The sequence below is a fragment of the Pseudomonas sp. WS 5412 genome (genome assembly GCF_012985615.1).
Taxonomy (GTDB): domain Bacteria; phylum Pseudomonadota; class Gammaproteobacteria; order Pseudomonadales; family Pseudomonadaceae; genus Aquipseudomonas; species Aquipseudomonas shahriarae.
Genome location: NZ_JAARMB010000020.1, coordinates 56,591 through 114,261, shown reverse-complemented (window position 1 = coordinate 114,261; position 57,671 = coordinate 56,591). Strand labels below are relative to the sequence as shown.

53 protein-coding genes (2 of these 53 running past the window's edge) are annotated in these 57,671 nt (G+C 61.5%); 31 read left to right on the top strand and 22 right to left on the bottom strand.

The annotated features are described in order from the left end of the window. The 9 genes from HBR94_RS22825 to HBR94_RS22785 all read right to left on the bottom strand — a co-directional run. Positions 1–357: the 5' end (the start) of a carbohydrate porin gene (locus HBR94_RS22825; protein WP_057439963.1), read on the bottom strand. It extends 990 nt beyond the left edge of the window; only the first 357 of its 1,347 coding nucleotides appear in the window; its start codon is at positions 355–357; its stop codon lies off the left edge, out of view. A gap of 178 nt (positions 358–535) precedes the next feature. Further along, positions 536–1,693, bottom strand: a complete 1,158-nt coding sequence (ugpC, locus tag HBR94_RS22820; protein WP_115128805.1) for a sn-glycerol-3-phosphate ABC transporter ATP-binding protein UgpC — start codon at positions 1,691–1,693, stop codon at positions 536–538. A gap of 2 nt (positions 1,694–1,695) precedes the next feature. Continuing rightward, on the bottom strand, positions 1,696–2,538 hold the full coding sequence (locus tag HBR94_RS22815; protein ID WP_057439965.1) for a carbohydrate ABC transporter permease: 843 nt from the start codon (positions 2,536–2,538) through the stop codon (positions 1,696–1,698). Next, positions 2,531–3,439 carry a sugar ABC transporter permease gene (locus HBR94_RS22810; RefSeq protein WP_029296391.1) on the bottom strand — a complete coding sequence of 303 codons (909 nt, stop codon included), beginning with the start codon at positions 3,437–3,439 and terminating at the stop codon, positions 2,531–2,533. The genes HBR94_RS22815 and HBR94_RS22810 overlap by 8 nt, the downstream gene beginning before the upstream one ends. A gap of 169 nt (positions 3,440–3,608) precedes the next feature. After that, entirely contained in the window at positions 3,609–4,895 is a 1,287-nt protein-coding gene (locus HBR94_RS22805; protein ID WP_057439967.1) for an ABC transporter substrate-binding protein, read from the bottom strand. Positions 4,896–5,001: 106 nt separating this feature from the next. Further along, positions 5,002–6,261 carry an AGE family epimerase/isomerase gene (locus HBR94_RS22800; protein ID WP_170045583.1) on the bottom strand — a complete coding sequence of 420 codons (1,260 nt, stop codon included), beginning with the start codon at positions 6,259–6,261 and terminating at the stop codon, positions 5,002–5,004. 141 nt (positions 6,262–6,402) lie between these two features. Then, positions 6,403–7,245 (bottom strand): hypothetical protein, encoded by an 843-nt coding sequence (locus HBR94_RS22795; RefSeq protein WP_057439969.1) that lies wholly within the window; start codon positions 7,243–7,245, stop codon positions 6,403–6,405. Between the two features lie 111 nt (positions 7,246–7,356). Further along, positions 7,357–8,355 (bottom strand): NAD-dependent epimerase/dehydratase family protein, encoded by a 999-nt coding sequence (locus HBR94_RS22790; RefSeq protein WP_170045582.1) that lies wholly within the window; start codon positions 8,353–8,355, stop codon positions 7,357–7,359. Between the two features lie 53 nt (positions 8,356–8,408). Continuing rightward, entirely contained in the window at positions 8,409–9,302 is an 894-nt protein-coding gene (locus HBR94_RS22785; RefSeq protein ID WP_170045581.1) for a LysR family transcriptional regulator ArgP, read from the bottom strand. Between the two features lie 102 nt (positions 9,303–9,404). Between HBR94_RS22785 and HBR94_RS22780 the strand changes: the two genes are divergently transcribed. The 7 genes from HBR94_RS22780 (at position 9,405) to HBR94_RS22750 (ending at position 17,040) form a co-directional block, all read left to right on the top strand. Beyond that, the gene (locus HBR94_RS22780) at positions 9,405–9,803 is read left to right on the top strand and encodes an ACT domain-containing protein (RefSeq protein WP_170045580.1); all 399 of its coding nucleotides are present in this window, start codon (positions 9,405–9,407) and stop codon (positions 9,801–9,803) included. 5 nt (positions 9,804–9,808) lie between these two features. Next, entirely contained in the window at positions 9,809–10,408 is a 600-nt protein-coding gene (locus HBR94_RS22775; protein WP_170045579.1) for a LysE/ArgO family amino acid transporter, read from the top strand. 178 nt (positions 10,409–10,586) lie between these two features. Continuing rightward, the gene (locus HBR94_RS22770; RefSeq protein WP_003212997.1) at positions 10,587–11,183 is read left to right on the top strand and encodes a Fe-Mn family superoxide dismutase; all 597 of its coding nucleotides are present in this window, start codon (positions 10,587–10,589) and stop codon (positions 11,181–11,183) included. Between the two features lie 157 nt (positions 11,184–11,340). Further along, entirely contained in the window at positions 11,341–11,529 is a 189-nt protein-coding gene (locus HBR94_RS22765) for a hypothetical protein (protein WP_057439976.1), read from the top strand. 217 nt (positions 11,530–11,746) lie between these two features. Beyond that, a complete protein-coding gene (locus HBR94_RS22760; protein WP_170045578.1) occupies positions 11,747–13,798 on the top strand; it encodes a GGDEF domain-containing phosphodiesterase in 2,052 nt (683 codons plus the stop codon). A gap of 160 nt (positions 13,799–13,958) precedes the next feature. After that, entirely contained in the window at positions 13,959–15,302 is a 1,344-nt protein-coding gene (locus HBR94_RS22755; protein WP_057439978.1) for an imelysin family protein, read from the top strand. Positions 15,303–15,585: 283 nt separating this feature from the next. Further along, positions 15,586–17,040, top strand: a complete 1,455-nt coding sequence (locus HBR94_RS22750; RefSeq protein WP_057439979.1) for a TrkH family potassium uptake protein — start codon at positions 15,586–15,588, stop codon at positions 17,038–17,040. On the opposite strand, the gene HBR94_RS22745 is transcribed toward HBR94_RS22750, so the two are convergent. Beyond that, complete coding sequence (locus HBR94_RS22745) at positions 16,997–18,058, bottom strand: AraC family transcriptional regulator (protein ID WP_115128811.1); 1,062 nt, start codon at positions 18,056–18,058, stop codon at positions 16,997–16,999. The genes HBR94_RS22750 and HBR94_RS22745 overlap by 44 nt on opposite strands. A 172-nt stretch (positions 18,059–18,230) precedes the next feature. On the opposite strand from HBR94_RS22745, the gene HBR94_RS22740 reads away from it, so the two are divergent. The 5 genes from HBR94_RS22740 to HBR94_RS22725 all read left to right on the top strand — a co-directional run bounded on the left by HBR94_RS22740 (position 18,231) and on the right by HBR94_RS22725 (position 21,166). Continuing rightward, positions 18,231–18,542, top strand: coding sequence for a DUF962 domain-containing protein (locus HBR94_RS22740; protein ID WP_057439981.1), 312 nt, complete (start codon positions 18,231–18,233; stop codon positions 18,540–18,542). Positions 18,543–18,569: 27 nt separating this feature from the next. Continuing rightward, the gene (locus tag HBR94_RS22735) at positions 18,570–19,160 is read left to right on the top strand and encodes a phosphohydrolase (protein WP_170045577.1); all 591 of its coding nucleotides are present in this window, start codon (positions 18,570–18,572) and stop codon (positions 19,158–19,160) included. 151 nt (positions 19,161–19,311) lie between these two features. Then, complete coding sequence (locus tag HBR94_RS28770) at positions 19,312–19,440, top strand: hypothetical protein (protein WP_258558642.1); 129 nt, start codon at positions 19,312–19,314, stop codon at positions 19,438–19,440. 74 nt (positions 19,441–19,514) lie between these two features. Beyond that, the gene (locus tag HBR94_RS22730) at positions 19,515–19,697 is read left to right on the top strand and encodes a hypothetical protein (RefSeq protein WP_057439983.1); all 183 of its coding nucleotides are present in this window, start codon (positions 19,515–19,517) and stop codon (positions 19,695–19,697) included. Between the two features lie 269 nt (positions 19,698–19,966). Next, on the top strand, positions 19,967–21,166 hold the full coding sequence (locus HBR94_RS22725; protein ID WP_057960499.1) for an MFS transporter: 1,200 nt from the start codon (positions 19,967–19,969) through the stop codon (positions 21,164–21,166). Here the strand turns inward: HBR94_RS22725 and arfB are convergent. The 8 genes from arfB to HBR94_RS22685 all read right to left on the bottom strand — a co-directional run bounded on the left by arfB (position 21,163) and on the right by HBR94_RS22685 (position 28,654). Beyond that, positions 21,163–21,576 (bottom strand): alternative ribosome rescue aminoacyl-tRNA hydrolase ArfB, encoded by a 414-nt coding sequence (gene arfB / locus HBR94_RS22720; RefSeq protein ID WP_057439984.1) that lies wholly within the window; start codon positions 21,574–21,576, stop codon positions 21,163–21,165. The genes HBR94_RS22725 and arfB overlap by 4 nt on opposite strands. A 57-nt stretch (positions 21,577–21,633) precedes the next feature. After that, positions 21,634–23,055: an amino acid permease gene (locus HBR94_RS22715; protein WP_057439985.1), complete on the bottom strand. Its 1,422-nt coding sequence runs from the start codon at positions 23,053–23,055 to the stop codon at positions 21,634–21,636. Positions 23,056–23,691: 636 nt separating this feature from the next. Further along, positions 23,692–24,930 (bottom strand): 23S rRNA pseudouridine(2605) synthase RluB, encoded by a 1,239-nt coding sequence (gene rluB, locus HBR94_RS22710; RefSeq protein WP_170045576.1) that lies wholly within the window; start codon positions 24,928–24,930, stop codon positions 23,692–23,694. A gap of 143 nt (positions 24,931–25,073) precedes the next feature. Next, complete coding sequence (locus HBR94_RS22705; RefSeq protein WP_057439987.1) at positions 25,074–25,265, bottom strand: DUF1289 domain-containing protein; 192 nt, start codon at positions 25,263–25,265, stop codon at positions 25,074–25,076. A gap of 130 nt (positions 25,266–25,395) precedes the next feature. Further along, on the bottom strand, positions 25,396–26,316 hold the full coding sequence (gene scpB / locus HBR94_RS22700; RefSeq protein WP_120733994.1) for an SMC-Scp complex subunit ScpB: 921 nt from the start codon (positions 26,314–26,316) through the stop codon (positions 25,396–25,398). Between the two features lie 12 nt (positions 26,317–26,328). Beyond that, a complete protein-coding gene (locus tag HBR94_RS22695; RefSeq protein WP_169851199.1) occupies positions 26,329–27,027 on the bottom strand; it encodes a ScpA family protein in 699 nt (232 codons plus the stop codon). Positions 27,028–27,147: 120 nt separating this feature from the next. Further along, a complete protein-coding gene (locus HBR94_RS22690) occupies positions 27,148–27,777 on the bottom strand; it encodes an L-threonylcarbamoyladenylate synthase (protein ID WP_057439989.1) in 630 nt (209 codons plus the stop codon). Positions 27,778–27,790: 13 nt separating this feature from the next. After that, complete coding sequence (locus tag HBR94_RS22685; RefSeq protein ID WP_057960503.1) at positions 27,791–28,654, bottom strand: PHP domain-containing protein; 864 nt, start codon at positions 28,652–28,654, stop codon at positions 27,791–27,793. 87 nt (positions 28,655–28,741) lie between these two features. On the opposite strand from HBR94_RS22685, the gene HBR94_RS22680 reads away from it, so the two are divergent. From HBR94_RS22680 to HBR94_RS22650, 7 genes are all read left to right on the top strand, one after another. Beyond that, a complete protein-coding gene (locus tag HBR94_RS22680) occupies positions 28,742–29,338 on the top strand; it encodes a septation protein A (RefSeq protein ID WP_057960504.1) in 597 nt (198 codons plus the stop codon). A gap of 1 nt (position 29,339) precedes the next feature. Continuing rightward, on the top strand, positions 29,340–29,639 hold the full coding sequence (locus tag HBR94_RS22675; protein WP_115128815.1) for a YciI family protein: 300 nt from the start codon (positions 29,340–29,342) through the stop codon (positions 29,637–29,639). Positions 29,640–29,745: 106 nt separating this feature from the next. Further along, entirely contained in the window at positions 29,746–30,153 is a 408-nt protein-coding gene (locus HBR94_RS22670; protein WP_057439993.1) for a hypothetical protein, read from the top strand. Positions 30,154–30,160: 7 nt separating this feature from the next. Further along, complete coding sequence (locus tag HBR94_RS22665) at positions 30,161–30,838, top strand: response regulator transcription factor (RefSeq protein WP_057960506.1); 678 nt, start codon at positions 30,161–30,163, stop codon at positions 30,836–30,838. Positions 30,839–30,997: 159 nt separating this feature from the next. Beyond that, entirely contained in the window at positions 30,998–31,459 is a 462-nt protein-coding gene (locus HBR94_RS22660; RefSeq protein ID WP_170045575.1) for an LTXXQ domain protein, read from the top strand. Positions 31,460–31,523: 64 nt separating this feature from the next. Further along, positions 31,524–32,867: a HAMP domain-containing sensor histidine kinase gene (locus HBR94_RS22655; RefSeq protein ID WP_170045574.1), complete on the top strand. Its 1,344-nt coding sequence runs from the start codon at positions 31,524–31,526 to the stop codon at positions 32,865–32,867. A 40-nt stretch (positions 32,868–32,907) separates the two neighbouring features. Further along, positions 32,908–34,257, top strand: coding sequence for a CoA transferase (locus HBR94_RS22650; protein ID WP_170045573.1), 1,350 nt, complete (start codon positions 32,908–32,910; stop codon positions 34,255–34,257). Between the two features lie 120 nt (positions 34,258–34,377). Here the strand turns inward: HBR94_RS22650 and arcD (HBR94_RS22645) are convergent, their stop codons facing one another. Next, positions 34,378–35,805, bottom strand: coding sequence for an arginine-ornithine antiporter (arcD, locus tag HBR94_RS22645; RefSeq protein ID WP_057439996.1), 1,428 nt, complete (start codon positions 35,803–35,805; stop codon positions 34,378–34,380). A 441-nt stretch (positions 35,806–36,246) separates the two neighbouring features. Here arcD (HBR94_RS22645) and arcD (HBR94_RS22640) point away from each other — a divergent pair, with 441 nt between their 5' ends. From arcD (HBR94_RS22640) to HBR94_RS22615, 6 genes are all read left to right on the top strand, one after another. Beyond that, positions 36,247–37,674 (top strand): arginine-ornithine antiporter, encoded by a 1,428-nt coding sequence (gene arcD / locus HBR94_RS22640; RefSeq protein ID WP_057439997.1) that lies wholly within the window; start codon positions 36,247–36,249, stop codon positions 37,672–37,674. A 34-nt stretch (positions 37,675–37,708) separates the two neighbouring features. After that, entirely contained in the window at positions 37,709–38,965 is a 1,257-nt protein-coding gene (gene arcA, locus HBR94_RS22635) for an arginine deiminase (protein WP_115128819.1), read from the top strand. A gap of 70 nt (positions 38,966–39,035) precedes the next feature. Continuing rightward, the gene (locus tag HBR94_RS22630; protein WP_029296316.1) at positions 39,036–40,046 is read left to right on the top strand and encodes an ornithine carbamoyltransferase; all 1,011 of its coding nucleotides are present in this window, start codon (positions 39,036–39,038) and stop codon (positions 40,044–40,046) included. A 194-nt stretch (positions 40,047–40,240) separates the two neighbouring features. Beyond that, positions 40,241–41,170: a carbamate kinase gene (arcC, locus tag HBR94_RS22625; RefSeq protein ID WP_170045572.1), complete on the top strand. Its 930-nt coding sequence runs from the start codon at positions 40,241–40,243 to the stop codon at positions 41,168–41,170. Positions 41,171–41,231: 61 nt separating this feature from the next. After that, entirely contained in the window at positions 41,232–41,594 is a 363-nt protein-coding gene (locus HBR94_RS22620; RefSeq protein ID WP_057440000.1) for a DUF5064 family protein, read from the top strand. A 199-nt stretch (positions 41,595–41,793) separates the two neighbouring features. Beyond that, positions 41,794–43,302, top strand: a complete 1,509-nt coding sequence (locus HBR94_RS22615; RefSeq protein ID WP_170045571.1) for a sigma-54-dependent transcriptional regulator — start codon at positions 41,794–41,796, stop codon at positions 43,300–43,302. Here HBR94_RS22615 and HBR94_RS22610 read toward each other — a convergent pair whose 3' ends face one another. Continuing rightward, entirely contained in the window at positions 43,303–47,982 is a 4,680-nt protein-coding gene (locus HBR94_RS22610) for a hypothetical protein (RefSeq protein ID WP_170045570.1), read from the bottom strand. A gap of 334 nt (positions 47,983–48,316) precedes the next feature. Here HBR94_RS22610 and gcvH point away from each other — a divergent pair, with 334 nt between their 5' ends. The 6 genes from gcvH (at position 48,317) to HBR94_RS22580 (ending at position 55,471) form a co-directional block, all read left to right on the top strand. Further along, positions 48,317–48,700: a glycine cleavage system protein GcvH gene (gene gcvH / locus HBR94_RS22605; protein WP_057440003.1), complete on the top strand. Its 384-nt coding sequence runs from the start codon at positions 48,317–48,319 to the stop codon at positions 48,698–48,700. A gap of 10 nt (positions 48,701–48,710) precedes the next feature. Further along, the gene (gene gcvP, locus HBR94_RS22600) at positions 48,711–51,560 is read left to right on the top strand and encodes an aminomethyl-transferring glycine dehydrogenase (RefSeq protein WP_170045569.1); all 2,850 of its coding nucleotides are present in this window, start codon (positions 48,711–48,713) and stop codon (positions 51,558–51,560) included. Between the two features lie 184 nt (positions 51,561–51,744). Next, positions 51,745–53,121, top strand: a complete 1,377-nt coding sequence (locus tag HBR94_RS22595) for an L-serine ammonia-lyase (protein WP_057960516.1) — start codon at positions 51,745–51,747, stop codon at positions 53,119–53,121. A gap of 39 nt (positions 53,122–53,160) precedes the next feature. Further along, a complete protein-coding gene (gcvT, locus tag HBR94_RS22590; RefSeq protein ID WP_170045568.1) occupies positions 53,161–54,285 on the top strand; it encodes a glycine cleavage system aminomethyltransferase GcvT in 1,125 nt (374 codons plus the stop codon). A gap of 388 nt (positions 54,286–54,673) precedes the next feature. Then, positions 54,674–54,886: a cold-shock protein gene (locus HBR94_RS22585; protein ID WP_029241865.1), complete on the top strand. Its 213-nt coding sequence runs from the start codon at positions 54,674–54,676 to the stop codon at positions 54,884–54,886. A gap of 96 nt (positions 54,887–54,982) precedes the next feature. Beyond that, the gene (locus tag HBR94_RS22580) at positions 54,983–55,471 is read left to right on the top strand and encodes an RDD family protein (protein WP_029300279.1); all 489 of its coding nucleotides are present in this window, start codon (positions 54,983–54,985) and stop codon (positions 55,469–55,471) included. A 135-nt stretch (positions 55,472–55,606) separates the two neighbouring features. Here HBR94_RS22580 and nadA read toward each other — a convergent pair whose 3' ends face one another. Both nadA and HBR94_RS22570 read right to left on the bottom strand, forming a co-directional pair. Continuing rightward, complete coding sequence (nadA, locus tag HBR94_RS22575) at positions 55,607–56,665, bottom strand: quinolinate synthase NadA (RefSeq protein WP_029300280.1); 1,059 nt, start codon at positions 56,663–56,665, stop codon at positions 55,607–55,609. 220 nt (positions 56,666–56,885) lie between these two features. After that, on the bottom strand, positions 56,886–57,671 hold the 3' portion of the coding sequence (locus tag HBR94_RS22570; protein WP_057440005.1) for a LysR family transcriptional regulator. The gene runs 105 nt beyond the window's last position; the window shows 786 of its 891 coding nt (coding positions 106–891); the start codon falls outside the window, past its right edge; its stop codon occupies positions 56,886–56,888.

Here is a 57,671-nt window from a genome sequence, read left to right as displayed (position 1 = left end):
GTCATTGGAGATGTTGCGGCCATTACGGCTGGTCATCTGGATCTTGGCCTGGGTGTTGTCCCAGCCCCAGAGTTTTTGCAGGTCCAGCGCTACGCCGAGGCCGAACTGGTCAGCATAACGACCGGTCTTGTCATCGTTGTAGCCGCCGTGGGCGTTGTAGCCCGCTTCCCCAACGTAGTCGGCCTTGATGTCGATACCCCGCTCGATCAGCTTGGTCCGCTCGCCGCCCCAATCGCCGGTCATCCACTTGGAATCGGCACTGAAGGCCTCGTCTGCCATCGCATTGGCGGACAAAACCAGCGCTGCCGCTGCTGACAGCTGGCAGATCAAGCGAGTGTTGTTGTGTTGCTTTTTCATCCCTACATCCTCGTCTTTATTGTTATTAACTGTTTTTATCTAACGCGGTTTACAGCTATTTCCGAAACATCCACATCGAATGTGTGGGAGCGGGCTTGCTCGCGATGGCATCACTGCGGTGTGCCTGGTAGACCGAGCGGCCTGTATCGCGGGCAAGCCCGCTCCCACATTTTGATTTTCAGCGGCCTTTAAATTGGGTGACGTTGTCGGCGTGTGGCACTGGCACTGACGCGGCGGTGCCCAGGCGTTCGCCGGTCTTGGCGTCGAACAGCAGCACCTTGGCCGGATCGAACTGCAAGGTCAGGCTCTCGCCCACTTGCGGCGCCACATCCGGCGCCAGGCGGCAGCAGACCTTGGTGTCATTGAGCTGCACGAACACCAGGGTGTCCGGGCCTGTGGGCTCGGTCACCTGGACTTCGGCACGAATGCTCGGCAAGCCATTGCCCTCGCCGCTGGCCAGGACAATTTGCTCCGGGCGCAGGCCGAGGATCACATCGCGGTCTTCAAGGCCCGCATCGTTCATGCCCAGTGGCAATTCGCAACGCGCCTGGCCGCTGTCGAGCAGGGCCAGCAGGCGGCCCTCCTTGCGTTGCAGGCGCAGGGGGATGAAGTTCATCGGCGGCGAGCCGATAAAGCTCGCCACAAACAGGTTGGCCGGATCGTTGTAGATGTCTTTCGGCGTGCCGAACTGCTGGATGATCCCGTCCTTCATCACCGCCACTTTGTCGCCCAGGGTCATCGCTTCGATCTGGTCGTGGGTCACGTAGACCGTGGTGGTTTTCAGGCGCTGGTGCATCAGTTTCATTTCGGTGCGCATCTCGACCCGCAGCTTGGCGTCGAGGTTGGACAGTGGCTCGTCAAACAGGTAGATCTTCGGCCGCCGCGCCAGCGCCCGGCCCATGGCCACACGTTGTTGCTGGCCGCCCGAGAGCTGGCCCGGCTTGCGATTGAGCAGGTGCTCGATCTGCAGCAGCTTGGCCACCCGCGCCACTTCCTCGTCGATGGCGGCCTGGCTCATCTTGCGGATTTTCAGGCCGAACTCGATGTTCTCGCGCACGCTCATGGTCGGGTACAGGGCGTAGGACTGAAACACCATGGCGATGTCCCGGTCCTTGGGGCTCATGCCGCTGACGTCCTGGTCACCGATCATGATCGCGCCGCCGCTGATGTTTTCCAGGCCGGCGATGCAGTTCATCAGGGTCGACTTGCCGCAGCCCGAGGGCCCGACAAGAATCAGGAACTCACCGTCCTTGATCGACAGTTCGATGTTCTTCAGGGTGTCCGGCAGGCCGGCACCATAGGTCTTGTTTACGTTGCGAAGTTCGAGCGTAGCCATGATTACCCCTTGACCGCGCCAGCCGTGAGGCCGCGCACGAAATACTTGCCTGCGACCACATAGACCAGCAGGGTCGGCAGCCCGGCGATCATCGCCGCCGCCATATCAACGTTATATTCCTTGGCCCCGGTGCTGGTGTTGACCAGGTTGTTCAGCGCCACCGTGATGGGCTGCGAATCACCGCTGGAGAACACCACGCCAAACAGGAAGTCGTTCCAGATCTGGGTGAACTGCCAGATCAGGCAGACCATGATGATCGGGGTCGACATCGGCAGAATGATCCGACGGAAGATGGTGAAGAATCCTGCGCCATCCAGGCGCGCAGCCTTGACCAGCGCATCCGGAATGCTCACGTAGTAGTTACGGAAGAACAGCGTGGTGAATGCCAGGCCGTAGACCACGTGCACGAACACCAGGCCGGTGGTGGTGCTGGCCAGGCCCATTTTGCCGAGGGTGAACGAGGCCGGCAGCAAGACGGTCTGGAACGGCAGGAAGCAGCCGAACAACAACAGGCCGAAGAACAACTGCGAACCGCGAAAACGCCACATCGACAGCACGTAGCCGTTCAACGCGCCGATGGTGGTGGAGATCAGCACCGCCGGGATGGTGATCATGAACGAGTTCCAGAAGTACCCGTTTACCGTGGCCCAGGCCTTGACCCAGCCGATCCCGGTAATCACCGTCGGCCAGCTCAGCAGGTTGCCGGTGCTGATGTCTTCCGGGGTCTTGAAGCTGGTCAGCAGCATCACCACCAGCGGCACCAGGTACAGCACCACGGCGAGGATCAGCACCGCATGGATCGCCAGGCGGCTGAAGCTGATGGAAGGTTTGGCGAGACTAGTCATGGCGCTTGGTCCTCAGCTCGGAGTACAGGTAAGGCACGATGATCGCGAGGATCGCGCCGAGCATCAGGATCGCACTGGCCGAGCCCATGCCCATCTGGCCGCGACTGAAGGTGAAGGAATACATGAACATCGCCGGCAGGTCGGACGAGTAGCCAGGGCCACCGGCCGTCATTGCCGCCACCAGGTCAAAGCTCTTGATGGCGATGTGCGCAAGGATCATCACCGCGCTGAAGAACACCGGGCGCAGGCTGGGCAGCACCACGCTCCAGTAGATACGCGGCAGGCTCGCGCCGTCGATCTGTGCGGCACGGATGATCGACTGATCAACCCCACGCAGGCCGGCGAGGAACATCGCCATGATAAAGCCCGAGGCTTGCCATACCGCCGCAATCACCAGGCAATACACCACGCGGTCCGGGTCGATCAGCCAGTCCAGCCGGAAGCCTTCCCAGCCCCAGTCGCGCAGCAGTTTGTCCAGGCCCATGCCAGGGTTGAGCAGCCATTTCCAGGCAGTACCGGTGACGATCATCGAGAGCGCCATCGGGTACAGGTAGATGGTGCGGATAAAGCCTTCGCGGCGGATGCGCTGGTCGAGAAAGACCGCCAGCAGCACGCCGATCACCAGGGTGATGCCGATAAACATGCCGCCGAACAGCGCCAGGTTTTTGCTCGCCACCCACCAGCGGTCGTTGTCGAACAACCGTGCGTATTGCGCCAGGCCCACCCATTTGTAGGTGGGCAGGAAGGTGGAGTTGGTGAACGACAGCACGAACGTCCACAGGATGTAGCCATAGAAGCCCACCAGGACGATGAACATGCTCGGGGCCAGCACCAGTTTGGGGAGCCAGCGCTGCAATGCATCGAACGGCGAGGCCTTGCTGAACACAGCAACAGAACTCATGGGGAAATCCAGGGCAGGGAGTAAGGGACTAATGGATAACCTTGTGGGGGCCGGCTTTAGGTGGGGGCTGGTTTGCCTGCGATGGCATCACCTGGGTGTCACTGCTACACCGAGGCGCCTGCATCGCGGGCAAGCCCGCTCCCACACTGAAACCGATTGCCCCTAGGGGTTACTTGGCAGACTTGATCGCCGCACCAAGTTTCTTGGCGGTGTCGGCCGGGTCGGCTTTCGGGTCGTTGATGAAGTTGGTCACCACATCAAAGAACGCGCCCTGTACCGCCAGCGTGGTCGCCATGTTGTGCGCCATGCTCGGTTGCAGGCCGCCGGACTTGGCATCCACCAGGAAGTCCTTGGCCGCCGTCTGGGCGCAGCTGTCGAAGCCGTATTTGGCCATGTCGCCGAGCATGTCGTTGCGCACCGGGATCGAGCCCTTGTTGATGCTGAAGACCTTCTGGAAGTTCTCACCCAGCACGACCTTGGCGATATCTTGCTGACCGGCCGAGGTGCCGGCATCTTTCTGCTTGAACACCGCCAGGGAGTCGATGTTGTAGGTGAAGGCCTTGTCGGTGCCCGGGAAGGCTACGCACTCGTAGTCCTTGCCGGCGATTTTCTTGGCGGCTGTCCACTCGCTCTTGGCCCAGTCACCCATGATCTGCATGCCGGCCTTGCCGTTGATGACTTTGGCGGCTTCCAGGTTCCAGTCCTGGCCCTTGCCGTCGGCGTCCATATAGGTCGCGACCTTTTTCAGCTCGGTCAACGCCTTGACCATGTCCGGGCCGGTCAGGGTCGCGTTGTCGAGGTCGACCAGGGCTTTCTTGTAGCCGTCCACGCCCATGACCGAGAGCACCACGGCTTCGAACACCGTGCTGTCCTGCCAAGGCTGGCCACCGTGGGCGAGCGCAATGAAGCCGGCAGCCTTGAGCTTGTCACCGGCGGCATAGAATTCTTCAAGGGTCGTAGGGTTTTTGCTGATGCCGGCTTTCTTGAAGACTTCAGGGTTGATCCACAGCCAGTTGACGCGGTGGATATTCACCGGCACGGCCACGTAATCACCTTCGTACTTCACCGTGTCGGAGACTTTCTTGTCGAGCAGTTCGTCCCACTTCTCGGCCTTGGCCACGTCCTTCAGGACGTCGGTGTCGAGCAGCCCGGTGGACGCCCATTCCTGGATGTCGGGGCCTTTGATCTGGGCTACGCCTGGCGGGTTGCCGGCGACCGCGCGGCTTTTCAGCACGGTCATGGCCGTGGCACCGCCGCCGCCTGCGACGGCCCCGTCTTTCCAGGTAAAACCGTCTTTCTCAACTTGGGCCTTCAGGACATCCACCGCCGCCTTCTCACCGCCCGAGGTCCACCAATGCACAACTTCAACCGTCCCTTTGGAGTCGGCGGCAAATGCACTGAGGGGAAACAACGAGGCAATGGAAATAGCAACGGCGAGGCGATTAATCGCGTTCATCTGAGTACCTTTTTCTTGTTGTTATGCATGCAAGTCTGGAGCTTGCGCTGCATAGGATTCTAAACAGGGATTTTTGCCAGGCACGTAACAAAGGGACGGGCAAATGTCACCACTTGGTGACATAGCAACCGGCCCCCAGCGCACTGGCCATGCTTGGGGATAACGGCAGGCCCGGCAGCAATACGGCCTGCCAGGCATGGTACAGGTCCGGCTTGCCCCCCCAGATCTTGCTGGCGGGCAGGTTTTGCGGATCGAGTTCGTGGTGCCAACTGCCCAAGACCCGGTCGATCAGGTGGGTTTCACAGAACTCCCAGAAGCGCCGGTACCAGACCTCGTAATGCCACTCGCCGGTGCGCTTGAGCAGGGCCTGGGCGGCCGCGCTGGCTTCGGCGTGGGTCCAATGCAGACGCTCGCGCACCACCGGGCGGTAGTGCCAGTCCAGGGTGTAGACCAGGCCCGGGCCACCGTCCACCGACCAGCCATACTCGCAGGCGCTGGCGAACAAAGCCTTGGCATCCTCCAGCAACCACGCTGGCGTGACGAGCCCCGCCTGCTGGCGTGCGGCTTCAAGGTGCAACACCAGGCGCGCCCATTCAAAGCCGTGCCCGGGAGTAATGCCGTAGGGGCGAAAGCCGTCGGCCGGGTTGTCTTCGTTGTAACGGTGCAGGGGTTGCCAATAGCGGTCGAAATGCTCGATCACCATAAATTCATTGGCGGCGGCGTGCCGATGGATCACCCGTTCGACAATACGCAGCGCCCGCCCCAGCCAGCGCGTGTCGCCGGTGACATCGGCCAGGGCCAGAAAGGCTTCGGTGGCGTGCATATTGCTGTTGGCGCCGCGATAGGCTTCTTCACCGCTCCAGTCCCGGGCGAAGGATTCAAGCATTGCGCCCTCCTCCTCGCACCAGAAATGCTGGTCGATGATCTGCATGGCATCCGTCAACAGAGCTTGCGCCCCAGGGGCACCCGCCACCACGGCGGAACTGGCGGCCAGGGCGACAAAGGCGTGCAGGTAGGCGGCCTTGCCCGTATTGCCATCACCCGCGCCGGCGACGGCAAACCAGCCGCCATGCTCGGCATCCCGCAACGGGCCGCCAAGGCTGGCCACACCGTGCTCCACCAGCTCGGCATAGCCCGGCAGCCCTTGGGCGTGAGCCATGGCGAAGCTGTGGGTCATGCGGGCGGTGTTCATGGTTTCGGCGTGGGCATCGACGGGCAGACGGCCCTGTACATCGAGGTTGCCGAAGCCTTCAGGCAGCCGCGAGGCCTTGGCAAAACCCAGCAGGCGCTGGCCTTCGGCGGCGAGCCAGGCGTGATGGGCAGGGGCGTTCAGCCAACTGCTGGCAGGCAGTGGTTGCATGATCATGGGTGGCCCTTTTTGTTTTTGTGGGATGACCGCAGTCTAAACAAGGGTCGGGAGAGGGCATGTAACGAAAGAGCGAGGAAATGTCACCGATTGGTGACATTGGCAAGAGCCGGCAAGCCGGCCCCAAAAGTAACAATGGCGTCACTGGCCCAGAGGCGTGACCTTGGCCGGCGCACTCACCTCCCGTTGCAGGTTCTGCATCTGGGTTTGCAAGGTGGTGATGTTGCGGGTGGTCTGGATACGGAACACGTCGAACTCTTTATTCGACGGCCCTTCGGTGGCGGCGCGGTTGTCCAGTTCGCTCTTGACCACCAGCAGGTCCTGTTCCAGGCGTGCAATGGCCGTGGCCGGATTGCCCTGCTTCTTCAAGGCGGCCACCTCCGTGCCCAGTTCCTTGACGTCGGCATTCAATTTGGCGGCTTCGGCCTGTGCGGCCTTGAGGGCGGTCAATTCATTGACCAGGCTCAGCACCTGGGCCTGCAACTGGGTATTGGCGGTGGCCAGGTCCGTGGTGCTGGCACTCATCTGCGCCAGGCGCTTGTCCAGGTCGGTGGCCTGGCCCGCCACGCCCAACTGTTGCTTGCCCTGCTCCAGCAATTGGCTTTCCAACTGCTTGATCTGCAACTTGAGCGCTTCGCTACCGGTATTGACGATGGCCTCACTGGCCACCACCTTGCCGGAAATGTCCTGCAAGCGGCCGGCGGCTTCTTCGCTGATGCGCGCAAAGCTTTCCTGGGTGGCCACCAGTTGCTGCCCCATCAGGGAGATCTGCTGGAAACTCCACCAGGCCAGGCCCACGAAGGCGAACAGCAGCGCGCCGACCAGGGCCCACAACGGCCCGGTACTGGCACTCTTGACCTTGACCACCGGCGCCGGGCGCGAGCGGATGGAGGTGGCAGCTGTCGGCACAAAATCATCGTCATCGCCAACGTCGGCCCGCAGGCTCGGCACATTGTCGAAGTCGTCTTTAGTATCGTTACGCATGAATCAACCTTGAGATAGCCACATAAAAAACCAAGCGGCGGGAGTATAAACCCCTGGCCCGTCGCCTTGGTCGAGCGGCAACCGAAAAATCGGTTCCCGGTGTTGCGAAGGCTACTGGGAGCCCGGTTCCTGGACTTTCCACCAGTGGCAAAATTCGTCGAGCGCTGTCCACAGGCTGACCCTGGGTTGGTAATCGAGGTAGTGCTGCGCGCGGCTGATGTCCAGGGTGAAATCCTTGTTCATCACCTGCATGCCCAGGCGTGACAGTGACGGCTCCGGACGCCCCGGCCACATCGCGCAGAAGGCTTCATTGAGCGCCGCGACGCTATAGGACAAGCCGTAGGAACGGTAACGCGTGACCTGGGGCATTTCCATCTGGCGCATCACGTAGTTGATCACGTCCCACACCGGCACCGGCGCGCCATTGCTGATGTTATAGGCCTTGCCCAACGCCGAGCCGGTGGCCAGCAGGCTGCTGAGCAGGGCCTCGTTGAGGTTGTGCACACTGGTGAAATCAACCTTGTTCAGGCCGTCGCCGACGATGGCCAGGCGGTTTTTGCGCTGCATTTTCAACAGTCGCGGGAAGATGCTCATATCCCCGGCCCCGGTGACAAAGCGCGGGCGCAGGGCCAGCACTTCTAGGCCGAACTCCTGGGCACCGAAGACTTTTTGCTCGGCCAGGTACTTGGTGGCCGCATAGGGATGCTTGAAGCGCTTGGGCACTTGCTCTTCGGTCAGCCCCAGGTGATCGCGGCCATCGAAATAGATCGACGGAGACGACAAGTGCACCAGGCGCCCGACCCGCTGTTTCAGGCAGGCTTCGACCACGTTTTCGGTCACCTGCACATTGCCCTGGTAAAAGTCCTGGTAACGCCCCCACAACCCTACGGCACCGGCACAATGCACGACGGCTTCGACGTCGCGGCACAGGTTGCGCACCAGATCCGGATCATTCAGATCACCTTGGATAAACTCGGCGCCGCGCCGTACCAGGTGCTCGACACCCTCGGCCCGCCGCCCGTTGACCCGCACGTCCAGGCCCTGCTCCAGGGCGAAGCGCGCAAAGCGCCCGCCAATGAAGCCGCTTGCGCCGGTGACCAGAATTTTCATGTATTACTCCGTGTTCTTTACATTTTTCATCGCAGTTGCGTTGACGCCAGCAGTCACCCCAACGGCACCAACAACTGGCCGGTCGCCCGCGCCAGATGCTCGGTCAACAAGCCGAGCAATTGCCCACCGCTGCGCCAATGATGCCAGTACAACGGCACATCAATGGGTTTATCTGGCAATAACTCCACCAACACCCCACGCTGCAGTTGCTCACGCACCTGTAACTCCGGCACCAGCCCCCAGCCCAGGCCGGCCTCGGCCAGGCGGATAAACCCTTCGGAAGACGGGCATAAATGGTGTTCGAAACCGCCGTCCACGCCCAGCGACGCGAGGTAGCGATGCTGCAGGAAATCATCCGGGCCAAATACCAGCGCCGGGGTCCGGACCAACTGATCGGCGCGCACCCCGCCGGGAAAGTGCCGGGCGATAAACGCCGGGCTGGCCAGGGCCCGATAGCGCATAGCCCCCAGCAGCAGGCTGCGGGCACCGGCCACCGGGCGCTCGCTGGCGCAGACGCAGGCCGCCACTTCGCCGGCGCGCATGCGCTTGAGGCCGACGGTCTGGTCTTCCACCACCAACTCCAGCAACACATGCTGTTCGGCGCAAAAATCCCCCACCGCCTGCCCCCACCATGTGGCCAGGCTGTCGGCGTTGATGGCAATGCGCAGGCGCTCCGGCATGCCCTCCTCGTCCAACGCCGGCACCTGGCTTTGCAGGTCGCGCTCCAGCAGGCGCACCTGCTGCACATGGTTAAGCAGGCGCCGGCCGATTTCCGTGGGGGTGGGCGGCGTTGCGCGCACCAGTACTGGCTGACCGATACGCGCTTCGAGCAATTTGATGCGCTGGGAAATAGCCGATTGCGACACGCCCAGCACCTGGGCGCCACGTTCGAAGCCGGCCTGTTCAACCACCGCCGCCAGGGCAGAGAGCAATTTGTAGTCGAACATCAGTTTTCCTAATGAGCGATGAGCAATATTGGTTTTTCTTATACAGCGCCAGACCGGAGAATGACCAGCATCCCGTGTTTATCTTCTTTCAAGGATCTTCCAATGGCTGGCGAAACCGCCCTGGCAACCCTGCTGCGCAGCATGAGCCCACAGCTCAACGCGGGCGACTATGTGTTCTGCACCCTGGCCGACAACCGCCTGCCCGACTGCGAAGTGATCGGCAGCTTTCGCGAACAGGAAGGCTTGACGGTGATTGTCGAGCGCCAACAGGCCGAACAGGCCGGCCTGAGCTTCGAGTACGTGGCGGCATGGATCACCTTGAACGTGCATTCAGCCCTGGAGGCCGTCGGCCTGACCGCCGCCTTCGCCACTGCCCTGGGACGTGCCGGGATCAGTTGCAACGTGGTCGCCGGCTACTACCACGACCATTTGTTTGTCGGCAGCAACGATGCCGAGCGGGCAATGGATGTATTGAAACAACTGGCAGCGGGCGCGGAGTGAATCCTATGTGGCAAAGTTATGTGAACGGCTTGCTGGTGGCCCTCGGGCTGATCATGGCTATCGGTACGCAAAACGCGTTTGTGCTGGCGCAGAGCCTGCGTCGCGAACATCACCTGCCAGTGGCGGCCTTGTGCGTGGTGTGTGATTCGCTGCTGGTGGCCGCCGGGGTGTTTGGCCTGGCGACGGTGCTGGCGCACAACCCGTTATTGCTGGCGATTGCCCGCTGGGGCGGCGCGGCTTTCCTGCTGTGGTATGGCGCCCTGGCCTTGCGCCGCGCCTGTTCGCGGCAAAGCCTGGGGCAAGGCGAGGGCCAGAAGGTGCGCTCATTGCGCGCGGTGATGCTCAGCGCCCTGGCCGTAACCCTGCTCAACCCTCATGTGTACCTGGACACGGTGTTACTGATCGGTTCCCTGGGCGCCCAGCAAACCGAGCCGGGCGCTTATGTCGCAGGCGCCGCCAGTGCGTCGTTCCTCTGGTTTTCCGCCCTGGCCCTGGGCGCGGCGTGGCTGGCCCCGTGGCTCGCGCGCCCGGCGACCTGGCGCCTGCTGGACCTTTTGGTGGCGGTGATGATGTTCAGCGTGGCCTATCAATTGATCAGCACCTGAGGAATATTCCAAAACGCTCTGGAACCTCTATCCCACACAGTTGTTGCGTGGTTTTGCCGCACCCCCGGTGCTATGATCCAGCCCCTGCGCCGCAAAGAGTACAAACTCCCCGGCGCTTGTTTGGCCGCCCGTGATCGGCCTTGCGCTCACCGCAACTGACCTGATTAGGAGAATTATCATGGCTTTCGAATTGCCGCCGCTGCCCTACGCACACGATGCCCTGCAGCCGCACATCTCCAAGGAAACCCTGGAGTATCACCACGACAAGCACCACAACACCTATGTCGTGAACCTGAACAACCTGGTGCCTGGCACCGAGTTCGAAGGCAAGACCCTGGAAGAGATCGTCAAATCCTCTTCGGGTGGCATCTTCAACAACGCCGCCCAGGTCTGGAACCACACTTTCTACTGGAACTGCCTGGCGCCAAACGCCGGCGGCCAACCGACTGGCGCACTGGCCGAGGCGATCAACGCCGCTTTCGGTTCGTTCGACAAGTTCAAGGAAGAGTTCACCAAGACTTCGGTCGGCACCTTCGGTTCCGGTTGGGGCTGGCTGGTGAAAAAGGCTGACGGTTCCCTGGCCCTGGCCAGCACCATCGGCGCCGGCAACCCGCTGACCAGCGGCGACACCCCACTGCTGACCTGCGACGTCTGGGAACACGCCTATTACATCGACTACCGCAACGTGCGTCCAAAGTATGTGGAAGCGTTCTGGAACCTGGTCAACTGGAAGTTCGTTGCCGAGCAGTTCGAAGGCAAAACCTTCACTGCGTAAGTAACCCTTGCAGTAAAAAAGAGCCCGGCAATTGCCGGGCTTTTTTGTGCCAGATTGAAACCACCTCACCCCAACACCCGTGGAACTCACCGACAGGAATTGACCACTGAGCCGGTGAGAGAAATAACTCCCTCATCTATGTTTAGGAGTATCAACCATGCTTGGAATAATGGAACTCGCCAAGGGCGCCATGCCAGGGATCGGAGAGCTTGTGGGTGCCTTGGCGGGAGTGCTGGGGAATGCAATAAAGGGCAAGTCAGGTGAAGACGAGGAGAAAGAACCCGGCAAAATAGCCGAAGATGTACACGCCAAAGTCGATATGCAGATTACCTACCCGCACCCTTGAGGCCATCGACGTGCTCTTGCGACAGGCAGAAAAGCCTACGCCTGTACGCCCGCCAGCCGTGCAAAAGGGCGGAAGACTTGATCCGCCCATCGCCTTCCAGATCTTGCCCCGCTAGCGTCCAGACGCCACGCACCGCAATGTTCCTTTGACTGCCACCACGGGATTGCCAATACTCATGGCATATTGAGGCTACCCGCATGGAACAAGGAATAACCCTTTGAAGCTGGAACTCAAAAACAGCTTGTCGGTGAAGTTGCTCCGGGTGGTGCTGTTGTCGGCACTGATAGTGGGCGTGGCACTGAGCGTGGCGCAGATCGTCTTTGATGCCTACAAGACGCGCCAGGCGGTGGCAGGCGATGCCCAGCGCATCCTCGACATGTTTCGCGACCCCTCGACCCAGGCCGTCTACAGCCTGGACCGTGAGATGGGTATGCAAGTCATCGAAGGCCTGTTTCAGGATGATGCGGTGCGCATGGCCTCCATTGGCCATCCCAATGAACCCATGCTCGCCGAAAAAAGCCGGGACTTGCAGCAGTCCCCCACCCGCTGGCTGACGGACGTGATTCTGGGCCGGGAACGCACCTTTACCACCCCGCTGGTAGGGCGCGGGCCTTATAGCGAGTATTACGGCGACCTGAGCATCACCCTCGACACCGCCACCTATGGCCGGGGCTTTATCGTCAATTCGGGGATCATTTTTATCTCCGGGGTGCTGCGCGCCCTGGCCATGGGCCTGGTGTTGTACCTGGTCTATCACTGGCTGCTGACCAAGCCCCTGTCGCGGATCATCAGCCACCTGAGTTCGATCAATCCCGACCGCCCCAGCGAGCACAAGATCCCGCAACTCAAAGGCCACGAAAAGAATGAACTGGGGCTGTGGATCAACACTGCCAACCAGTTGCTGGCGTCTATCGAGCGCAACACCCATTTGCGCCACGAAGCAGAAAACAGCCTGTTGCGCATGGCCCAGTACGACTTTCTTACCGGCCTGCCAAACCGCCAGAAACTGCAGGAACAGTTGGACAAGATCCTGGTCGACGCCGGGCGCCGACAACGCCGGGTCGCGGTGCTGTGCGTGGGGCTGGATGACTTCAAGAGCGTCAACGAGCAGTACACCTACCAGGCCGGCGACCAGTTGCTGCTGGCCCTGGCCGACCGCTTGCGTGCCCACAGTGGGCGCCTCGGCGCCCTGGCGCGCCTGGGCGGCGACCAGTTCGCCCTGGTCCAGGCCGATATCGAGCAACCCTACGAAGCCGCCGAGCTGGCACAGAGCATCCTCGATGACCTGGAAGCCGAGTTCGCCCTCGACCACGAACAGATCCGCCTGCGCGCCACCATCGGTATCACCTTGTTCCCCGAAGACGGCGACAGCACCGAGAAACTGCTGCAAAAGGCCGAGCAGACCATGACCCTGGCCAAGAGCCGCTCGCGCAATCGCTATCAGTTCTATATCGCCAGTGTCGACAGCGAGATGCGCCGTCGCCGCGAACTGGAGAAAGACTTGCGCGAAGCCCTGGGCCGCGACCAGTTTCACTTGGTGTACCAACCGCAGATCAGCTATGCCGATCATCGCGTGGTCGGCGTCGAGGCGCTGATTCGCTGGCAGCACCCGGAACACGGCCTGGTACCACCGGACCTGTTTATCCCGCTGGCGGAACAGAACGGCACCATCATCCCCATTGGCGAGTGGGTGCTGGACCAGGCCTGCCGGCAATTGCGCGAATGGCATGACCAGGGCTTTACCGAGCTGCGCATGGCGGTCAACCTGTCCACGGTGCAACTGCACCACGCCGAACTGCCACGGGTGGTCAACAACCTGCTGCAGATCTATCGCCTGCCGCCGCGCAGCCTGGAACTGGAAGTGACCGAGACCGGCCTGATGGAAGACATCAGCACCGCCGCCCAGCACTTGCTGAGCCTGCGCCGCTCCGGCGCGCTGATTGCCATCGACGATTTCGGTACCGGCTACTCGTCACTGAGTTACCTGAAAAGCCTGCCCCTGGACAAAATCAAGATCGACAAGAGCTTTGTCCAGGACCTGCTGGACGACGACGACGATGCGACCATCGTGCGGGCGATCATCCAGCTGGGCAAAAGCCTGGGCATGCAGGTCATCGCCGAAGGTGTGGAAACACCCGAGCAGGAAGCCTACATCATCAGCGAAGGCTGCCACGAAGGTCAGGGCTATCACTACAGCAAACCCCTGCCCGCCCGTGAGCTGGCGGCCTATCTCAAGCAAGCCGAGCGCAATAACGCCGCCATCCTGTAAAGCCTTAATGCCCCCCAAGGCACGGCCTTGGGGGGCTGGCGCCTGACTGTGAAACTTTTCCTGCGTTAACCCTTTACAGAAAATGCAAATCTTTCGCATTATGTTGCAGTTTTGCGCGCTGCACTGCGCCCCGATCCACTACCGAAGCAGGATGTTCGCCATGATTCGTATGCCCCTGGCCACCGCCAGTCTGCTGGCCATCGCCATTTCTCTCGCCGGCTGCGGCGAGGGCAAAGACAAGGCTGCCGCGCCTCAGGCGCCGACGCCAGCTGCCAGCACTACCGCTCCAGCGGCTGCCGCTACCGCCGGCCAGGTTGACGAGGCCGCCGCCAAGGCAGTCGTCGCGCACTACGCAGACCTGGTGTTCGCGGTGTACAGCGACTCCGAGTCCACCGCAAAAACCCTGCAGACCGCGATCGACACCTTCCTCGCCAACCCCAACGACGAGACCCTGAAGGCCGCCCGTACCGCCTGGATCGCCGCGCGCGTACCGTACCTGCAGAGCGAAGTGTTCCGCTTCGGCAACACCATCATTGACGATTGGGAAGGTCAGGTGAACGCCTGGCCGCTGGACGAAGGCCTGATCGACTATGTCGACAAGTCCTACGAACACGCCCTCGGCAACCCGGGCGCCACGGCCAATATCATCGCCAACACCGAGATCCAGGTCGGCGAAGACAAGGTTGACGTCAAGGAAATCACCCCGGAAAAACTCGCCAGCCTCAATGAGCTGGGCGGCTCCGAAGCCAACGTCGCCACCGGCTACCACGCCATCGAATTCCTGCTGTGGGGCCAGGACCTGAACGGCACCGGCCCTGGCGCCGGCAACCGTCCAGCGTCGGACTACCTGCAAGGCGACGGCGCCACCGGTGGGCATAACGAGCGTCGCCGCACTTACCTGCGCGCCGTGACCCAACTGCTGGTCAGCGACCTCGAAGAAATGGTCGGCAACTGGAAACCCAACGTCGAAGACAACTACCGCGCCACCCTGGAAGCAGAACCTGCGACCGACGGCCTGCGCAAGATGCTGTTCGGCATGGGCAGCCTGTCCCTGGGTGAACTGGCGGGCGAGCGCATGAAAGTGTCCCTGGAAGCCAACTCGCCGGAAGACGAGCACGACTGCTTCAGCGACAACACCCACAATTCGCAGTTCTACGACGCCAAGGGCATCCGCAACGTCTACCTGGGCGAGTACACCCGCGCCGATGGCACCAAGCTGACCGGCGCCAGCCTGTCGTCCCTGGTGGCCAAGGTCGACCCGGCCGCCGATGCAGCCCTCAAGGCTGACCTGGCGGCTACCGAAGCGAAGATCCAGGTCATGGTCGACCATGCCAACAAGGGTGAGCACTACGACCAATTGATCGCCGCCGGCAACACGGCGGGTAACCAGATCGTGCGCGATGCCATCGCCGCCCTGGTCAAGCAGACCGGCTCCATCGAGCAAGCGGCTGGCAAGCTGGGCATCGGTGACCTGAACCCGGATACCGCTGATCACGAGTTCTGATCCACGCGGTTTGAATGAGGCGGCCTTCGGGTCGCCTTTTTTGTATTCATCGTTTGCAGGCGCCCTCTCCCCTGTAGGAGCTGGCTTGCCTGCGATGGCGGTGGCTCAGTCAAGCATTCGGGCCTGACCCACCGCCATCGCAGGCGAGCCAGCTCCCACACAAGCCAGCGCCCCTGTTAAGCCAAGTCCTACATCAGATCCGCGCCCCCCTTTGCAGCCCCCGGTTTACAAGCCCTGCACCGTAGGTAGAATGGCGCCTCCGACTGTTACCCGAGCGCTATTCATGGCAATGCCGACCCTGCGGATCATTGGTTTCATCATCGGCATCTTCCTGATTACCCTCGCGGTCGCCATGGTCGTGCCCATGGCCACCTTGATGTTTTTCGAGCGCACCAGCGACCTGCCGTCCTTTCTCTGGGCCAGCATGATCACTTTTATCGCCGGCCTGGCCCTGGTGATTCCCGGGCGTCCGGAGCAGGTGCAACTGCGCCCCCGGGACATGTACCTGCTGACGGTCAGCAGTTGGGTGGTGGTGTGCATCTTTGCCGCGCTGCCGTTTTTGCTGACCCAACACATCAGCTATACCGACTCATTTTTTGAAAGCATGTCCGGCATTACCGCCACCGGCGCCACCGTGCTCAGCGGCCTGGATACCATGTCACCGGGCATCCTGATGTGGCGCTCGATGCTGCACTGGCTCGGCGGCATCGGCTTTATCGGCATGGCGGTGGCGATCCTGCCGCTGCTGCGCATCGGGGGCATGCGCCTGTTCCAGACCGAATCCTCGGACCGCTCCGAAAAGGTCATGCCGCGCTCCCATATGGTGGCGCGCCTGATTGTGGCGGCCTATGTGGGGATTACCATCCTCGGCAGCCTCGGGTTCTGGTGGGCCGGCATGGGCTTGTTCGACGCGATCAACCACGCGATGTCGGCCATTTCCACCGGTGGGTTCTCCACCTCCGATGAGTCCCTGGCCCACTGGAAACAACCGGCGGTGCATTGGGTGGCGATCGTGGTGATGATCATGGGCAGCCTGCCTTTTGCCCTGTATGTCGCGACATTGCGTGGCAACCGCAAGGCGCTGATCAAGGACCAGCAGGTACAAGGTTTGCTGGCGATGCTGCTGGTGACCTGGGTGGTGCTCGGCACCTGGTACTGGTGGACCACCAACCTGCACTGGCTGGATGCACTGCGCCATGTCGCGCTGAACGTCACGTCCGTGGTGACCACCACCGGCTTTGCCCTGGGCGATTACAGCCTGTGGGGTAATTTCTCCCTGATGCTGTTCTTCTACCTGGGCTTTGTCGGCGGTTGCTCGGGCTCCACCGCCGGCGGGATCAAGATCTTCCGCTTCCAGGTCGCCTATATCCTGCTCAAGGCCAACTTGAACCAGTTGATTCACCCAAGGGCGGTGATCAAGCAGAAATACAACGGCCATCGCCTCGACGAAGAAATCGTGCGTTCGATCCTGACGTTCTCGTTCTTCTTCGCCATCACCATCTGCATGATTGCCCTGGCCCTGTCGCTGCTGGGCGTGGACTGGATGACCGCCTTGACCGGCGCCGCCAGTACCGTCTCCGGTGTAGGTCCGGGGCTGGGCGAAACCATTGGCCCGGCCGGCAATTTCGCGACCCTGCCGGACGCCGCCAAGTGGATCCTGTCCCTGGGCATGCTGCTGGGCCGGCTGGAGATCATTACGGTGTTTGTGCTGTGCATTCCGGCGTTCTGGCGCCACTGACACTCACCGACGTTTCCTGCAGCCGCGCCCGGTATTCGCCGGGTGTGGCATCGAACCAGCGGCGAAACGCGCGGAAGAAGTTACTCGGGTCGGCAAACCCCAGCAGGTAGGCGATTTCCAGCAGGGTCATGCTCGGCTGCGCCAGGTACTGCTCGGCCAGCTCGCGGCGGGTGTCGTCGAGCAAAGCCTGGAAGCTGGTGCCCTCCTCCTGCAAGCGCCGCTGCAAGGTGCGCTGGGACAAATGCAACGTCTGCGCCACCACCTCACGCTTGGGCTCGCCCTGGGGCAACAGCCGGCACAGCACCTGGCGGGCCTTGTGGGTCACCCGGCTCTCGGAAAACCGCGCCAGGTACTCCCCTGCAAACCGATCGTGCAGCAGCGCCATCGCCTCGTTGGCGGTGGGCAACGGCGCTTCCATGTCCGCCCGCTCGAAGATCAGCGCGTCATAGGGCGCGTTGAACACCAGCGGTGCATGAAAGGCCTGCTTGTAAGGCTCCAGGTCCACTGGCTGATCGCCCTGCACCAACACCTTGCGCGGCTGCAGCGTGCGCCCGGTCAGCCAGCCACATAACGCCAGGGCACAGGCCAGCGAAGCCTCGGCGCTTTGCCGGGTGGGTGGCAGATGGTCGCCGTGGACCGTGAGGATCAGCGCATAGCCTTCGGGTAACAGGCGGAAACTCAGGTCGGCACTTTCGGCAATGATCCGCTGGTAACGCACCAGCCGGGCAAAGCCTTCAGCCAGGGTGCTGCTGGACATCAAGGCATAACCCGCCACATGGAAGGACGCCGGACGCACCACCTTGCCCATATTCAAGCCAATGGCCGGATTGCCCGACAGCTCTACCGCGCGCTGCCAGAGCCGGGTCATGGAGTCCTGGGGGAAACGCGCATCGGGGTCATCCAGGGCGCGGTAATCCAGGCCCAGCTGTTGGAACAGGGCACGGCAATCCAGGCCATCGAGCTCCAGCGCCTTGACTATCCCCATCGCCCAACTTGCAGAAGTGGTTCGTTCGTTCATGGCGTTTTCTTGCGCGCGTTCTATGAAGGGACGGCTGAAACCGCAGCCCGGAACCCAAGGATACTAAAGTGGCGTCTATTGTCACTGGCCCTTGCCTGTGATGACTCTAGACTCAAATAAGCTCCCCGCCGAACATCCGTCGGGCACAACAACAAACAGAGGGCCGGCCAACGTGGAAAATGTCAGACAATTCAATAGCTTCGCCGAGTTCTATCCGTATTACCTGAGCGAACACGGCAACAGCACCTGCCGACGCCTGCATTTTATCGGCACCAGCCTGGTGATTTTTATTCTCGCCTTCGCCGTCGGCAAAGGTGCCTGGTGGCTGCTGTGGGTGTTGCCGGTGGCCGGCTACAGCTTTGCCTGGATCGGCCACTTCTTCTTTGAAAAGAACCGCCCGGCCACGTTCCAGCATCCGTTCTACAGCCTGCTGGGTGATTTCGTGATGTACCGCGACATGATTCTGGGCAAGGTACCGTTCTAAACCCGCAAAACAATAAGAGACATGTCGATGAGCCAACAGGCCCGCTTTACCCATATGCAGGACGGCACCCAGGAAGACTGGGCAATCATCGCAGCCGACTTCAGTGCCTACGCCCGCCAACTGCCCGGACGGATCCTCGCGCACCTGCGCCTGCTGGAAGGTGACTTCGGCGGTTTCCCGGTGGACCGCCTGACCCATTCCCTGCAAACCGCCAGCCGCGCCTGGCACGATGGCCGCGACGAAGAATATGTGGTCTGCGCGCTGCTCCATGACATCGGCGACACCCTGGGTTCCTACAATCACCCGGACATTGCCGCCGCCATCCTCAAGCCGTTCGTCAGCCCGCAGAACCTGTGGATGGTGGAAAAGCACGGGATTTTCCAGGGTTACTATTTCTTTCATCATCTGGGTATGGATCGCCACCTGCGCGAGCAATTTGGCGAACACCCGCAGTACGAGCAAACCATCGAGTTCTGCGCACTGTATGACGCGGCGGCGTTCGACCCCGCCTATGCCACCCTGCCCCTGATTTTTTTCGAACCGATGCTGGCGCGGGTCTTTGCCCAGCCGAAAAACTCGCTCTACAAAGCTGCCATGGAACGCCAGGCCAGCCTGTGACCTCTTGTCACTTGCGCCGGGTAGATGAAGGTTTGCGCATTTGGCGAGATAAAAGTCTTTTTGTCATTTGCAGTGCTGTATCCTGCCCAGGCTTTGTGAAAAGCGTGGCACATCTGCAATTGCACAACAGACCTTGCGAGGAGCGACGACGATGCACGAGATTCCCAATCTCCCCTTCCCAAGCCTGCACGAGACTGAGCAGCCAACCCCGCAACAGGCCGGCAGTGACAAACAAGCGCCGGCACAGGCAACACCGGTCGACAGCGATAGCGACGACTGACCGCAGCACCCAGACCGTGTGGAAAGCGTGACATTGCGCGCTTTCCACACCGCCTGAATCAAGAGACACGCCACATGCCCGATACCCCCCACAATTCCCCCGATGAAGCGTTACTCGGCGCCGCCCTGCAAATGGTCGACGTCTGGAGCCGCCTCAGCCCGGAAAAACAGGCGCTGCTGCTCAAGCGCTTTGGCACCCAGGAAAACGCCCTGGCCGCGCTGGTGACCACGCGCATGCTCGACCCCAAAACCCCCTGATTTTTATCCTGTGGCGAGAGGGGCTTGCCCCCGTTGGGCTGTGCAGCCGCCCCCCCTGTCAGGTAAACCGAGGTGGCAGGTTTTGGGGCGGCTGCGCCACCCGACGGGGGCAAGCCCCCTCGCCACAGCAAGCCCCCTAAACACCACAAGCCCTCTGGTCACAGTAAGCCCCTTTGCCACAGTTGCCGTGGTGAATGATTTTCTGGCAGCGTAAAGCACCGGTATCATAAGCAACCTATCTTTTCCTGCCGCGACAGTGGATCTTTCCCATGCCAGATACCCAGCGCCCCATGGCGGTCACGCTGCAAGTCGTTTCCATCGTGCTGTTCACCTTTATCGGCTACCTGAATATCGGCATCCCCCTGGCCGTATTGCCGGGCTATGTCCACAGCGACCTGGGCTTTGGCGCCGTGATCGCGGGCCTGGTGATCAGCGTGCAGTACCTGGCCACCCTACTGAGCCGGCCCTACGCCGGGCGCATCATCGACAACCGCGGCAGCAAGCGCGCGGTGATGTACGGCCTGGCCGGTTGCGGCTTGAGCGGGGTGTTCATGCTGGCATCCGCCGCCCTGACCCACCTGCCGGCCCTGAGCCTGGCCAGCCTGTTGATTGGCCGGCTGGTGCTGGGCAGTGCCGAAAGCCTGGTGGGTTCGGGTTCCATTGGCTGGGGCATCGGCCGGGTCGGCGCGGTGAATACCGCCAAGGTCATCTCCTGGAACGGCATTGCCAGCTATGGCGCCCTGGCGATTGGCGCCCCGCTGGGGGTGTTGCTGGTCAGTCGGTTCGGGCTGTGGAGCATGGGTGCCAGCATTATTGCCCTGGCGGTGCTGGGCCTGTTGCTGGCCTGGCCGAAAGTCGCGGCGCCCATTGTGGTCGGCGAGCGCCTGCCCTTTATGCATGTGCTCGGCCGCGTGCTGCCCCACGGCTGCGGGCTGGCCCTGGGTTCCATCGGTTTTGGCACCATCGCCACGTTTATCACCCTGTATTACGCGACCCGCAACTGGGATAACGCAGTGCTGTGCCTGAGCCTGTTCGGCGCCAGCTTTATCGGGGCGCGGTTGCTGTTCGGCAACCTGATCAACCGGATCGGCGGGTTTCGCGTGGCGATTGCCTGCCTGTCGGTAGAAACCCTCGGCCTGCTGCTGTTGTGGCTGGCCCCGAGCGCCGAGCTGGCCCTGGCGGGCGCGGCCTTGAGCGGTTTCGGGTTTTCCCTGGTGTTCCCCGCGCTGGGGGTTGAAGCGGTCAACCTGGTACCCGCCTCCAGCCGTGGCGCGGCGGTAGGGGCCTATTCGTTGTTTATCGACTTGTCATTGGGTATCACCGGGCCGTTGGCAGGGGCGATTGCGGCGGGTTTCGGCTTTGCCTCGATCTTTTTGTTTGCCGCGCTGGCGGCCTTCGCCGGGCTGCTGCTGAGCCTGTACCTGTATCGCCAGGCCCCCAAATACCGCGACGAACGTAACGCCGGCTAGAAATCCACCTTGCCGCGCCCGGCCTTGATGCTGCCGCGCTTGGTCTTGGATTCCAGGCGACGCTTTTTCGAGCCCAGGGTGGGCTTGGTCGGGCGGCGTTTTTTCTCGACCTTGGTCGCGCTGAGGATCAACTCCACCAGACGTTCCAGGGCATCGGCGCGGTTCTGTTCCTGGGTCCGGTATTGCTGGGCCTTGAGGATCAACACGCCGTCGCTGGTAATCCGACTGTCACGCAGTGCCAGCAGGCGTTCCTTGTAGAACGGCGGCAGCGACGAAGCGCCGATATCGAAGCGCAAGTGCACGGCGCTGGAGACCTTGTTGACGTTCTGCCCGCCAGCGCCCTGGGCGCGGATGGCCGTCAACTCGATTTCGGCATCGGGCAGGTGCACGTTACTAGAGATCACCAACATCGAAAGCGGGTCCGTGAGCGAGGGTAGAGGCCGGGTTGCCGGCCCCTACGCGGTGGGCTAGGGGTTCAGCGAGGATACAGCACTCACGTCAGCCTGAGCCTTGCGCTTGTTCTTGAGCACATAGCACACCCACATAAAGGCCAGCCAGACAGGAATCGCATACACCGAGACCTGAATCCCCGGAATCAACAACATGACCCCCAGGATAAACACCACAAACGCCAGGCACACGTAGTTGCCATAGGGGTACCACAGCGCCTTGAACAGCGGCACCTGACCGGTGCGGTTCATGTGCTGGCGGAACTTGAAGTGCGAGAAGCTGATCATCGCCCAGTTGATCACCAACGTGGCCACCACCAGGGACATCAGCAGTTCCAGGGCGTGTTGCGGGATCCAGTAGTTCATCAACACCGCCACCAGGGTGACGGCCGCCGAGGCCAGGATCGAACGCACCGGCACGCCGCGCTTGTCGATCTTCGCCAACGCCGCCGGGGCGTCGCCTTGCTCGGCCATGCCCAGCAGCATGCGGCTGTTGCAGTAGGTGCCGCTGTTGTACACCGACAGCGCCGCCGTCAGCACCACGAAGTTGAGGATATGCGCGGCGGTGTTGCTGCCCAGCATCGAGAACACCTGCACGAACGGGCTGCCGCTATAGGCATCGCCGGAAGCATTCAGGGTCACCAGCAGGCTGTCCCACGGCGTCAGCGACAGCAGCACTACCAGGGCGCCAATGTAGAAAATCAGGATGCGGTAGATCACCTGATTGATCGCCTTGGGGATCACGGTGCGTGGCTGGTCCGCTTCAGCGGCGGTAAAACCGAGCATTTCCAGGCCGCCAAAGGAGAACATGATGATTGCCATGGCCATCACCAGGCCGCCGACACCATGGGGGAAGAACCCGCCGTGTTCCCACAGGTTGGTCACCGACGCCTGGGGCCCGCCGGTGCCGCTGACCAGCAGATAGCTGCCCAGGGCGATCATGCCGATAATCGCCACCACCTTGATAATCGCAAACCAGAACTCGGCTTCGCCAAACACTTTGACGTTGGCCAGGTTGATCACATTGATCAGCACGAAAAAGGCCGCCGCCGAGACCCAGGTCGGAATCTCCGGCCACCAGTAATGCACATACTTGCCGACCGCCGTCAGCTCCGACATGCCCACCAGGATATAGAGGATCCAGCAGTTCCAGCCCGACAAGAAGCCTGCGAAACCGCCCCAGTACTTGTGGGCAAAATGGCTGAAGGAACCGGCCACTGGCTCTTCGACGATCATTTCGCCCAACTGGCGCATGATCATAAAGGCAATGAAACCGCAGATGGCATAGCCGAGGATCATCGACGGGCCGGCTGACTTCAGCACCCCCGCCGAGCCCAGGAACAGGCCGGTACCGATCGCGCCACCGAGGGCGATCAATTGAATATGACGATTTTTCAGGCCGCGCTTCAGTTCGCCTGAATGCGAGTTGGGTCCACTCATGAAAAGGGTCTCACGCAAGGTTTGATGATGTTCAATACACGATGCTGCTTTGAAACCGACTCAAGCAGCGCCGATCAAACCCCAGCGCAAACACCAGGAGTCCAGCGTCTTTCTAACGGTCATGCGTCACCTGTTTGTTTTTATCTGTGACGAAATCGAACCCGTCCGGCTTATGGCCGGGCGGAGTTAACAAGGCAGCTAGCCTTGAAGGCCTTTTGCGTGGGTACGCAAGGGGGGTCACAGTAAAACGCGGCGCATTGTACACCGCTCGATCCGCTAGGGAGGGTTGCGGGAGAGATTGTTCGTCAAATGGAAGATTTTCTTTACACAGAAAGTTCATCAAGAGCACGCCCTGCGTAGGCTCGGCCCAGTCGTAAAATAATCGTTACATCGCGGAAGCCATTCCTGACACCCCACCGACTCCCCCGTGGCGAGCGGGCTTGCCCGCGTTGGACTGCGCAGCAGTCTCTTGAAAGAACAACCCAGTCAACCAGGCAGACCGAGACAGCAGAGTGTGGGGCTGCTGCGCAGCCCGACGCGGGCAGGCCCGCTCGCCACACAGCGTGCAAAAAAAAACGCCAACCCGCAGGTTGACGCTTTTTCTTACAGCTTGAAGCTTAAAGCTTGCTGCTGCTCTTAAGGCTTCTTACGCCCAAACCCCGGACGCTGGCCGGAACCTGCCGGTGCGCCACGGCGCTTGCCCGACGGCTCGTCCGCAACCAGTTTGAGCCCTGGGCGCTTTTTCGGCGCGGGCTTGGCTGGACGCTTGGCACCTTCGGCTGGGCGATCAGTCTGCGGAGCACCACGGCCGGTATCGCCACGGTTGCTGCGACCGCCCGTTGGTGCTTCGCCACGACCGGCAGGCCGCGGGGTACGCGGTGCACGCTCGCCATCCTGACGGGCTGGAGCCGATGGACGACGATCGCCCTCGATCTGCGGCTGACGGGAAATACGACCGCTTGTGGCCGGAGCGTCCAGCGCCGGGCGCAAGGTGCGCGCAACGCGTTCGGTACGTGCCACCGGGCGCGACGATTTACGCTGCATGCGCTCCAGCTTGTCTTTGCTCTTGGCATTCATCTGCGGCATGGCCACAGGGGTCAGGCCCACTTCAGCACTGAGGATGTCGACTTCGTACTGGCTCATTTCGCGCCAGCGACCCATCGGCAGGTCCGAGTTGAGGAACACCGGGCCGAAACGCACGCGCTTCAGGCGGCTGACCACCAAGCCCTGGGATTCCCACAGGCGACGTACTTCACGGTTACGCCCTTCCATCACCACGCAGTGGTACCAGTGGTTGAAACCTTCGCCACCGGGGGCCTGCTTGATGTCGGTGAACTTGGCCGGGCCGTCTTCCAGCACCACGCCAGCCTTGAGGCGTTCGATCATCTCGTCATCGACTTCACCCCGTACACGTACCGCGTACTCACGGTCCATCTCGTAGGACGGGTGCATCAGGCGGTTGGCCAGTTCACCGTCGGTGGTGAACATCAGCAAGCCGGTGGTGTTGATGTCCAGGCGGCCGATGTTGATCCAACGGCCTTCTTTAGGCTTGGGCATCTTGTCGAACACGGTTGGACGGCCTTCCGGGTCGTCACGGGTGCAGATCTCGCCGTCGGGCTTGTTGTACATGATCACGCGGCGCACCGATTCGGCGGCCTCTTCACGCTTGATGACCTTGCCATCAATGGTGATCGCATCATGCAGGTCGACGCGCTGGCCCAGGGTGGCTTCGACGCCATTGACCTTGATGCGCTTCTGGGTGATCCAGGCTTCTACGTCGCGGCGCGAGCCGACGCCGATACGGGCGAGGACTTTTTGCAGTTTCTCGCCGGCTGGGCCGATTTCCTGGCTGTCGTTCTGGTCTTGGTCTTTCATCTTAAGCACCTCCCGGTGTGTCGATTCAGGCGTGGCCTGAAGGTATTGAAACTGTTGTCTTGGGCGAACGCATCGCCGAAGGGTCGCGAATCATACGCTCATGGCGCGCATTGCGCATCAGAGACTAGTCGATATGGGCCGGCTCATTTGCTTTTCCGCCGACCGGTGGCACCCAAGGCGATCAGCCGCAGCTCGGCTTCGGCCAGCACCGCGCGCTTGTCGACCTTGTCGAGCTTCTTCCAGGCCCGGATCTCACGCTTGCTACGCCCGCAGCCGACGCAGATATCGTCGCTGAACTTGCAGAGGCTGATGCAGGGGTCTTTGGTGGAGCTCATATACATTCTCCCTGGTGCAGAAGATCCAATGTGGGAGCGGGCTTGCTCGCGATTGCGGTAGATCAGTCATATATCCAGTGGCTGACACTCCGCAATCGCGAGCAAGCCCGCTCCCACATTTGCTTCTGGGTCAGTCTTCGAATTCGCGGCGTTCGTTTTCGATGGCTTCGGCCAGTGCCCGGGCTTCGGCTTCTTCTTCGCTCAACTCGGGTTGTTCCAGGGCGGCGACGGCGGCCAGCAGTTTTTCGCGGGCCGCGGCTACGCCGAGGATATCCTCCTCGGGGGCCGCTTCCACGTTTACCTCAAGCTCAGGCTCAGACTCAGGCGCCACCGCCCCATCACGCAGCAAGTCATCAAAGTCGGTCTTGATCCCCTGCTCCATATCGTCCAGCTCCAGCAGCAAGGTGTGGAAACTGGTCTCGTCCTTCGGCTCTTCCGGCTCGGCGCTGGCATCAGCCAGCTCCTGCAAGCCGGGCGGCACCGGGGCATCGTCAAAATCGAGCACCGGTTCGGCCTCGATCTCGCGCAGCTCGGCCAAGGGCGGCAGGTCGTCGAGGTTCTTCAGGTTGAAGTGATCGAGAAACACCTTGGTGGTGGCGAACATCGCGGGTTTGCCGGGTACGTCGCGGTAGCCGACGATACGGATCCACTCGCGCTCCAGCAGCGTCTTGACGATATGGCTGTTGACTGCCACGCCGCGCACGTCTTCGATCTCGCCACGGGTGATGGGCTGGCGATAGGCAATCAGCGCCATGGTTTCCAGCATCGCCCGGGAATACCGTTGCGGGCGCTCTTCCCACAGGCGCCCCACCCACGGCGAAAACTTCTCACGGATCTGCAAGCGATAGCCCGAGGCCACTTCGCGCAGTTCAAAAGCACGGCCGTCACAGGATTTACGCAGGATTTCCAGGGCCTTCTTGAACACCGGCGGTTCCGGGCGCTCGGCCTCTTCAAACAGTTCAAACAGGCGTTCCAGCGATTGCGGCTTGCCCGAGGCCAAGAGGAAGGCTTCCAACAGCGGTGCCAGTTCGCGAGGTTCAGTCAGATTCATCAATTCAGCTCGTTATTCGGCTCGCGCCCGCACGTGGATAGCCGCAAAAGGCTCATTCTGCACCAGCTCGACCAAGGATTCCTTGACCAGCTCGAGGATCGCCATAAAGGTCACCACCACGCCCAGGCGCCCTTCTTCGGCGGTAAACAGCTCGACAAACGGCACAAAGCCGCCGCCCTTGAGACGCTCCAGCACATCGCTCATACGCTCGCGGGTGGACAAGGCTTCGCGGCTGACCTGGTGGCTTTCAAACATATCGCCACGGCGCAGCACCTCGGCCATGGACATCAACAGTTCTTCCAGGCTCACATCCGGCAATAATTTGCGCGCCCGGGCTTCCGGGGCATCGAGCTTGGGCACCACCACGTCACGGCCCACGCGGCTCAAGCCATCAATGCCTTCGGCGGCAGCCTTGAAGCGCTCGTATTCCTGCAGGCGGCGGATCAGCTCGGCGCGGGGGTCGTCCTCTTCGGCTTCGATTGTCTCGGAACGCGGCAGCAGCATGCGCGACTTGATCTCCGCCAGCATCGCCGCCATCACCAGGTACTCGGCGGCCAGTTCCAGGCGCACCGACTGCATCAACTCGACATAGCCCATGTACTGGCGGGTAATTTCCGCCACAGGGATATCGAGGATATTGATGTTCTGCTTGCGGATCAGGTACAGCAGCAAGTCCAGCGGACCCTCGAAGGCCTCAAGGAACACTTCCAGGGCATCCGGCGGGATATACAGGTCCAGGGGCATTTCCATGACCGCCTGGCCGTAGACCATGGCAAATGGCAGCTCCTGCTGGGCGCCGGCCTGACTGTCGACGGTTTCCACGGCCGACATTCAGGCCTCGACCAGGAACGGTGCCGGATCGCCACAACCCACACGGATCACCTCCGGCTCGCCGTCGGCCAGGTTGATCACGGTGGACGCCTTGTTGCCGCCATACCCGCCGTCGATGATCAGGTCTACGTGCTTTTCCAGGAGTTGGCGCATTTCATAGGGATCTTCCAGCGGCTCAGTGTCGCCGGGCATGATCAACGACACGCTCATCAGCGGCTCACCCAGCTCGGCCAGCAGCGCCAGGGCAATGGGGTGCTCCGGCACCCGCAGGCCGATAGTGCGCTTTTTCGGGTGCAGCAACAGACGCGGCACCTCGCGGGTGGCATTCAGAATAAAGGTGTACGGCCCCGGCGTATGGGCCTTGAGCAGGCGGAAAGTGCCGGTATCGACTTTGGCGAACAGGCCCAATTGCGACAGGTCGCTGCAGATCAGCGCAAAGTTGTGATTCTTGTCCAGTTCGCGCAGGCGTCTTACGCGCTCCACGGCGTTCTTGTCGCCGATCTGGCAACCGATGGCGTAGGAGGAATCCGTGGGGTAGATCACCACGCCGCCGCCTCGAATGATCTCCACGGCCTGCTTGATCAGCCGCGCTTGCGGGTTTTCCGGGTGAATCTGGAAAAATTGACTCACGTTCTCTACCTGTTCAGACGGTGGCGGTAATGGGGTCATGCTTGAATCGCCCCCACAGGAGCGGCAAGTCTTCCGGGACCGGGCGATATTCGCCGATCTCCGACCAGCCGCCTGGGCCATGGAAATCACTGCCGGCACTGACCAGCAGACCAAATTCACGGGCAAGAATCGCCAGGCTGCCAACCTGTTCGGCGGGTTGATGCCCATTGACCACTTCGATGGCGTGGCCACCCGCTTGAATATAGTCGCCTATCAGCTTGCGACGCTTGCTGCGGGTAAAATCGTAATGCCAGGGGTGCGCCAGGCTGACCCAGGCCCCGGAAGCACGCAACGTGGCAACCGTGTCCTCCAGAGTCGGCCAGTGCAGCTTGACGTCCCCCAGCTTGCCGGCGCCCAGCCATTTGCGGAACGCTTCGGCGCGGTCCTTGACGAACCCTTCACGCACCATCCAGTCGGCAAAATGCGGACGGGCCGGCGCGTTGCCGCTGTCGCCCAGCTCCTGCTGGATCGCTCGGGCGCCCTCCAGCGCGTTGGGCATGCCCTTGAGCGCCAGTTTGCGGCTTATTTCTTCGGACCGCAGCCAGCGGCCATCGTGCAAATTGGCAATGGCCGCCACCAATGGCGGGGCCGTGACGTCAAAACCGTAGCCCAGGACATGAATGGTCGCGCCGCCCCAGGTGCAGGACAATTCGACGCCATTGACCAGATGCATCCCCAGGGCCGTGGCGGCACTACGCGCCTCTTCCAGGCCTTCGAGGGTGTCGTGGTCAGTCAGCGACAGGACTCGCACGCCTTTTTCAAACGCACGCGCAACCAGTACCGCGGGCGCCAGGGCGCCGTCGGAGGCCGTGCTGTGGCAGTGCAAATCAACATTCACGGAAGTGTGTAACCTCAAGTCAGCTGGCGCTTTCGCTACCAAGGATGTTTGTTATTATGCCGCCACATCCAGCTTCTGGCTCTTACTGTGAAACAATTCATCGACTTCATCCCGCTGTTGCTGTTCTTCATCGTTTTCAAAACCGATCCACGGGTCCTTGATATCGGCGGCCATGAGCTGTCGTTCGGCGGCATCTACAGCGCCACGGCGGTGCTGATCATCAGCTCCCTGGTGGTCTACGGCGCGATCTTCATCTCCCAGCGCAAGCTGGAAAAAAGCCAGTGGCTGACCCTGATCGCCTGCCTGGTCTTTGGCGGCCTGACCCTGGCCTTCCACAGCGAGACCTTCCTGAAATGGAAAGCCCCGGTGGTCAACTGGCTGTTTGCCCTGGCCTTTATCGGTAGCCACTTCATTGGTGATCGCCTGCTGATCAAGCGGATCATGGGCCACGCCCTGAGCCTGCCGGAGCCGATCTGGACCCGCCTGAATATCGCCTGGATCGGGTTTTTCCTGTTCTGTGGCGCGGCCAACCTGTTCGTGGCCTTTACCTTCCAGAGCTACTGGGTCGACTTCAAGGTGTTCGGCAGCCTGGGCATGACCGTGGTGTTCCTGGTTGCCCAGGGTATCTACCTGTCGCGCCATCTGCATGACACCGACCCCACCACGCCAAAAACCGAGGACTGACATGCTCTACGCCATCATCGCCACCGACGTCGCCAACTCCCTGGAAAAACGCCTGTCCGTTCGCCCGGCCCACGTGGACCGCCTCAAGGCGCTGCAGGCCGAGGGGCGCTTGGTGATCGCCGGCCCGCACCCGGCGGTCGACAGCAATGATCCGGGGGACGCTGGCTTCACCGGCAGCCTGATCATCGCCGAGTTCGCCTCCCTGGCCGATGCCCAGGCCTGGGCCAAGGCCGACCCGTATGTGGCGGCCGGCGCCTATGCCGATGTCGTGGTCAAACCGTTCAAACAAGTCCTGCCCTGATCGAGGTGGTGCTGAACCTATTGGGCTCGGCAAACGCCTAATCGCTCATTATTCTCGGTAACCTGCCGACAACGTTCTGAATATTCGTGTGGAATCAGGAGTTCCGATGCGCTTACGTCAGTTGTGTCTGTTGGCAGTGTTAACGATCGGGGCTACGGCCCAGGCTGAAGAAACCTCGAACACCGGCAGTTCCACGCCCCTGTCCTTGAGTGCCGGCAGCCAGATCACCGAGTTGCAGCAACGCTTGAAAGAAAGCGAACGCCTGCGCGAAGAGCTGAGCAAACAATTGCAGACTGCCGATGCTGCCCGCGAGAGTGCGCAACTGAGCCGGCTGCGCCAGGACAATCAGCGCCTGGCCCAGCAACTCAAGGAAGCACAAGGTGGCGCCCTGCCACGCTGGCTCACTGACCAGCAGCAGTGGTTTGTGATTGGTGCGGGAGTTGCGCTGGTCGCCCTGCTGTGCGGTATCTTCGCCAGTGGCGGGCATCGGCGCCGTCGACAATGGCTAAATTGAGTGAGTCATGAGCGAGCTGTTACTGATAGATGATGACCAGGAGCTTTGTGAGCTGCTGACCAGTTGGTTGAGCCAGGAAGGTTTCCAGGTGCGCGCTTGCCATGACGGCGTGAGCGCGCGCAAAGCCCTGGCCGAAGCCGCGCCGGCGGCGGTGGTGCTGGATGTGATGCTGCCCGACGGCAGCGGCCTGGAGTTGCTCAAGCAATTGCGCGCCGACCACCCGGAGTTGCCGGTACTGATGCTCTCGGCCCGGGGCGAGCCCCTGGACCGGATCCTCGGCCTGGAACTGGGTGCCGATGACTACCTGGCCAAGCCCTGCGACCCCCGCGAACTGACCGCCCGCCTGCGGGCGGTACTGCGCCGCAGCCACCCGACGGCGGTGTCGACCCAGCTGGAACTGGGCGACCTGTGCTTCAGCCCGGTGCGTGGTGTGGTGATCATCGACCATCAGGAACTGACCCTCACCCTGTCCGAAAGCCGCCTGCTGGAAGCCTTGCTGCGCCAGCCGGGCGAGCCCCTGGACAAGCAGGAGCTGGCGCAGATCGCCCTGGGGCGCAAGCTGACCTTGTATGACCGCAGCCTGGACATGCACGTCAGCAACCTGCGCAAGAAAATCGGCCCGCATGCCGACGGCCGCCCGCGGATCGTTGCATTGCGCAGCCGTGGCTACTACTACAGCCTCTGACATCCCCTGCAGGAGCCGGCAAGCCGGCACCTACAGGTTTGTAAGCCCCCACCCAATCCGTCTTTACCCAAGCTTTACCCTTCCCTGACCGCCGCTGACCTTGATCTTCGTAATCTACTCACATCCGGACTCACCGGAACCGAGACAAGGAGAAACACCATGCGCAAGACCCTTATCGCTCTGATGTTCGCCGCAGCCCTGCCGACCGTCGCCATGGCCATGCCAGAAGGCCATGGCCCGATGGGCGGCCCTGAAGGCCACATGATGGGTGGCACGGGCCACGGCGGTGAACACGGCATGCGCGGCAAAGGCGGCCCGTTCAGCCAACTGGACCTGACCCGCGAGCAGCGCCAGCAGATCGGCAAACTGATGGGCGAACAACGGGAAGGCCGCCAACAACTGGTCAAGAAGTACCTGGACAAACTCCCGGCCGCTGACCAGAAGGCCATGAAGGACGAAATGGCCGCCGCCAAGCAGAAAACCCAGGCGGATATCCGCGCCCTGCTCAAGCCTGACCAGCAGAAGAAGTTCGACGAAATGGCGAAGAAGCGCGCCGAGCGTCAAGCCGAGTGGCAGCAGTTCCAGGCCTGGAAAGCGCAACAACCGCAAAAAGCGCAATAATGCGTTAGCAACCTCCCAGCCCAGTGGCCCGTGCCGCTGGGCTTTTCCTGTTTGAGGGTTTCCTGTGCGTTCACTCTTCTGGCGCATCCTTGCCAGTTTCTGGCTGGCTATCGCCCTGGTTGCCGGGCTGTCGATCCTGCTTGGGCATATGCTCAACCAGGACGCCTGGATTCTCAGCCGCCATCCCGGCCTCAACAACCTGGCCGAAGAATGGACCCAGCGTTATGAAACCCAGGGCGAGGACGCCGCCCAGGATTTGTTGCAACAGCGCAAACGCCAGTACCACGTCGATGTGCAGGTGCTCAACGAGAGCGGCGACCCGGTGGTGCGTGGCACCTTCCCGCGCCGCGCCGCCGCCTTCGAAGCCCGCCAGCATGAGAGCCATGAGGGCCGGCTACCGTGGCGCCGCCTGACGGCCGAGTACACCAGTGAAAAAACCGGCGATACCTACCTGCTGATCTACCGCATCGCCCTGCCGGAACTGGATGCCTGGCACCGCAGCAGCCTGCTCTGGCCCTTGAGTGCCCTGGCGATTGCGTTGGTGGTGCTGACCCTGTTCAGCCTTCTGGTGACCCTGTCCATCACTCGCCCCCTCAGCCGTCTGCGCGGTGCAGTGCATGAGCTGGGCCAGACCACGTACCAGCAAAACAGCCTGGCGCGCCTGGCCGACCGACGTGATGAATTTGGCGTACTGGCCACCGACTTCAACCGCATGGGCGCTCGCCTGCAAAGCCTGATCGGCAGCCAGCGGCAATTGCTGCGCGATGTGTCCCACGAACTGCGCTCGCCCCTGGCGCGCCTGCGGATCGCCCTGGCCCTGGCGGAACGCGCCACGCCCGAAGCCCGGGAGAAGCTCTGGCCGCGCCTGACCCTGGAATGTGATCGCCTGGAAGCCTTGATCAGCGAGATCCTGGTGCTGGCGCGGGTCGACGCCGACAACGCCAGCGCCGAAGACATCGACCTCAACGCCCTGCTCAAGACCCTGCAAAAGGACGCCCAACTCGGCGCCCCGGAGCAGCAGGTGCAACTGCACGCCGAGCCGGCGCTGCAACTCAAGGGCTGGCCCCATATGATCGAGCGGGCGCTGGACAACCTGTTGCGTAATGCCCAGCGCTTCAACCCTCCCACCCAGCCGATTGAAGTCCAGGCCCAGCGCCAAGGCGAACGCATTGTGATCAGCGTGCGCGACCACGGCCCGGGCGTGGAGGCCGAACACCTGCAAAAACTGGGCGAGCCGTTTTACCGCGCCCCCGGGCAAACCGCCCAAGGTCATGGGCTGGGCCTGGCCATCGCCCGCCGGGCCGCCGAACGTCATGGCGGCAGCTTGAGCCTGGCCAATCACCCGGAGGGCGGATTTATCGCCACCCTGGACTTGCCCTTGCAGCCGGGGATTGCAGCACACCCCTGAAGATCTTCTATGATGGCCCCTCTCTTATGGAGGGCCTTTGATGACTGATCTGCTCACCTCGATCCAGCGTGCACTCGATCTGCCGCCCACGCCGCTGGCGACCACTGAAGCCGGCGCCCTGCCGTCAACCTTCGCTGTCACCGAGCTGGCCTGCGCCAGCATCGGGGCTGCAGGTCAGGCCATAGCCCGGCTGCTGGAACAACAAACCGGGCGTCTGCCCCTGGTCTGCGTCGACCCGCGCCTAGCCTCCTTCTGGTTCTCCAGCTCCCTGCGCCCACTGGGCTGGAGCGTACCGCCGCTGTGGGATCCGATTGCCGGCGACTACGCCTGCGCTGACGGCTGGATTCGTCTGCACACCAACGCCCCCCACCACCGCGCAGCTGCCGAGCGTGTACTGGGGCAGGTCGCGGATCGGGCGGCGATGGCGCTCAAGGTCGCCTCCTGCAACGCCGCCGAGCTTGAGCAGGCGATTGTCGATGAGGCCGGCTGCGCCGCGCAGATGCGCACCTGGCAGCAGTGGCAGGCTCATCCCCAAGGGTTGGCGGTCAATCAGGAACCGTTGGTGGCATGGGAGCGCTTCGAGGCAGCCGGCAACACCACCTGGCTGGGCAACGTGGCGCGCCCGTTGGCGGGGGTCAAGGTACTGGACCTGACCCGCGTTCTGGCCGGTCCTGTGGCCAGCCGTTTTCTCGCAGGGCTTGGCGCCGACGTATTACGCATCGACTCCCCCACCTGGAACGAACCAGGGGTCGTGCCGGAAATGACCCTGGGCAAACGCTGCGCGCGCCTGGACCTTAAAAACACCGACGACCGGCAATTGTTCGAAGGTTTGCTCAAGGATGCCGACATTCTGTTTCACGGTTATCGGGCCGATGCACTAGAGCAACTGGGTTACAACGCGAGCGCACTGCAGCAACTCGCCCCCGGCCTGATCGACGTCAGCCTCAACGCCTACGGCTGGAGCGGCCCGTGGCGCAATCGCCGGGGCTTCGACAGCCTGGTGCAGATGAGCAGCGGCATCGCCCACGCCGGCATGCAATGGAAGCAGGCGGATAAACCCGTGCCGCTGCCGGTGCAGGCGCTGGACCATGCCACCGGTTACCTGATGGCGGCCAGTGCGATACGGGCCTTGGCCGAGCGTTTAAGCAGCGGGCATGGGGGGTCGGCCCGGCTGTCGCTGGCGCGTACGGCGAAATTGTTGATCGAGGCGGGACAAGACGTGAAGCAGCCAGCGCTGCGTGAAGAAGAACCGGGTGATCAGGGGCTGCTGGTGGAGCAGACGGCCTGGGGGGCGGCGCATCGGTTGCTGGCGCCGGTCACTCTTGCCGGGACACCGCTGCAGTGGGATTTGCCGGCTGGGGAATTGGGCGCGCATCGGGCACGGTGGTGACCTTGAAATGGTCATCGCGGGCAAGCCCGGCTCCCACAGTTGACCGGGTACACGATCAACTGCGGGAGCGGGCTTGCCCGCGATAAGGCCCTCCCCAGCACAATCAACCAAGCGTCATGCTCACAGGGTCAGCACCCCGCTATACAACCCATACGCCGCCAGGCTCGCCCCGGCAATCACGCAACTGAAAATCCCCTTTTCCAGCAAGGTAAACAGCGGCTGGCCCTGCTCGCGCTTGGCCTGGGCAAACAGAATCACCCCAGGTGCATACAGCAACGCCGACAGCAGCAGGTATTTCAAGCCCCCGGCATACAGCAGCCACACCGCATAGCCCAGGGCAATCACGCCGACCAGCAGGTCCTTGAGCCGCTGGCCATGGGCTTCTTCGTAGGTTTCTCCGCGCCCGCACAACAACACGGCATAGGCCGCCGACCATAAATACGGCACGAGGATCATCGACGACGCCAGGTAGATCAACGTGGTGTAAGTGCTGGCCGAAAACAGCGTGATCACCAGGAACAGCTGGATCATCACATTGGTCAGCCACAACGCATTGACCGGCACGCGGTTGGCATTTTCCTTTTTCAGGAAGGCCGGCATGGTCTTGTCATGGGCAGTGGCGTAGAGAATCTCGGCACACAGCAAGGCCCATGACAGCAACGCCCCCAGCAGCGACACCGCCAGGCCGATGCTGATCAACATTGCGCCCCAGGGGCCGACGATATGTTCCAGCACGCCCGCCAGTGAGGGGTTCTGCAAATTGGCCAACTCGGGCTGGCTCATGATCCCCAGGGACAGCACGTTGACCAGCACCAGCAGGGCCAGCACTCCGACAAACCCGATCACCGTGGCGCGGCCCACGTCCGAGCGTTTTTCCGCGCGCGCCGAGTAAACACTGGCCCCTTCGATACCGATAAACACAAACACGGTGACCAGCATCATATTGCGCACCTGGTCCATCACCCCACCGAACTGCGGGTTGCCCAGGCCCCAGATATCCCGGGTGAATACATCCGCCTTGAAGGCCACGGCGGCGATCACGATAAACATCAGCAGCGGTACGATCTTGGCCACGGTGGTGACCTGGTTGATAAACGCTGCCTCCTTGATCCCGCGCATCACCAGAAAATGCACAGCCCACAGCAGCAACGACGCGCAACCGATCGCCACCGGCGTGTTGCCCTGGCCGAACACCGGAAAAAAATAGCCCAGGGTGCTGAACAGCAACACGAAATAGCCGACGTTGCCCATCCAGGCGCTGATCCAGTAGCCCCAGGCAGACGAGAAGCCCATGTAGTCGCCAAACCCCGCCTTGGCATAGGCATACACCCCGGAGTCGAGGTTGGGCTTGCGGTTGGCCAGGGTCTGGAACACGAACGCGAGGGTCAACATGCCAATGGCAGTGATCCCCCAACCGATCAGGATCGCCCCCACCTCGGCCCGCGCAGCCATGTTCTGTGGCAACGAGAAGATTCCGCCGCCAATCATCGAGCCCACCACCAATGCCACCAGGGCACTGAGACGCAGCTTTTGTGCCGGTTGCGACATAGAAACTCCTGCAGATAAAACAGTTATTGAGCGCTGCACTCAGCTAATTTATCGAAATCAATCAATGTTTATTAGCTATAGCGAATAAAACTGCTCGCCTCATAACTTAATGACATTTCAATTAGTCGAGTTTAGGTAAATTTAGAATTTAAATACGGCTTGTCTTTTATCCATGGGAGGTATTTGGCAAAGCCTCTGAAAAAGTTTGCACATCTGCGAAAACGGGCTAGCTTCAAGCGTCCACGTCTTGCGCACAAAAGGATTAACCCGAACGGAGAGATGCTCTGAAATGAGCATATCCGGGCAATTATACGCCTGTAGCATTTATTCATAAGTCTTTAATTCACAATGGAATGTGCCAATGAAGTGATCTAAGTCAGCTATTTGAATAGCGCACAGTTTTATTCTGTGGTCTCTCTTCTCCTGCATTGGAGTCACGCAATGTCTGAATCTCCCGGAAAACTTCGATTAGGCGCCCTTGTTGCTCTTGTTGTGGGCTCAATGATTGGCGGCGGGATCTTCTCGTTGCCACAGAACATGGCCGCCAGCGCCGATGTCGGTGCGGTGTTGATTGGTTGGGTTATCACTGCCGTGGGTATGTTGACCCTGGCCTTTGTATTCCAGACCCTGGCCAATCGCAAACCTGACCTGGACGGCGGCGTGTACGCCTACGCCAAGGCCGGTTTTGGCGACTACATGGGTTTCTCGTCAGCCTGGGGCTACTGGATCAGTGCCTGGCTGGGCAACGTCGGCTACTTCGTGTTGCTGTTCAGCACCCTGGGCTACTTCTTCCCCATCTTCGGCGAAGGCAACACCCCGGCGGCAGTGATCGGCGCCTCGGTGCTGTTGTGGGCCGTGCATTTTCTGGTATTGCGCGGGATCAAGGAGGCGGCGTTTATCAACCTGGTGACCACCGTCGCCAAGATCGTACCGCTGGTGCTGTTTGTATTGATCGCGCTGTTCGCGTTCAAGCTGGACATCTTCACCGCTGATATCTGGGGCCTGAAAAACCCCGACCTGGGCAGCGTGATGAACCAGGTGCGCAACATGATGCTGGTCACCGTCTGGGTATTTATCGGTATCGAAGGCGCGAGCATCTTCTCGTCCCGTGCCGAAAAACGCTCGGACGTGGGCAAGGCCACCGTTATCGGCTTTATCACCGTGCTGCTGTTCCTGATGCTGGTGAACGTGCTGTCCCTGGGCATCATGACCCAACCGGAACTGGCCAAGCTGCAGAACCCGTCGATGGCGGCCGTGCTGGAGCATGTGGTCGGCCACTGGGGCGCGGTGCTGATCAGCGTCGGCTTGATCATCTCGCTGCTGGGTGCGCTGCTGTCGTGGGTGCTGCTGTGTGCAGAGATCATGTTCGCCGCTGCCAAAGACCACACCATGCCGGAGTTCCTGCGTAAGGAAAACGCCAACCATGTGCCGGTCAACGCCCTGTGGCTGACCAATGCCATGGTCCAGGTCTTCCTGGTGATCACCCTGTTTTCCGCCAGTACCTACCTGTCGCTGATCTACCTCGCCACCTCGATGATCCTGGTGCCCTACCTGTGGTCGGCGGCCTACGCGCTGCTGCTGGCAGTGCGCGGCGAGACCTACGAGGCGGCCCTGGCCGAGCGCAAGAAAGACCTGTTTATCGGCGCCGTCGCTCTGATCTACGCGGTCTGGCTGTTGTATGCCGGTGGCACCAAGTACCTGCTGCTGTCCGCCCTGCTCTACGCCCCTGGCGCGATCCTGTTCGCCAAGGCCAAGCGTGAACTGGGCAAACCGATTTTCACCAACGTCGAGAAGCTGATTTTCGCCGCAGTGGTCATTGGCGCCCTGGTGGCGGCCTATGGGCTCTACGACGGCTTCCTGACTCTGTAACACCTGAATCTTTATGTTCACTGGAGGATCTGTAATGACCACGGAAAAAGTTAAGTACGGCGTACATTCCGAAGCCGGCAAACTGCGCAAAGTCATGGTGTGTTCCCCAGGTCTGGCCCATCAGCGGCTGACCCCCAACAATTGCGACGAACTGTTGTTCGATGACGTGCTCTGGGTTGCCCAGGCCAAGCGGGACCATTTCGACTTCGTCACCAAGATGCGCGAACGCGATATTGATGTGCTGGAAATGCACAACCTGCTGACCGACATTGTTGCCATCCCCGCAGCCCTGGACTGGATCCTGGAGCGCAAGATCACTGCCGATACAGTTGGCCTGGGCCTGGCCGATGAAGTCGGTTCCTGGCTGCGCAGCCTGGAGCCGCGCAAGATCGCCGAGTTCCTGATCGGTGGCGTGTCGGCCGACGACCTGCCGAGCAGCTTTGGTGGCAAGACCATCGAGATGTTCCGCGACTTCCTCGGCCACTCAAGCTTTATCCTGCCGCCGCTGCCCAACACCCAGTTCACCCGCGACACCACCTGCTGGATCTACGGTGGCGTAACGCTCAACCCGATGTACTGGCCGGCGCGACGTCAGGAAACCCTGCTGACCACCGCCATCTACAAGTTCCACCCCGAGTTCACCAACGCCGACTTCCAGATCTGGTACGGCGACCCTGACCTGCAACACGGTGCAGCCACCCTGGAAGGCGGCGACGTGATGCCGATTGGCAACGGCGTGGTCTTGATCGGTATGGGCGAGCGCTCGTCCCACCAGGCCATCGGCCAACTGGCGCGCAACCTGTTCAAGAACAAGGCCGTGGAAAAAGTCATCGTTGCCGGCCTGCCGAAATCCCGCGCCGCGATGCACCTGGACACCGTGTTCAGCTTCTGCGACCGCGACCTGGTCACCGTCTTCCCCGAAGTGGTAAGCCAGATCGTTCCTTTCACCCTGCGCCCTGACGAAAGCAAGCCCCACGGCATTGATATCCAACGGGAGAAAACCAACTTCCTCGACACCGTGGCCGCAGCCCTTGGCCTCAAGACCCTGCGCGTAGTGGAAACCGGCGGCAACAGCTTCGCCGCCGAACGCGAACAGTGGGATGACGGCAACAACGTGGTAGCGGTAGAGCCTGGCGTGGTGATCGGTTACGACCGCAACACCTACACCAACACCCTGCTGCGCAAGGCCGGTGTGGAAGTCATCACTATCAGTGCCGGTGAACTGGGCCGCGGCCGTGGCGGTGGCCACTGCATGACCTGCCCAATCATCCGCGATCCTATCGACTACTAAACGACCGTCTTCCCGGTCGGCACCTACCCGATGCCGACCGGGCCGATTACCGAATCCAAGGAGAATCATCATGGCGTTCAACATCCACAACCGTAACCTGCTGAGCCTGGAACACCACACCCCGCGCGAGCTGCGCTACCTGCTGGACCTGTCCCGCGACCTCAAGCGCGCCAAGTACACCGGCACCGAGCAGCAGCACCTCAAAGGCAACAACATCGCGCTGATCTTCGAGAAAACCTCGACCCGCACTCGATGTGCCTTCGAAGTCGCAGCCTATGACCAGGGCGCCAACGTCACCTATATCGACCCGAACTCGTCGCAGATCGGCCACAAAGAAAGCATGAAAGACACCGCCCGCGTACTCGGGCGCATGTACGACGCCATCGAATACCGTGGCTTCAAGCAGGAAATCGTCGAAGAACTGGCGAAATTTGCCGGGGTACCGGTGTTCAACGGCCTGACCGACGAGTACCACCCAACCCAGATGATCGCCGACGTGCTGACCATGCGTGAACACGCTGACAAGCCGATCCACGACATCAGCTACGCCTACCTGGGCGACGCCCGTAACAACATGGGCAACTCGCTGCTACTGGTCGGCGCCAAACTGGGCATGGACGTACGCATCTGCGCACCCAAAGCCCTGTGGCCCCACGATGACCTGGTCGGTCGCTGCAAAAAATACGCGGAAGAAAGCGGTGCACGCATCACCCTCACCGAAGACCCGAAAGCGGCGGTCAAGGGCGTGGACTTTATCCACACTGACGTCTGGGTCTCCATGGGCGAGCCAGTGGAAGCCTGGGCCGAGCGTATCGAGCAACTGCTGCCGTACCAGGTCAATGCCCAACTGATGAAAGCCACCGGCAACCCACGCACCAAGTTCATGCACTGCCTGCCGGCGTTCCATAACAGCGATACCAAGATCGGCAAACAGATTGCCGAGCAGTATCCGCACCTGGCCAACGGCATCGAAGTGACCGACGACGTGTTCGAGTCCCCAGCCTGCATCGCCTTCGAGCAAGCGGAAAATCGCATGCACACCATCAAGGCGATCCTGGTTTCGACGCTGGCTGACTTGTAATCCAACACCGCTCCCACTGATGTAACACGGTCAATGTGGGAGCGGGCTTTATGCGGCCTTGCCCGCGATGCAGTCACCTCGGTCTGCCAGGCATATTGAGGTGATGCCATCGCAGGCAAGCCAGCTCCCACATAAAGCCAGCTCCGACATTTTGTCCGGTGTTCACAAAGCCGCACTCTAAAAGGACAACCGCTATGCGTATCGTCGTTGCTCTGGGCGGTAACGCCCTGCTCCGCCGTGGTGAACCCATGACTGCGGACAACCAACGCGCCAATATCCGGATCGCCACCGAACAGATTGCCAAGATCCATCCCGGCAACGAGTTGGTGATCGCCCACGGCAATGGGCCGCAAGTCGGCCTGCTGTCCCTGCAAGCCGCCGCCTACACCCAGGTTTCGCCCTACCCGCTGGACGTGCTGGGTGCCGAAACCGAAGGCATGATCGGCTACATCATCGAACAGGAACTGGGCAACCTGCTGGACTTTGAGGTGCCATTCGCCACCCTGCTGACCCAGGTTGAAGTGGACGCCAACGACCCGGCCTTCCAGAACCCGACCAAGCCGATCGGCCCGGTCTACTCCAAAGTCGAAGCAGAAAAACTGGCCGCCGAAAAAGGCTGGGCGATTGCCCCCGATGGCGATAAATACCGCCGGGTAGTGGCCAGCCCACGGCCCAAACGTATCTTTGAGATCCGCCCGATCAAGTGGCTGCTGGAAAAGAGCAGCATCGTGATCTGTGCCGGCGGCGGCGGCATCCCGACCATGTATGACGAGAACGGCAAGCTCAAGGGCATCGAGGCCGTGATCGACAAAGACCTGTGCTCCTCGCTGCTGGCCCAGCAACTGGAAGCCGACCTGCTGGTGATCGCCACCGACGTCAACGCCGCCTTTATCGACTTCGGCAAGCCGACGCAAAAGGCTATCGCCCAGGCCCACCCCGACGACATGGAAACACTCGGCTTCGCCGCCGGCTCCATGGGGCCCAAGGTCCAGGCCGCCTGCGAGTTCGCCCGCAACACTGGCAAAACCGCAGTGATCGGTTCACTCTCGGACATCGAAGCGATCGTCCAGGGCACCGCCGGTACCCGTATCAGCACGGCAAAACCTGGCATCACCTACTTATAACTACACCCCGGGCGGCTGTTGCAGCCGCCCTTCTCCAATGCCTTGTTAGGGAGAGACGCCTATGGCCATTTTTGAACCCGGTCACTTGCATGTTGAACGCCACGCCTTGAATGCCCAGGACCACAGCTACGACCTGTGCATCGACTATGAAGTCAGCCAGGATCCAAAGGAAGGCAAGGGAATGCTCTTCAAGATGCATGGTTCGGTGCAGGGCAAAGAGCTCAAGGAAGAATTCTTCCTGCCCAAGGACCAGGCCTTCGACTTTGCCCGCCATGCCATGAACATCGCGCAGAAATACGGCATGCCGAAAACCGCGGTCCTCAACGGAGGCATGCATAAACAGTACGACTTGATGTTCGAGGATGTGCGCCACCAGCTGGATGTAAAGCCGGGCGATCCGATCAAGCCTGAACACCTGGAATAACCACTGCTCCACGGCCAAAACAGATCAAATGTGGGAGCCAGCTTGTGTGGGAGCTGGCTTGCCTGCGATGAAGGCACCTCGATGTATCAGTCACACCTCGATGAGGCTATCGCAGGCAAGCCAACTCCCACATTTTTGATCTCCACCGTCGCTCAGGCATACTGGCCACCCTCCGCATTGCAGAATCAAAGTCCGCCCCATGCGTATCCACGTCAGCTTCATCGACCGCGTCGGCATTACCCAGGAAGTCCTGGCCCTGCTCGGTGGGCGCAATCTCAACCTGGATGCGGTGGAGATGATCCCGCCCAACGTCTACATCGACGCGCCGACCCTGAGCGTGGAGGTGCTGGAAGAGTTGCGCGACGCGCTGTTCAGCGTCCATGGCGTACAGGCGGTGACGGTGGTGGATATCCTTCCCGGCCAGCGCCGCCACCTGCAACTCGACGCCCTGCTGGCGGCCATGACCGACCCGGTCCTGGCCCTGGACAGCGCCGGCAAGGTGCTGCTGGCCAACCCGGCGCTGATCGCCCTCTATGGCCGCGAGCCGGCTGGCGAAAGTATCGCCGAGCTGTTTGACGATCCGGCGCTGCTGGAGGCCTTGCTCGAACATGGCTTTCGCCTGCCCCTGCGCGAGATCAGCGTCAACGGCCAGACCTTGCTGCTGGATGCCACGCCGATTACCGATGCCGGCGCGCTGCTGACTTTGTACCAACCCAATCGCATCGGCGAGCGGCTCTCGGCGCTGCACCATGACCATGCCGAAGGCTTCGATGCGTTGCTGGGCGAGTCCGTGGCCATCCGCACCCTCAAGACCCGTGCGCAACGGGTGGCGGCCCTCGACGCCCCGCTGTTGATCCAGGGCGAGACCGGCACCGGCAAAGAGCTGGTGGCCCGCGCCTGCCATGCCATCAGCGCACGCCACAGCTCACCGTTCCTGGCGCTGAACTGCGCGGCGCTGCCGGAAAACCTCGCCGAAAGCGAGCTGTTCGGCTACGCCCCCGGCGCCTTTACCGGTGCCCAGCGCGGCGGCAAGCCAGGGCTGATGGAACTGGCCAACCAGGGCACGGTGTTTCTCGATGAGATCGGCGAGATGTCGCCGTACTTGCAGGCCAAGCTGCTGCGTTTTCTCAATGACGGCAGCTTTCGCCGGGTCGGCGGCGACCGCGAGGTCAAGGTCAATGTGCGCATCCTCAGCGCCACCCACCGCGACCTGGAAAAGATGGTCAGCGAAGGCACCTTCCGCGAAGACCTGTTCTACCGCCTCAATGTGCTGAATGTGGAAGTACCGCCCCTGCGCGAACGCGGCCAGGACATCCTGCTGCTGGCCCGCTACTTCATGCAGCAGGCCTGCGCGCAGATCCAGCGCCCGGTCTGCCGCCTGGCTCCGGGCACCTACCCGGCGCTGCTGGGCAACCGCTGGCCGGGTAATGTGCGCCAGTTGCAGAACGTGATCTTCCGCGCCGCCGCCATTTGCGAAAGCAACCTGGTGGACATTGGCGACCTGGATATCGCCGGCACCGCGGTAGCTCGCCAGAGCGACGGCGAAGTGAACAGCCTGGAGCAGGCCGTCGAGGACTTTGAGCGCAGCCTGCTCGAAAAGCTCTACAGCACCTATCCCTCGACACGTCAGTTGGCCAACCGTCTACAGACGTCTCACACCGCTATCGCCCATCGGTTGCGCAAATACGGCATCCCCGGCAAACCCTGATCACCACAGGACCCTGCGTCCACGCTGGATCACCGCCCCCGTCGCGCTGAAAAACAGCTGCTGGGCCATGGCTGGGCTGATCCGCGAATAGTAGATCGCAATCACATCGCTGTCGGTCTTGTCGGCCAGGCTGCGAAAGCTCATAAAGCGTTGTTCCGGCCGTTTCAAATGGCCGGCGCTGTATGGCGCGTTGGCCGCCTCGCGTGTGCGGTAATGAAAATGGGCGTAGGCCAATACCTTGCCGCCAGTGTCCTTGACCAGGTATTCCTGCAGGAAATCATTCTCCCGTTTAAGCGCTATGCGCCCCTCTATCGGTAGGATTTGCACCTCATTCTGGCTCTTGAGGTAGGCAATCCCCTCTTCATCAGGCGCCAGGCGCTTGACCATCTCGATACGGATCAGCCTGCCGTGCTCCGCCAGGCGGCTGGAGGCCTGCCCCAGCTCCTTGAGCAGGGGCTCCTGCGTTTGGCTTTGCTCCTGCCCCAGGGCCTTGCGGATCTTATCGGCCACCCCATTGATTTTCCCGGCATGCCGTAACAATCGGGCCTCGACGCTGGCGGGCTGGCTGGAGAGGCGCGCTTCGTTACGCGCCTGCTCAAGCACAGTCGACTGGCGCGCCAGCAGCTTGCGCCCATCGTCCCTGAGCCTTTCCAGGGAGCGCACCGGGCGCACTGGCGGCGTACTGGCCTGGGTGATTGCCTCAAACTCATCGCTGCCAGGTGCCTGCCGAAAGCTCGCCACCACACTCTGATCGACCGGATTGATGACATCGACAATGTGCTCGTTCATCTGCGGCGTACGCGCCCGAACCTGGCCCACCAGATAGCGGCTCTTGCGGTCACGGATCAGGCGCTTGCCAGAGCCAAGCGCGGGCCCGGGCGCGCGTGCAGGAGTCTGCTCGCGCTCACGCAGCAGCGCCGCCAGGGAACCGCGCGCTTCATGCTCCAAGGCGTTGAGCATGCGATTCAAGCGCTCGATGCTGCCCTCATAGAGCAGGTCGGAATCCATGTCGCCGTACTCACGCAGGGACGCTTGGGTGTTGTCATAGTCGAGCAAAATCGCGTCATAGCCGTCGATGCGCTGTTGCACACTCAGGGGGCCTGCCTCCTGCAGGTTTTTTTGTGACTGCACCGATTGGGTCGCCTCATCGACCAACGAGCCGATCCGGATGAAATCCTCATATTCCTCGGGCTTCGGCGGCCTGCGCACTATCACCCCGCCCAATGCCTTCAACTGCAGCGACTTCCAGTCCAGCGGCGTGCCAAGTGTGGAGGGAAGCAAGGCTTCAGGCCGCGAGTCATACCCGGGTACCTGGGCCAGCCTGGCATAGTTGTTTCGCTCCAGGATGCTCAAGTCGATCAGTTGGTCGTTGTAGCCAATAATTGTCTGCATCGACTCGACGAGCGTGTGGTGCGCAGCCTGAACAACGGCTACGTCTTCATGCTCCAGCTGTTCACCCAACTGGCTGCGACGCTCACCGGGAAACACCTCGTTCGAGCGGTTTGCGATCAGCATTACCATCTGCACACGCAGGGTCTGGACAAGGTCCTCCAATTGCAGAATCTTTTCCGGCTCGAACCGCTCCACGGGTTTGTTGGCATTTTTTGCGATCAACGCGTCCAGCCGGTTGAACTGCGCCCGGCTTTGTTTCTCCAGGGCGGCCAGATAGCTGGCCCGCAGCGCTTGCAGGGATGGATCAAAGAGTTTTTGCTGATCGCCGCCGTGGGCGTGTTCAAAGCGCTCTTCAGCGGCCGCCGCAGCTTTTTCAGCCTCCATCAGGCGTTCCGTCATCTCTTGATAATGATGTTCAAACATCTGGTTCTGACGCTGGATATTGGCGCGGCGGCTGGCAGCCGACAGCTTGGGATGGCCACCGAGCAATTGCAGGCCCAGGTCGACTTTCCACACCCCGCGTGAATCTTTCCTGAGCCAGGGGCCGGCGCGCAGGGGATTTCTCAGGTCCACGATGCGCCAACGCCCATCCACCTGCTTGCCCCCATACAGCTGGCTGTCAATTAACAGGTAATCTTCATGGCTGACCGTGCCGCCGGGGCGCCGCACCGCGACCCGGCCGCGTATAGGGCTGTCTGGCGAGCTGACCGTGGGCGTTCCCGGCCACTGCTCGCCCTGCCCTGGGGACCAGCGGAAGGTCTCAAGCTGTGCCTGTTGCGCGGGATCAAGGCGCAACCGCGCGTTGGCCCAGGAAAAGTCCATGCCCGTGACATCGGCCAGTGAACGCTGCCAGGCAAACGTCGACGGCGTCTGCTGGACATGCCTGACCGCCGTGGTTTCGATCGCGCCAGTAGACAGTGGCCGGGTCTCACTCAACCGCAAACGCTGATCAAGGCTGACCACCGGGCTCAACAGCAGGCCGGCCAGGCTGCCGAGCAAATCGACCAGGGCACCGGCGGTGTCTTCCTGACTGGCTGCGGCCGGCAAAGCCAGCACCGTGCGAAAGCTGACATACACCTGGGACAACCACCCCGCCACTGCCACCGATCCCCTGAGCAGGGGCAGCAGGGCATTGAAGATCTGCCAGAGATTATTCTTGAACAGCGTCCAACGCAGCGCCTCGATAGAGGTGGCGCGTTTTTCGGCGGACTGCCAAAGGCTCCTGGCGTTTTCATCAAATACCGTCTCAAGAAACACCCCAGGTACTGGCTCGTCGCTGAGCAATGCCGGGCTCGCCGCAGCGTGCTCGCTGTATTCGTCCCCCTGTAGAAAGCGCTGGACATGGGGGCTTGAAAACCCGCCGTTGGCAAACAATGCGCGGCTGCTTTCAGACAGTTGCTCAAGCACCACCGCCTGCAGGTCACTGCCCGTTCGAGTGATCTCGTCGAGCAGCGCCTGGCGGCTGGCGAACTGTTGGAGCAGCGCCTCGGCCTGATCAGGCCGGTACAGAATATGGGGCAACGGGCTGTTATCCCGCGGGCCGATGACAAACAAGTTGCTGGCTTTATGCACCGTTCCCCCGGCATGCGTCAGAAAAGCCAAGGGCCGGGCGATGATCACTTGGTTCCCGACCGCCCGCTTGAGCGGGTCGCTCTGCAGCAAGGCTTGCACCACCTCTGCGCCGGGCGGGGTAAACCCGTTGCGTTGGCGCAGGCTGTTCTCAAGGGCGCGCAATGGAAGCTGCAAGGCCATCTGCTCGACAAACAAGCGTCGGCGCCGTGCAGACTCTGCCGGGTCCGACACCAGCGCCCGCTTGAGTAGCGCGGGGTAATGCCGCCCCACATCGACCGTCTCAATCAGTTTTTCCAGGTACGCCGGCCTGATCCACGCGGCAACCTCCTGCCCCGGCGCCGCCTGATGGGCGATCTGCACACTGGCATAGGGGGTAGCAAAGGGGTTTTCCAACGACCATGAGGTCAAGGACTTGGTGGTGCGCTGCGTCCAGCCCACCGTGGCGCCTTGGGTGCGTTCAAACGTCAGCAGGTAATCATCCGGATTGATCGCGGCTTCTTGCGGGAAATCCAGGCGCATCTGGCGTTGCAGCGCTTGGCGGGCATACACGTCAATCGGCTCCAGCCCGTCGAGAAACGATGCACCGCCCGTGCGTTTTTGCAGGAGTGCCAGACGCTCCAGCCATTGGCCGTAGGTGTTCCGGTCGGCCCCGCTGGCGACCTGCAACCACAGCGGCAACTGCTCTTCGTGGGGCTGCTGGAGGTAATCGCCCTCGAACCACACCTCGGGTGCGGTGAGTTGGCTGAACAGGCGCTTGTAGCTGTCGACGCCGGGCAGGGCCGACCAATTGAGCTGCTGCAACGCCCTTAACTGGCGCTCCAGCAAGGTCTGGGCCTGTGCATCGAACACATCACCTTGCGGCTCCTTGAGCACCCAATTGACGAGCAGTCCGGGGGTGTAGTGGCTCATGTAGCGTGGCAGCAGGCTGCCCAACTCGTCCAACGCAGTCAGTTTGAGCAGGCTTATCGCGGGAACATAAACCAGGTTGACCTGTTGCTGCGCGACCTGACGCTGCAAGACCAACAAAGGCAGCCACTCGCCGGGCCGCCCCTCCTGGCCGGCATAGACTTGATAGATCCGCAGCACATCGGCCCCGCCCAGCGCTTGCCGGTCCACCTGATGGCCCCACAGTTCCTGCGGCCCGTCCCCCAGCCCCAGCAGCGCGCTTGCTTGCTGCGGTGTCAGGGGCGGAGTCTGCCGGGCGCTGAGCAGACACTCACGCAACTGCGTGCCGACTGCGCCCCAGCGACTAAGCCCTGCATCGCCGGGGGCAGGCGCGTTCCAGTAGGCCACCAGCCTTGCGTTAAAACCGGCGAGCAACTGGGGGGCCAGGGCGTTGAGCATGAACTCAATATCATCGACCGACACCACATCGGTTATCGGCACGAAGCCATGGCTTATGGAACTGACCAACAAGTAGTGATGACCGGCCACGTAGTTCAGCACTTCGCTGCTCATGCAGCGCCTGATCAAGGCATCACCCAGGGTCGTGAGCTGGGTATAGCTGTCAGCGCCGGCTTGAGCGGGCTGCCTCACGCCGATCCAGGTGATGTTGGCCCGTAAACGGGAGGCCGCGAACCCGTCGGCGATCCAGTCCTGGACCATGGACTCGGCCACTTGCGTCAACGTCGGGCGCTGGGCAAACAGGCGCCGGAGAAAATCGCGGGATGCGTTTAGCTGGGAAGTGCCCTGAAATGCCGCTATTGAATGGCTCATGCCGCGCGTCCTAATCATTGGATAACGGCAAAATAAGCCGCCCCCTGCCGGCCCGTGCGCTACATACATCTCGCGCAGCCGTATCGAAAACGCTACAGCGGAACGTTTTCAATACACGCCTGGTCCGCCTTCGCCATGCAAGGCTTTGATCCAAATAGGCTTTTTTTCCACTGTCGATCCGTAGCGATTTCGCTACAGCGCGCGCCCCTCACTCACCACCACATATCCATAAACAATTGATTAATAACAATAATTTTATATTGGCCGCATTTTTGCTAAGGACTCTCCCATTCCAATCCCGCCCACCAGACGATTCTGGCCCTGAGGAGTTTCCATGAGCGAATTGCGTTTTACTGAAGATCACGAATGGCTGCGTGCCGAAGCTGACGGCAGCGTCACCGTAGGTATTACCGCGTTCGCGCAAAACGCCCTGGGTGATGTGGTTTACGTGCAACTGCCGGAGCTGCAGGCCTACGAGCAGGGCGCCGAAGCCTCCACTGTGGAATCGGTCAAGGCCGCCAGCGGCGTGTACATGCCCCTGACCGGCGAAGTGCTGGAAGTCAACGACCAGCTCAGCGAAAGCCCGGAACTGGTCAACGAAGACCCGACGGGCGAAGGCTGGTTCTTCCGCTTTAAACCGGCTGACGCCGATGCAGTAGCTAAGCTGTTGGATCAGGATGCGTACGACCGCCTGATCAAAGCCAACGCTGAAGCTTGAGGAGCGCGCCATGAGTATCAACCTGAGCACCGCCAACGAATTTATCGCCCGCCACATCGGCCCGCGCCAGGACGACGAGCAACAGATGCTCGCGACCCTGGGTTTTGACTCCCTGGAAGCCTTGAGCGCCAGCGTGATCCCGGAAAGCATCAAGGGCACCGCCGTGCTGGGCCTGAGCGACGGCCTGAGCGAGGCCGATGCACTGGCCTCGATCAAGGCCATCGCCGCCAAGAACCAACTGTTCAAGACCTACATCGGCCAGGGCTATTACAACTGCCACACGCCGTCGCCGATCCTGCGCAACCTCCTGGAAAACCCGGCCTGGTACACCGCCTACACGCCTTACCAGCCCGAGATCTCCCAAGGCCGCCTGGAAGCGCTGCTGAACTTCCAGACCCTGATCAGTGACCTTACCGGCCTGCCGATCGCCAACGCATCCCTGCTCGACGAAGCCACTGCCGCCGCCGAGGCCATGACCTTCTGCAAGCGTCTGAGCAAGAACAAGGGCAGCAACCAGTTCTTTGCCTCCGTGCACAGCCACCCGCAGACCCTCGACGTGCTGCGCACCCGTGCCGAGCCGCTGGGCATCGAGGTGGTAGTGGGCGACGAGCGTGAACTGACGGATGTCAGCCCGTTCTTCGGCGCACTGCTGCAATACCCGGCCAGCAACGGTGATGTGTTCGACTACCGCGCACTGACCGAGCGCTTCCACGCCGCCAACGCCCTGGTGGCCGTGGCCGCCGACCTGCTGGCCCTGACCCTGCTGACCCCACCGGGTGAGTTCGGTGCCGACGTGGCCATCGGCAGTGCGCAGCGCTTCGGCGTGCCGCTAGGCTTTGGTGGCCCGCACGCCGCTTACTTCTCCACCAAGGACGCGTTCAAGCGTGACATGCCGGGGCGTCTGGTCGGTGTGTCCGTAGACCGTTTCGGCAAGCCGGCCCTGCGCCTGGCCATGCAGACCCGCGAGCAACATATCCGCCGCGAAAAGGCCACCAGCAACATCTGCACCGCCCAGGTACTGCTGGCCAACATTGCCAGCATGTACGCGGTGTACCACGGCCCCAAAGGCCTGGTGCAGATCGCCACGCGCATTCATCACCTGGCCGCAATCCTCGCCAAAGGCCTGGGTGCCCTGGGCTTCAAGGTTGAACAAGAGACGTTCTTCGACACCCTGACCCTGGCCACCGGCGCCAACACTGCGGCCCTGCACGACCAGGCCCGTGCCCAGCGCATCAACCTGCGCGTCGTGGACGCGGCACGCCTGGGCTTGTCGGTGGATGAAACCACCACCCAGGCCGATATCGAAACCCTGTGGAGCGTGTTCGCAGGCGGTAAAGCCCTGCCGGACTTCGCCGCCCTCGCCGCCAGCGTCGACAGCACTCTGCCGGCCGCGCTGCTGCGCCAATCGCCGATCCTCAGCCACCCGGTGTTCAACCGCTATCACTCGGAAACCGAGCTGATGCGCTACCTGCGCAAGCTGGCCGACAAGGACCTGGCGCTGGACCGCACCATGATCCCGCTGGGCTCGTGCACCATGAAGCTCAACGCTGCCAGTGAGATGATCCCGGTGACCTGGGCCGAGTTCGGGGCCCTGCACCCGTTCGCCCCGGCCGAGCAAAGCGCCGGCTACCTGCAACTGACCACTGAACTGGAAGCCATGCTCTGCGCGGCCACCGGCTACGACGCCATCTCCCTGCAGCCGAACGCCGGTTCCCAGGGCGAATACGCGGGCCTCTTGGCGATCCGTGCCTATCACCAGAGCCGTGGTGAAGAACGCCGCGATATCTGCCTGATTCCTTCGTCGGCCCACGGCACCAACCCGGCCACCGCCAACATGGCCGGCATGCGCGTCGTCGTCACCGCGTGCGATGCCCGTGGCAACGTGGACATCGAAGACCTGCGCGCCAAGGCCATCGAGCACCGCGAGCACCTCGCCGCGCTGATGATCACCTACCCGTCGACCCATGGCGTGTTCGAGGAAGGCATCCGCGAAATCTGCGGGATCATCCATGACAACGGCGGCCAGGTGTATATCGATGGCGCCAACATGAACGCCATGGTCGGCCTGTGCGCCCCGGGCAAGTTCGGCGGCGACGTGTCGCACCTGAACCTGCACAAGACCTTCTGCATCCCCCACGGCGGTGGCGGCCCGGGCGTTGGCCCGATTGGCGTCAAGTCGCACCTCACGCCATTCCTGCCCGGCCACGCGGCCATGCAGCGCAAGGAAGGCGCAGTCTGCGCGGCGCCATTTGGCAGTGCGAGCATCCTGCCGATCACCTGGATGTACATCAGCATGATGGGCGGTGCGGGCCTCAAGCGCGCTTCGCAGCTGGCGATCCTCAATGCCAACTACATTTCCCGTCGCCTGGAAGAGCACTACCCGGTGCTGTACACCGGCAGCAACGGCCTGGTGGCGCACGAGTGCATCCTGGACCTGCGCCCGCTCAAGGACAGCAGCGGCATCAGCGTGGATGACGTGGCCAAGCGCCTGATCGACTTTGGTTTCCATGCCCCGACCATGTCGTTCCCGGTGGCCGGCACCTTGATGATCGAGCCGACCGAAAGCGAATCCAAGGAAGAACTGGACCGCTTCTGCGACGCCATGATCGCTATCCGCGAGGAAATCCGCGCGGTGGAAAACGGCACGCTGGACAAGGACGACAACCCGCTGAAAAACGCGCCGCACACGGCAGCTGAAATCGTCGGTGAATGGAGCCACCCGTACAGCCGTGAACAGGCGGTGTATCCGGTAGCGTCGTTGATCGAAGGCAAGTACTGGCCGCCGGTCGGCCGGGTCGACAACGTGTTTGGCGATCGCAATCTGGTGTGTGCGTGCCCGTCGATCGAGAGCTACGCGTGATCTGACTGAAGAGACGCAGTCAGTGTAGGAGCTGGCTTGCCTGCGATAGCCTCACCTCGGCGCCACTGATAGACCGAGGTGTCTGCATCGCAGGCAAGCCAGCGCCTACACAAGCCCGGCTCCCACAGTGATCGCATTGCGCAGAACAGCTTGCTTCCAATAATAAGAAACCGGAGAACAACTCATGTCTTTAAGCGTGTTCGACCTGTTCAAGATTGGCATCGGCCCCTCCAGTTCCCACACCGTTGGCCCGATGCGTGCCGCCGCCCGCTTCGCCGAGGGCCTCAAGCGGGACGACCTGTTGCACGCCACCACCTGCGTCAAGGTGGAACTCTACGGTTCACTCGGCGCCACCGGCAAAGGCCACGGCAGTGACAAGGCCGTGCTGCTGGGCCTGGAAGGTGAACACCCGGACACCGTCGACACCGAAACCGTGGCCGCACGCCTGGTGCAGATGCGCGGCGACGCTCGCTTGAACCTGCTCGGTGAACACAGCATTGCGTTCAACGAGAAAGAACACCTGGCGATGATTCGCAAACCCCTCGCCTACCACCCCAACGGCATGATCTTTCGTGCGTTTGACGCAGCCGGCATCCAGATCCGCAGCCGTGAGTACTACTCGGTGGGCGGTGGTTTTGTGGTGGATGAAGACGCGGCCGGCGCCGACCGGATCGTCGAAGACGCCACGCCCCTGACCTTCCCTTTCAAGCACGCCAAGGATTTGCTTGGCCATTGCACCACCTATGGGCTGTCCATCAGCCAGGTGATGCTGACCAACGAAAGCGCCTGGCGCCCGGAAGCCGAGACCCGCAGCGGCCTGCTGAAGATCTGGCAAGTCATGCAGGACTGCGTGGCGGCCGGCTGTCGCAATGAAGGCATCCTGCCCGGTGGCTTGAAGGTCAAGCGCCGTGCGGCCGCATTGCATCGCCAGTTGTGCAAGAACCCGGAATCGGCGCTGCGCGACCCGCTGTCGGTGCTGGATTGGGTCAACCTGTATGCCCTGGCGGTCAACGAAGAAAACGCCAACGGCGGGCGCGTGGTCACGGCGCCCACCAACGGTGCCGCCGGGATTGTGCCGGCGGTGTTGCATTACTACATGCGCTTTATCCCCGGCGCCAATGAGGACGGGGTGGTGCGCTTCCTGCTGACCGCCGCGGCCATCGGCATCCTCTACAAAGAAAACGCCTCGATCTCCGGGGCTGAGGTCGGCTGCCAGGGCGAAGTGGGCGTGGCCTGTTCCATGGCCGCCGGAGCCTTGTGTGAAGTGCTGGGCGGCACCGTCTCCCAGGTGGAGAACGCCGCCGAAATCGGCATGGAGCATAACCTCGGCCTGACCTGCGACCCGATTGGCGGCCTGGTGCAGGTGCCCTGCATCGAGCGCAATGCCATGGGTTCGGTGAAGGCGATCAATGCGGTGCGCATGGCCTTGCGCGGTGATGGGCAGCACTTCGTGTCCCTCGACAAGGTGATCCGCACCATGCGCCAGACCGGCGCCGATATGAAAAGCAAATACAAGGAAACCGCCCGTGGCGGTTTGGCCGTCAACATTATCGAGTGCTGATGCTTATAAACGCGCCAGCACGTTTTTCAGGAGCTGAATATGTCCACCGAAACCCTGTTGAAAACCCCACTGCACGCCCTGCACCTTGAACTGGGCGCACGCATGGTGCCGTTCGCCGGTTATGACATGCCGGTGCAATACCCCCTGGGCGTGATGAAAGAACACCAGCACACCCGTGAACAGGCCGGGTTGTTTGATGTGTCGCACATGGGCCAGATCCGCCTGACCGGCGCCAACGCTGCCAAGGCCCTGGAAACCCTGGTGCCGGTGGATATCATCGACCTGCCCGTGGGCATGCAGCGCTACGCCATGTTCACTAACGACCAGGGCGGCATCCTCGACGACCTGATGGTCGCCAACCTGGGTAACGACGAGCTGTTTCTGGTGGTCAACGCCGCCTGCAAGGATCAGGACCTGGCGCACCTGCGCCAGCATCTGGGCGAGCAATGCCAGATCGAGCCACTGTTTGAAGAACGCGCCCTGCTGGCCCTGCAAGGCCCGGCAGCGGTGAAAGTGCTGGCGCGCCTGGCGCCGGAAGTGACCAAGATGACCTTTATGCAGTTCGCGCCCCTGCGCCTGCTGGGGGTCGAGTGCTACGTCAGCCGTTCCGGCTATACCGGCGAAGACGGTTTTGAAATCTCGGTGCCTGCGGCCAGTGCCGAAAGCCTGGCCCGTAGCCTGCTGGCCGAAACTGAAGTCGAAGCTATCGGCCTCGGCGCCCGCGACTCCCTGCGCCTGGAAGCCGGCCTGTGCCTCTATGGCCACGATATGAACACCGAGACCACGCCGATTGAAGCCAGCCTGCTGTGGGCGATTTCCAAGGCCCGTCGCGACGATGGCGCGCGTGCCGGGGGCTTCCCGGGGGCAGATCGGATTTTCACCCAGCAGCAAACCGGCGTCAGCCGCAAACGCGTTGGCCTGCTGCCCCAGGAACGCACCCCGGTCCGTGAAGGCGCCGAGATTGTCGATGAACACGGTACCGTGATCGGCCGTGTGTGCAGCGGCGGCTTTGGCCCGAGCCTCGGCGGCCCGCTCGCCATGGGCTACCTCGACACGGCCTTTACCGCGCTGGAGAGCGAAGTCTCTGCATTAGTGCGTGGGAAAAAGGTGCCACTTCGTGTAAGTAAAATGCCATTCGTGCCACAACGTTACTACCGTGGCTGATCGACTGTTCCTATAAGTAACGCGGTTGTGTTCATTTGCACTAATCTGTAACGCAACCGCCATAAAACAGTGCACTGACGATAGTCAATGTTATATCGATTAACCTATAACAAGTGACCCACGCTATCGAATAACACAGTGCCGCAATGTTGACCGAAGTGTCATGAAGGCGAGTAAATACGTGGCTTGCAGAGGGCTTGTTTTTTCTGTGTTAGTTGTCGTAGAGTTTGCCCACTGTGTTTGCATGGGTCGCTTTGAACCTGGACCTGGGCAGTAGCCAAAGTTTGCTACAACCCGTTCGACGTCTCTTACTTTCCTGCAACCCAGCCCAGTACTCTTTCAGGTGAAAGGGGCTGTCATTAATTTTTAGCGTCAAGGAAATAAGAAAATGGCTGAACGTCAGAGCGGTACCGTCAAGTGGTTTAACGACGAGAAAGGTTTTGGTTTTATCACTCCAGAAAGCGGTGCGGATCTGTTCGTGCATTTCCGCGCTATCCAGGGCAACGGTTTCAAGAGCCTGAAAGAAGGCCAGAAAGTGACCTTCATCGCCGTGCAGGGCCAGAAAGGCATGCAGGCTGACGAAGTACAAGCAGAAGCCTGATCCTTACTGCGACAAAAAGCCTCTGATGGTGACATCAGAGGCTTTTTTATGTGCGTTTGTCCGTAAAATGGCTTTTTTCCTCCAGAGAGCCGAGCCATGTCGAAACACCTGCTAAGCCCCCAAGGCGAATTCCCCGCCGTTGGCCTGGGCCGTCGTCTGGCAGCGATGTTCTATGACTTCCTGTTGTGTACCGCCCTGCTGATCGTCACCGCCTTCCTCTATAAACTGGTGTGGATTGCCTTTGTCGGTGAAGCGAAGATGCGCACGCTCTCGGAGTCCGGCGCCCTGGACGGTGATCCGTTGCTGTCGACGATTCTGTTTTTTGTGCTGTTTGGCTTCTTCGCCAAGTTCTGGACCCATTCCGGACAGACCCTGGGCATGCAGGTGTGGGGCGTACGTGTGCAGAATGCGGACGGCTCGCGCATCAGCCTGTGGCAGGCGCTGTTGCGTTTTGTGGTGTCGATTGCGTCGTGGTTGTGCGCGGGGCTGGGGTTTATCTGGTCGCTGGTGGACAAGAAACAGCGGGCCTGGCATGACATCTATTCGGACACGCAATTGGTGCGGATCCCGAAGAAAAAGAAATAGCCCCAGGCCAATAAGATCCAAATGTGGGAGCGGGCTTGCCCGCGAGGGCGGTGTGTCAGTCACTACATGTGCAGACTGATCCACCGCCCTCGCGGGCAAGCCCGCTCCCTCATTTTTTACTGCATCAGCCGTGGATCAGGCGTTGCCCGCCAGCTTCAGGCGGGCCGCCTGGGTAAAGTCCAGCATGCGCTTGAGTGGGCGCACGGCATGGGGGATCAAGGACGGCTCGACGAAGATCTCGTTGCTGCCTTCCCGCAGGCATTGCAACGTGCGCTCCAGGGTATTCATCGCCATCCACGGGCAGTGCGCACAGCTGCGGCACGCCGCGCCGTTGCCGGCGGTTGGCGCTTCGACAAACACCTTGTCCGGGCACAGTTGCTGCATCTTGTAGAAAATGCCGCGGTCAGTGGCGACGATAAACGTCTTGTTCGGCAAGCGCTGCGCCGCCGCAATCAACTGGCTGGTGGAACCCACGGCATCGGCCAACTCGATGACCGAGGTCGGTGACTCCGGGTGTACCAGGATCGCTGCGTCCGGGTACAGCGCCTTCATGTCTTCCAACTGCTTGGACTTGAACTCCTCGTGGACGATGCAGGCACCGTCCCACAGCAGCATGTCGGCACCGGTCTGGCGCTGGATATAGGTGCCCAGGTGCTTGTCCGGGCCCCAGATAATGGTCTCGCCGTTATCCATCAGGCTTTCGACGATTTCCAGGGCGCAACTGGAGGTCACCACCCAATCGGCACGGGCCTTGACCGCCGCCGAGGTGTTGGCATACACCACCACGGTGCGTTCCGGATGCTGGTCACAGAACGCCGAGAACTCTTCCACCGGGCAACCCAGGTCCAGGGAGCATGTGGCTTCCAGGGTCGGCATCAGGATGCGCTTTTCGGGGGTGAGGATTTTCGCTGTCTCGCCCATAAAGCGCACGCCGGCGACCAGTACGGTCTTGGCCGGGTGGGCGGCGCCGAAGCGGGCCATTTCCAGGGAGTCGGAAACACAGCCACCGGTTTCTTCGGCCAGGGCCTGAATCACCGGGTCACAATAGAAGTGCGCCACCAGCACCGCGTCTTGAGCCTTGAGCTCGGCAGCAATGGCAGAACGTAAGCTTGCCTCTTGCTCGGCACTGAGCACCTTGGGCTGCTTGGCATCGAGGTGGGCTTGGACCAGAAGGCGTTCGGAAATTTGCGTCATGTTCGCAAGACCTGCAGGCGCAGTTGCGCGAAAGTCGAGTGTACCACCGGCTCCGGAGCCCTTCGGGCGCCGCCGGACGAAGTGATTGTGTTCATCAAGCACGGGTTAAGGTGAAGCTGCGCAAGGCTACAGAATATCGAATGGATTCAAAAGCCTAATATGCCGCAAAACGCCTACCCGCCGGGAGCATACGGGTGATATCCCGCGACATTGGCATCGTTTAGGGCGCAGGGACATTGCCCATTTCCCTGGCCAGGTCCAACCAGGCTCGTGCAGCCGGCGGCAGATGAGCATTGCGCCGCCAGGTCAAAGCAATATGCCAGTCGGTCTGAGGCTCATCCAGGGCAATCAGGGCAATGCCGGCATGCAAGTGTTTGTAGGCCAGCATGCGCGGCAGGAAGGCGACTCCCAGGCCCGCGCCCACCAGGTCGACGATAAAGTCGATCTGGGCGCTGCGCACCGAAACCTTCGGCGATACACCGCGACGCTCGCAGGCGGAAAGAATGATGCGGTTCAAGGCAAAACCGGCTTCGAACAGTATGAATGGCGAGTCGGACAGGTCGGAAAAATCCACACTCTCACGCCCGGCCAATGGATGGCTGCTGGGCAGGACGACCATCAGCGGCTCGACGCGCACGTCCTGATACTCAAACTCGCCCTCCACCGGCACCAGTAGCGCAGCCACATCCACCTCCCCCGCCTGCAGGCACTCGCCCAGCTTCTTGCTGCCGTGCTCGATCAGCTCAATCTCTATCTGTGGGTAACGCTGGCGGTACACTGCAAACATCGCCGCAAACAATTCACCACTGCCCACCGGCGGCAAGCCAATGCGCAATACGCCACGCTTGAGCCCCAGCAGGTCGTTGATCTCGGCGACCAAGTCACTGCGCTCGGCGAGCAACACCAGGGCGCGGCGGTAGGCAATTTCACCGGCTGCTGTCAGTTCGCTCTTATGGCCGATACGACTGAACAACGGCGTGCCCAACTCTTCTTCAAGGGTCTTGAC

What these genes read in the sequence shown, in the direction of transcription:
- HBR94_RS22755 (WP_057439978.1), top strand. Translation starts at nt 13,959, where the DNA reads ATGATTCGTATGCCCCTGGCCACCGCCAGTCTGCTGGCCATCGCCATT.
- HBR94_RS22730 (WP_057439983.1), top strand. Translation starts at nt 19,515, where the DNA reads ATGCCCGATACCCCCCACAATTCCCCCGATGAAGCGTTACTCGGCGCC.
- scpB (WP_120733994.1), bottom strand. Translation starts at nt 26,316, where the DNA reads ATGAATCTGACTGAACCTCGCGAACTGGCACCGCTGTTGGAAGCCTTC.
- gcvT (WP_170045568.1), top strand. Translation starts at nt 53,161, where the DNA reads ATGTCCACCGAAACCCTGTTGAAAACCCCACTGCACGCCCTGCACCTT.
- arfB (WP_057439984.1), bottom strand. Translation starts at nt 21,576, where the DNA reads ATGTTGGTGATCTCTAGTAACGTGCACCTGCCCGATGCCGAAATCGAG.
- ugpC (WP_115128805.1), bottom strand. Translation starts at nt 1,693, where the DNA reads ATGGCTACGCTCGAACTTCGCAACGTAAACAAGACCTATGGTGCCGGC.
- HBR94_RS28770 (WP_258558642.1), top strand. Translation starts at nt 19,312, where the DNA reads ATGCACGAGATTCCCAATCTCCCCTTCCCAAGCCTGCACGAGACTGAG.
- HBR94_RS22805 (WP_057439967.1), bottom strand. Translation starts at nt 4,895, where the DNA reads ATGAACGCGATTAATCGCCTCGCCGTTGCTATTTCCATTGCCTCGTTG.
- HBR94_RS22815 (WP_057439965.1), bottom strand. Translation starts at nt 2,538, where the DNA reads ATGACTAGTCTCGCCAAACCTTCCATCAGCTTCAGCCGCCTGGCGATC.
- HBR94_RS22795 (WP_057439969.1), bottom strand. Translation starts at nt 7,245, where the DNA reads ATGCGTAACGATACTAAAGACGACTTCGACAATGTGCCGAGCCTGCGG.
- gcvH (WP_057440003.1), top strand. Translation starts at nt 48,317, where the DNA reads ATGAGCGAATTGCGTTTTACTGAAGATCACGAATGGCTGCGTGCCGAA.
- HBR94_RS22750 (WP_057439979.1), top strand. Translation starts at nt 15,586, where the DNA reads ATGGCAATGCCGACCCTGCGGATCATTGGTTTCATCATCGGCATCTTC.
- HBR94_RS22585 (WP_029241865.1), top strand. Translation starts at nt 54,674, where the DNA reads ATGGCTGAACGTCAGAGCGGTACCGTCAAGTGGTTTAACGACGAGAAA.
- HBR94_RS22800 (WP_170045583.1), bottom strand. Translation starts at nt 6,261, where the DNA reads ATGATCATGCAACCACTGCCTGCCAGCAGTTGGCTGAACGCCCCTGCC.
- arcA (WP_115128819.1), top strand. Translation starts at nt 37,709, where the DNA reads ATGACCACGGAAAAAGTTAAGTACGGCGTACATTCCGAAGCCGGCAAA.
- HBR94_RS22675 (WP_115128815.1), top strand. Translation starts at nt 29,340, where the DNA reads ATGCTCTACGCCATCATCGCCACCGACGTCGCCAACTCCCTGGAAAAA.
- HBR94_RS22745 (WP_115128811.1), bottom strand. Translation starts at nt 18,058, where the DNA reads ATGAACGAACGAACCACTTCTGCAAGTTGGGCGATGGGGATAGTCAAG.
- HBR94_RS22780 (WP_170045580.1), top strand. Translation starts at nt 9,405, where the DNA reads ATGGCTGGCGAAACCGCCCTGGCAACCCTGCTGCGCAGCATGAGCCCA.
- HBR94_RS22785 (WP_170045581.1), bottom strand. Translation starts at nt 9,302, where the DNA reads ATGTTCGACTACAAATTGCTCTCTGCCCTGGCGGCGGTGGTTGAACAG.
- HBR94_RS22715 (WP_057439985.1), bottom strand. Translation starts at nt 23,055, where the DNA reads ATGAGTGGACCCAACTCGCATTCAGGCGAACTGAAGCGCGGCCTGAAA.
- HBR94_RS22630 (WP_029296316.1), top strand. Translation starts at nt 39,036, where the DNA reads ATGGCGTTCAACATCCACAACCGTAACCTGCTGAGCCTGGAACACCAC.
- HBR94_RS22595 (WP_057960516.1), top strand. Translation starts at nt 51,745, where the DNA reads ATGTCTTTAAGCGTGTTCGACCTGTTCAAGATTGGCATCGGCCCCTCC.
- HBR94_RS22775 (WP_170045579.1), top strand. Translation starts at nt 9,809, where the DNA reads ATGTGGCAAAGTTATGTGAACGGCTTGCTGGTGGCCCTCGGGCTGATC.
- HBR94_RS22610 (WP_170045570.1), bottom strand. Translation starts at nt 47,982, where the DNA reads ATGAGCCATTCAATAGCGGCATTTCAGGGCACTTCCCAGCTAAACGCA.
- HBR94_RS22705 (WP_057439987.1), bottom strand. Translation starts at nt 25,265, where the DNA reads ATGAGCTCCACCAAAGACCCCTGCATCAGCCTCTGCAAGTTCAGCGAC.
- HBR94_RS22725 (WP_057960499.1), top strand. Translation starts at nt 19,967, where the DNA reads ATGCCAGATACCCAGCGCCCCATGGCGGTCACGCTGCAAGTCGTTTCC.
- HBR94_RS22580 (WP_029300279.1), top strand. Translation starts at nt 54,983, where the DNA reads ATGTCGAAACACCTGCTAAGCCCCCAAGGCGAATTCCCCGCCGTTGGC.
- HBR94_RS22665 (WP_057960506.1), top strand. Translation starts at nt 30,161, where the DNA reads ATGAGCGAGCTGTTACTGATAGATGATGACCAGGAGCTTTGTGAGCTG.
- HBR94_RS22735 (WP_170045577.1), top strand. Translation starts at nt 18,570, where the DNA reads ATGAGCCAACAGGCCCGCTTTACCCATATGCAGGACGGCACCCAGGAA.
- HBR94_RS22615 (WP_170045571.1), top strand. Translation starts at nt 41,794, where the DNA reads ATGCGTATCCACGTCAGCTTCATCGACCGCGTCGGCATTACCCAGGAA.
- HBR94_RS22770 (WP_003212997.1), top strand. Translation starts at nt 10,587, where the DNA reads ATGGCTTTCGAATTGCCGCCGCTGCCCTACGCACACGATGCCCTGCAG.
- gcvP (WP_170045569.1), top strand. Translation starts at nt 48,711, where the DNA reads ATGAGTATCAACCTGAGCACCGCCAACGAATTTATCGCCCGCCACATC.
- HBR94_RS22650 (WP_170045573.1), top strand. Translation starts at nt 32,908, where the DNA reads ATGACTGATCTGCTCACCTCGATCCAGCGTGCACTCGATCTGCCGCCC.
- HBR94_RS22810 (WP_029296391.1), bottom strand. Translation starts at nt 3,439, where the DNA reads ATGAGTTCTGTTGCTGTGTTCAGCAAGGCCTCGCCGTTCGATGCATTG.
- rluB (WP_170045576.1), bottom strand. Translation starts at nt 24,930, where the DNA reads ATGAAAGACCAAGACCAGAACGACAGCCAGGAAATCGGCCCAGCCGGC.
- HBR94_RS22660 (WP_170045575.1), top strand. Translation starts at nt 30,998, where the DNA reads ATGCGCAAGACCCTTATCGCTCTGATGTTCGCCGCAGCCCTGCCGACC.
- arcC (WP_170045572.1), top strand. Translation starts at nt 40,241, where the DNA reads ATGCGTATCGTCGTTGCTCTGGGCGGTAACGCCCTGCTCCGCCGTGGT.
- arcD (WP_057439997.1), top strand. Translation starts at nt 36,247, where the DNA reads ATGTCTGAATCTCCCGGAAAACTTCGATTAGGCGCCCTTGTTGCTCTT.
- HBR94_RS22670 (WP_057439993.1), top strand. Translation starts at nt 29,746, where the DNA reads ATGCGCTTACGTCAGTTGTGTCTGTTGGCAGTGTTAACGATCGGGGCT.
- nadA (WP_029300280.1), bottom strand. Translation starts at nt 56,665, where the DNA reads ATGACGCAAATTTCCGAACGCCTTCTGGTCCAAGCCCACCTCGATGCC.
- HBR94_RS22765 (WP_057439976.1), top strand. Translation starts at nt 11,341, where the DNA reads ATGCTTGGAATAATGGAACTCGCCAAGGGCGCCATGCCAGGGATCGGA.
- HBR94_RS22620 (WP_057440000.1), top strand. Translation starts at nt 41,232, where the DNA reads ATGGCCATTTTTGAACCCGGTCACTTGCATGTTGAACGCCACGCCTTG.
- arcD (WP_057439996.1), bottom strand. Translation starts at nt 35,805, where the DNA reads ATGTCGCAACCGGCACAAAAGCTGCGTCTCAGTGCCCTGGTGGCATTG.
- HBR94_RS22790 (WP_170045582.1), bottom strand. Translation starts at nt 8,355, where the DNA reads ATGAAAATTCTGGTCACCGGCGCAAGCGGCTTCATTGGCGGGCGCTTT.